This window comes from Catenulispora yoronensis (assembly GCF_039531695.1).
GTDB lineage: Bacteria > Actinomycetota > Actinomycetes > Streptomycetales > Catenulisporaceae > Catenulispora > Catenulispora yoronensis.
Window position 1 is genome coordinate 1 of sequence record NZ_BAAAQN010000041.1, and the last position, 56,766, is coordinate 56,766.

General features: G+C 67.7%; 54 protein-coding genes (1 of these 54 only partly in view). 23 read left to right on the forward strand and 31 right to left on the reverse strand.

All coding sequences use genetic code 11. From position 1 onward, the window contains the following. From ABD481_RS28410 to ABD481_RS28420, 3 genes are all read right to left on the reverse strand, one after another. A partial coding sequence (locus ABD481_RS28410) for a hypothetical protein (RefSeq protein ID WP_344668846.1) occupies window positions 1–239 on the reverse strand: 239 nt, incomplete at its 3' end. An 82-nt stretch (window positions 240–321) separates the two neighbouring features. Further along, a complete protein-coding gene (locus ABD481_RS28415) occupies window positions 322–828 on the reverse strand; it encodes a pyridoxamine 5'-phosphate oxidase family protein (protein WP_344668847.1) in 507 nt (168 codons plus the stop codon). An 897-nt stretch (window positions 829–1,725) separates the two neighbouring features. Beyond that, entirely contained in the window at window positions 1,726–2,592 is an 867-nt protein-coding gene (locus ABD481_RS28420; protein WP_344668848.1) for an alpha/beta fold hydrolase, read from the reverse strand. 49 nt (window positions 2,593–2,641) lie between these two features. Here ABD481_RS28420 and ABD481_RS28425 point away from each other — a divergent pair, with 49 nt between their 5' ends. Then, window positions 2,642–3,217 carry a methylated-DNA--[protein]-cysteine S-methyltransferase gene (locus tag ABD481_RS28425; protein WP_344668849.1) on the forward strand — a complete coding sequence of 192 codons (576 nt, stop codon included), beginning with the start codon at window positions 2,642–2,644 and terminating at the stop codon, window positions 3,215–3,217. 1 nt (window position 3,218) lies between these two features. Here the strand turns inward: ABD481_RS28425 and ABD481_RS28430 are convergent, their stop codons facing one another. Continuing rightward, window positions 3,219–3,779, reverse strand: coding sequence for a GNAT family N-acetyltransferase (locus ABD481_RS28430; protein ID WP_344668850.1), 561 nt, complete (start codon window positions 3,777–3,779; stop codon window positions 3,219–3,221). A gap of 52 nt (window positions 3,780–3,831) precedes the next feature. On the opposite strand from ABD481_RS28430, the gene ABD481_RS28435 reads away from it, so the two are divergent. Next, the gene (locus ABD481_RS28435) at window positions 3,832–4,311 is read left to right on the forward strand and encodes a YbaK/EbsC family protein (RefSeq protein ID WP_344668851.1); all 480 of its coding nucleotides are present in this window, start codon (window positions 3,832–3,834) and stop codon (window positions 4,309–4,311) included. A gap of 54 nt (window positions 4,312–4,365) precedes the next feature. Here the strand turns inward: ABD481_RS28435 and ABD481_RS28440 are convergent, their stop codons facing one another. Both ABD481_RS28440 and ABD481_RS28445 read right to left on the reverse strand, forming a co-directional pair. Continuing rightward, window positions 4,366–5,472 carry a serine hydrolase domain-containing protein gene (locus tag ABD481_RS28440; protein ID WP_344668852.1) on the reverse strand — a complete coding sequence of 369 codons (1,107 nt, stop codon included), beginning with the start codon at window positions 5,470–5,472 and terminating at the stop codon, window positions 4,366–4,368. 96 nt (window positions 5,473–5,568) lie between these two features. After that, on the reverse strand, window positions 5,569–6,840 hold the full coding sequence (locus tag ABD481_RS28445; protein WP_344668853.1) for an MFS transporter: 1,272 nt from the start codon (window positions 6,838–6,840) through the stop codon (window positions 5,569–5,571). 199 nt (window positions 6,841–7,039) lie between these two features. Between ABD481_RS28445 and ABD481_RS28450 the strand changes: the two genes are divergently transcribed. Beyond that, complete coding sequence (locus ABD481_RS28450; RefSeq protein ID WP_344668854.1) at window positions 7,040–8,188, forward strand: hypothetical protein; 1,149 nt, start codon at window positions 7,040–7,042, stop codon at window positions 8,186–8,188. Window positions 8,189–8,731: 543 nt separating this feature from the next. On the opposite strand, the gene ABD481_RS28455 is transcribed toward ABD481_RS28450, so the two are convergent. Beyond that, window positions 8,732–9,466: a DUF7873 family protein gene (locus ABD481_RS28455; protein ID WP_344668855.1), complete on the reverse strand. Its 735-nt coding sequence runs from the start codon at window positions 9,464–9,466 to the stop codon at window positions 8,732–8,734. A gap of 299 nt (window positions 9,467–9,765) precedes the next feature. Between ABD481_RS28455 and ABD481_RS28460 the strand changes: the two genes are divergently transcribed. Beyond that, window positions 9,766–11,667, forward strand: coding sequence for a glycosyltransferase family 39 protein (locus ABD481_RS28460; RefSeq protein ID WP_344668856.1), 1,902 nt, complete (start codon window positions 9,766–9,768; stop codon window positions 11,665–11,667). A 32-nt stretch (window positions 11,668–11,699) separates the two neighbouring features. On the opposite strand, the gene ABD481_RS28465 is transcribed toward ABD481_RS28460, so the two are convergent. Then, entirely contained in the window at window positions 11,700–13,226 is a 1,527-nt protein-coding gene (locus ABD481_RS28465) for an SPFH domain-containing protein (protein ID WP_344668857.1), read from the reverse strand. A 170-nt stretch (window positions 13,227–13,396) separates the two neighbouring features. Between ABD481_RS28465 and ABD481_RS28470 the strand changes: the two genes are divergently transcribed. Further along, complete coding sequence (locus tag ABD481_RS28470) at window positions 13,397–14,563, forward strand: aminotransferase class V-fold PLP-dependent enzyme (RefSeq protein WP_344668858.1); 1,167 nt, start codon at window positions 13,397–13,399, stop codon at window positions 14,561–14,563. 46 nt (window positions 14,564–14,609) lie between these two features. After that, complete coding sequence (locus tag ABD481_RS28475) at window positions 14,610–15,281, forward strand: NADPH-dependent F420 reductase (RefSeq protein WP_344668859.1); 672 nt, start codon at window positions 14,610–14,612, stop codon at window positions 15,279–15,281. Between the two features lie 79 nt (window positions 15,282–15,360). Here ABD481_RS28475 and ABD481_RS28480 read toward each other — a convergent pair whose 3' ends face one another. Then, window positions 15,361–16,113 carry an aspartate/glutamate racemase family protein gene (locus ABD481_RS28480; protein ID WP_344668860.1) on the reverse strand — a complete coding sequence of 251 codons (753 nt, stop codon included), beginning with the start codon at window positions 16,111–16,113 and terminating at the stop codon, window positions 15,361–15,363. 350 nt (window positions 16,114–16,463) lie between these two features. Between ABD481_RS28480 and ABD481_RS28485 the strand changes: the two genes are divergently transcribed. Together ABD481_RS28485 and ABD481_RS28490 are read left to right on the forward strand one after the other, a co-directional pair. After that, window positions 16,464–17,060: a hypothetical protein gene (locus ABD481_RS28485; RefSeq protein ID WP_344668861.1), complete on the forward strand. Its 597-nt coding sequence runs from the start codon at window positions 16,464–16,466 to the stop codon at window positions 17,058–17,060. Window positions 17,061–17,157: 97 nt separating this feature from the next. Further along, window positions 17,158–17,751, forward strand: a complete 594-nt coding sequence (locus tag ABD481_RS28490) for a TetR/AcrR family transcriptional regulator (RefSeq protein WP_344668862.1) — start codon at window positions 17,158–17,160, stop codon at window positions 17,749–17,751. Window positions 17,752–17,963: 212 nt separating this feature from the next. Here ABD481_RS28490 and ABD481_RS28495 read toward each other — a convergent pair whose 3' ends face one another. Continuing rightward, window positions 17,964–19,307, reverse strand: a complete 1,344-nt coding sequence (locus ABD481_RS28495; protein WP_344668863.1) for a DHA2 family efflux MFS transporter permease subunit — start codon at window positions 19,305–19,307, stop codon at window positions 17,964–17,966. A 66-nt stretch (window positions 19,308–19,373) separates the two neighbouring features. Here ABD481_RS28495 and ABD481_RS28500 point away from each other — a divergent pair, with 66 nt between their 5' ends. Next, a complete protein-coding gene (locus tag ABD481_RS28500; RefSeq protein ID WP_344668864.1) occupies window positions 19,374–21,002 on the forward strand; it encodes a recombinase family protein in 1,629 nt (542 codons plus the stop codon). 349 nt (window positions 21,003–21,351) lie between these two features. On the opposite strand, the gene ABD481_RS28505 is transcribed toward ABD481_RS28500, so the two are convergent. The 4 genes from ABD481_RS28505 to ABD481_RS28520 all read right to left on the reverse strand — a co-directional run bounded on the left by ABD481_RS28505 (window position 21,352) and on the right by ABD481_RS28520 (window position 22,433). Continuing rightward, window positions 21,352–21,624 carry a hypothetical protein gene (locus ABD481_RS28505; protein WP_344668865.1) on the reverse strand — a complete coding sequence of 91 codons (273 nt, stop codon included), beginning with the start codon at window positions 21,622–21,624 and terminating at the stop codon, window positions 21,352–21,354. A gap of 104 nt (window positions 21,625–21,728) precedes the next feature. Continuing rightward, window positions 21,729–21,941 carry a hypothetical protein gene (locus tag ABD481_RS28510; protein WP_344668866.1) on the reverse strand — a complete coding sequence of 71 codons (213 nt, stop codon included), beginning with the start codon at window positions 21,939–21,941 and terminating at the stop codon, window positions 21,729–21,731. Window positions 21,942–22,068: 127 nt separating this feature from the next. Beyond that, complete coding sequence (locus ABD481_RS28515) at window positions 22,069–22,272, reverse strand: hypothetical protein (RefSeq protein ID WP_344668867.1); 204 nt, start codon at window positions 22,270–22,272, stop codon at window positions 22,069–22,071. Further along, window positions 22,272–22,433, reverse strand: coding sequence for a hypothetical protein (locus tag ABD481_RS28520; protein ID WP_344668868.1), 162 nt, complete (start codon window positions 22,431–22,433; stop codon window positions 22,272–22,274). The genes ABD481_RS28515 and ABD481_RS28520 overlap by 1 nt, the downstream gene beginning before the upstream one ends. Window positions 22,434–22,862: 429 nt before the next feature. On the opposite strand from ABD481_RS28520, the gene ABD481_RS28525 reads away from it, so the two are divergent. Further along, on the forward strand, window positions 22,863–23,873 hold the full coding sequence (locus ABD481_RS28525) for a hypothetical protein (protein ID WP_344668869.1): 1,011 nt from the start codon (window positions 22,863–22,865) through the stop codon (window positions 23,871–23,873). A gap of 8 nt (window positions 23,874–23,881) precedes the next feature. On the opposite strand, the gene ABD481_RS28530 is transcribed toward ABD481_RS28525, so the two are convergent. The 6 genes from ABD481_RS28530 to ABD481_RS28555 all read right to left on the reverse strand — a co-directional run bounded on the left by ABD481_RS28530 (window position 23,882) and on the right by ABD481_RS28555 (window position 29,350). Beyond that, on the reverse strand, window positions 23,882–24,403 hold the full coding sequence (locus ABD481_RS28530) for a helix-turn-helix domain-containing protein (protein WP_344668870.1): 522 nt from the start codon (window positions 24,401–24,403) through the stop codon (window positions 23,882–23,884). Window positions 24,404–25,051: 648 nt separating this feature from the next. Further along, a complete protein-coding gene (locus ABD481_RS28535) occupies window positions 25,052–26,092 on the reverse strand; it encodes a C40 family peptidase (protein ID WP_344668871.1) in 1,041 nt (346 codons plus the stop codon). A 197-nt stretch (window positions 26,093–26,289) separates the two neighbouring features. After that, window positions 26,290–26,895 (reverse strand): phosphatase PAP2 family protein, encoded by a 606-nt coding sequence (locus ABD481_RS28540; RefSeq protein ID WP_344668872.1) that lies wholly within the window; start codon window positions 26,893–26,895, stop codon window positions 26,290–26,292. Continuing rightward, window positions 26,892–28,106: an MAB_1171c family putative transporter gene (locus tag ABD481_RS28545; RefSeq protein ID WP_344668873.1), complete on the reverse strand. Its 1,215-nt coding sequence runs from the start codon at window positions 28,104–28,106 to the stop codon at window positions 26,892–26,894. The genes ABD481_RS28540 and ABD481_RS28545 overlap by 4 nt, the downstream gene beginning before the upstream one ends. Next, window positions 28,099–28,608, reverse strand: coding sequence for a hypothetical protein (locus tag ABD481_RS28550; RefSeq protein WP_344668874.1), 510 nt, complete (start codon window positions 28,606–28,608; stop codon window positions 28,099–28,101). The genes ABD481_RS28545 and ABD481_RS28550 overlap by 8 nt, the downstream gene beginning before the upstream one ends. A 274-nt stretch (window positions 28,609–28,882) precedes the next feature. After that, window positions 28,883–29,350 carry a helix-turn-helix domain-containing protein gene (locus ABD481_RS28555; protein WP_344668875.1) on the reverse strand — a complete coding sequence of 156 codons (468 nt, stop codon included), beginning with the start codon at window positions 29,348–29,350 and terminating at the stop codon, window positions 28,883–28,885. Between the two features lie 193 nt (window positions 29,351–29,543). Here ABD481_RS28555 and ABD481_RS28560 point away from each other — a divergent pair, with 193 nt between their 5' ends. The 13 genes from ABD481_RS28560 (at window position 29,544) to ABD481_RS28620 (ending at window position 43,742) form a co-directional block, all read left to right on the forward strand. Next, entirely contained in the window at window positions 29,544–29,846 is a 303-nt protein-coding gene (locus ABD481_RS28560; protein WP_344668876.1) for a hypothetical protein, read from the forward strand. 2 nt (window positions 29,847–29,848) lie between these two features. Continuing rightward, complete coding sequence (locus ABD481_RS28565) at window positions 29,849–30,595, forward strand: hypothetical protein (RefSeq protein WP_344668877.1); 747 nt, start codon at window positions 29,849–29,851, stop codon at window positions 30,593–30,595. Between the two features lie 54 nt (window positions 30,596–30,649). Then, window positions 30,650–32,419 (forward strand): TrbL/VirB6 family protein, encoded by a 1,770-nt coding sequence (locus ABD481_RS28570; RefSeq protein WP_344668878.1) that lies wholly within the window; start codon window positions 30,650–30,652, stop codon window positions 32,417–32,419. Next, window positions 32,416–33,984 (forward strand): SCO6880 family protein, encoded by a 1,569-nt coding sequence (locus tag ABD481_RS28575; RefSeq protein WP_344668879.1) that lies wholly within the window; start codon window positions 32,416–32,418, stop codon window positions 33,982–33,984. The genes ABD481_RS28570 and ABD481_RS28575 overlap by 4 nt, the downstream gene beginning before the upstream one ends. 5 nt (window positions 33,985–33,989) lie before the next feature. After that, entirely contained in the window at window positions 33,990–35,483 is a 1,494-nt protein-coding gene (locus tag ABD481_RS28580) for a type VI secretion protein (RefSeq protein WP_344668880.1), read from the forward strand. A 3-nt stretch (window positions 35,484–35,486) separates the two neighbouring features. Further along, a complete protein-coding gene (locus tag ABD481_RS28585; RefSeq protein WP_344668881.1) occupies window positions 35,487–37,316 on the forward strand; it encodes a type IV secretory system conjugative DNA transfer family protein in 1,830 nt (609 codons plus the stop codon). 152 nt (window positions 37,317–37,468) lie between these two features. Next, the gene (locus ABD481_RS28590; protein WP_344668882.1) at window positions 37,469–38,110 is read left to right on the forward strand and encodes a hypothetical protein; all 642 of its coding nucleotides are present in this window, start codon (window positions 37,469–37,471) and stop codon (window positions 38,108–38,110) included. Window positions 38,111–38,112: 2 nt separating this feature from the next. Beyond that, window positions 38,113–39,186 (forward strand): DnaB-like helicase N-terminal domain-containing protein, encoded by a 1,074-nt coding sequence (locus ABD481_RS28595; protein WP_344668883.1) that lies wholly within the window; start codon window positions 38,113–38,115, stop codon window positions 39,184–39,186. 20 nt (window positions 39,187–39,206) lie between these two features. Further along, complete coding sequence (locus tag ABD481_RS28600; RefSeq protein ID WP_344668884.1) at window positions 39,207–39,572, forward strand: hypothetical protein; 366 nt, start codon at window positions 39,207–39,209, stop codon at window positions 39,570–39,572. Between the two features lie 217 nt (window positions 39,573–39,789). Next, window positions 39,790–40,269, forward strand: coding sequence for a hypothetical protein (locus ABD481_RS28605; protein WP_344668885.1), 480 nt, complete (start codon window positions 39,790–39,792; stop codon window positions 40,267–40,269). A gap of 101 nt (window positions 40,270–40,370) precedes the next feature. Continuing rightward, window positions 40,371–41,504 (forward strand): IS30 family transposase, encoded by a 1,134-nt coding sequence (locus ABD481_RS28610; protein ID WP_425559312.1) that lies wholly within the window; start codon window positions 40,371–40,373, stop codon window positions 41,502–41,504. A 343-nt stretch (window positions 41,505–41,847) separates the two neighbouring features. Further along, window positions 41,848–42,099: a hypothetical protein gene (locus ABD481_RS28615; protein WP_344668887.1), complete on the forward strand. Its 252-nt coding sequence runs from the start codon at window positions 41,848–41,850 to the stop codon at window positions 42,097–42,099. Window positions 42,100–42,164: 65 nt separating this feature from the next. Next, window positions 42,165–43,742: an IS1182 family transposase gene (locus tag ABD481_RS28620; protein ID WP_425559311.1), complete on the forward strand. Its 1,578-nt coding sequence runs from the start codon at window positions 42,165–42,167 to the stop codon at window positions 43,740–43,742. Window positions 43,743–43,956: 214 nt separating this feature from the next. On the opposite strand, the gene ABD481_RS28625 is transcribed toward ABD481_RS28620, so the two are convergent. From ABD481_RS28625 to ABD481_RS28675, 11 genes are all read right to left on the reverse strand, one after another. Continuing rightward, on the reverse strand, window positions 43,957–46,671 hold the full coding sequence (locus tag ABD481_RS28625) for a DUF4365 domain-containing protein (protein WP_344668888.1): 2,715 nt from the start codon (window positions 46,669–46,671) through the stop codon (window positions 43,957–43,959). 11 nt (window positions 46,672–46,682) lie between these two features. Beyond that, on the reverse strand, window positions 46,683–47,789 hold the full coding sequence (locus ABD481_RS28630) for a hypothetical protein (RefSeq protein WP_344668889.1): 1,107 nt from the start codon (window positions 47,787–47,789) through the stop codon (window positions 46,683–46,685). 68 nt (window positions 47,790–47,857) lie between these two features. Next, window positions 47,858–48,859, reverse strand: a complete 1,002-nt coding sequence (locus tag ABD481_RS28635; RefSeq protein ID WP_344668890.1) for a thiopeptide-type bacteriocin biosynthesis protein — start codon at window positions 48,857–48,859, stop codon at window positions 47,858–47,860. After that, window positions 48,841–50,082, reverse strand: a complete 1,242-nt coding sequence (locus tag ABD481_RS28640) for a lanthionine synthetase C family protein (protein WP_344668891.1) — start codon at window positions 50,080–50,082, stop codon at window positions 48,841–48,843. Before ABD481_RS28640 ends, ABD481_RS28635 begins: the two co-directional genes overlap by 19 nt. After that, window positions 50,082–53,099: a lantibiotic dehydratase gene (locus ABD481_RS28645; RefSeq protein ID WP_344668892.1), complete on the reverse strand. Its 3,018-nt coding sequence runs from the start codon at window positions 53,097–53,099 to the stop codon at window positions 50,082–50,084. The genes ABD481_RS28640 and ABD481_RS28645 overlap by 1 nt, the downstream gene beginning before the upstream one ends. A gap of 118 nt (window positions 53,100–53,217) precedes the next feature. Next, complete coding sequence (fxlA, locus tag ABD481_RS28650) at window positions 53,218–53,448, reverse strand: FxLD family lanthipeptide (RefSeq protein WP_344668893.1); 231 nt, start codon at window positions 53,446–53,448, stop codon at window positions 53,218–53,220. A gap of 14 nt (window positions 53,449–53,462) precedes the next feature. Next, on the reverse strand, window positions 53,463–54,746 hold the full coding sequence (gene fxlM, locus ABD481_RS28655) for a methyltransferase, FxLD system (protein ID WP_344668894.1): 1,284 nt from the start codon (window positions 54,744–54,746) through the stop codon (window positions 53,463–53,465). A gap of 186 nt (window positions 54,747–54,932) precedes the next feature. Beyond that, window positions 54,933–55,112, reverse strand: coding sequence for a hypothetical protein (locus ABD481_RS28660; protein WP_344668895.1), 180 nt, complete (start codon window positions 55,110–55,112; stop codon window positions 54,933–54,935). A gap of 153 nt (window positions 55,113–55,265) precedes the next feature. Next, window positions 55,266–55,535, reverse strand: coding sequence for a hypothetical protein (locus tag ABD481_RS28665; protein ID WP_344668896.1), 270 nt, complete (start codon window positions 55,533–55,535; stop codon window positions 55,266–55,268). A gap of 248 nt (window positions 55,536–55,783) precedes the next feature. Next, window positions 55,784–56,182, reverse strand: a complete 399-nt coding sequence (locus ABD481_RS28670) for a hypothetical protein (RefSeq protein ID WP_344668897.1) — start codon at window positions 56,180–56,182, stop codon at window positions 55,784–55,786. 90 nt (window positions 56,183–56,272) lie between these two features. Beyond that, window positions 56,273–56,766: the 3' portion of a class I SAM-dependent methyltransferase gene (locus ABD481_RS28675; protein WP_344668898.1), read on the reverse strand. 244 nt of this gene lie beyond the right edge of the window; the window shows 494 of its 738 coding nt (coding positions 245–738); its start codon lies off the right edge, out of view; it ends in the stop codon at window positions 56,273–56,275.

The following is a 56,766-nucleotide window of genomic DNA, read 5'->3' on the forward strand; positions in this document are numbered from 1 at the left end:
GTGGGGGTGGGGGTGATGGACGTGATGCTCGTGTCGGGGCCCAGGCCGGAGTCGAGGCTGGGATCGAGGTCGAGGTCGAGCCCGGGGTCGGGGTCGGGGTCGGGGTCGGGGTCGGGGTCGGGGTCGGGGTCGGGGTCGGGGTCGGGGTCGGGGTCGGGGTCGGGGTCGGGGCGAGGGTCGAAGAGTTCGAGGTCTGGCGTCAGGATGACAATGGCAATCGGTTTCTGATGTCCCGGCACTCCGATCAGGCCTCGGCCGACGCGGAGGTGGCGGCGATGGAGGCCGGGGTTCAGCACAAGCAGCTCTACGAGGTTCGGCGGGTCACGCCGCGTAGATCTTTGTAGGGGTGATGACCAGGCCGGCGGTGAACTGCTCGCCGAAGTTTTCGGGGGTGTCGAACATGGCACCCATGCGCTCGACGTACTTCGCGAGGTAGGCGGGGTACTGGTCGGCGCGAGGGAGGGTGGGGTCGTGGCGTGCCTCGCCCTCGATGCGGACGATGTTGCGTCCGATGTCGGTGACGTCAAGGCCGAGGCTGACTTTTGGGTTGTCGGCGATGTTGCGAAGTTTGGCTTTGGTGGCACGACTGTAGACGACGATGGTGCCGTCTTCGCGGGCTAGGAACCATACGGGGACGGTGATGGGTTGGCCGTCGGGGCGGACGGTTGTCAGCCATGTCATGAGGTTGCTGTGGAGGCGGTCTTGGACGCGTTGGCGGTCGGGAGCGGGGAGGTGGGTGGTGAGGTCGGAGATGAGGGTGGTGGTGGGGAGGGTGGTGGTGGGGAGAGTGGCGGTGGGGAGAGTGGCGGCGTGGGGCTGAAGATCCATAGGGGTAGTTGTACCTGGCTGGGGGCGGGGTGTGCAGTGGATTCGGGTGGTGCCGAATGCGGGTGGTGATGACGACCTTCGGCCATGGTGCTGACTGGTCGGTGGCGGTCGTTGGGTGGGGGGTGGGGTCTATCTCCGAGAGCTGTTGCGGGGATGGGGAAACCCAAGGTCAAAAGCCAGATCAAAGGCCAGATCAAAAGCCAGTCAAGGTCAACTGCGCCTCCGGCGGCCCCTCCGGGGAGGGCCTCGCTCTGGAAAGAGTGGGCCAGGCGGGCTGGTGCGGCTTTGGTCTGTGGTTCCGGTTTCGGTTCCGGTCTTTCCGTCGCATCGTCGCCTGAAGGAATCACACCGCCCAGGCGGTATCAAGGCGACCCTTTGGGTGCCGTGCCCCGGCTGATGCGAGCCTTGACACCGCCTGGGCGGCGCGATTGGCTGCGCCCGCCGAAGCGACGGAAAGACCGGAACCGAAGACCTAACTTTGGGGCAAACCAAAAGTCAAAAGCGGGGCGACCGGTTGCGATGATCACCGGTTTCGTTGGCCGCTGCCGGTTGTGATGGTAGCGGGGCAGTCGGTTGCGATGCCGATCGGTTCTGTTGGCCGCCGCCGGTTGTGATGCTGGCGGGGCCAGCGGGCGTGATGGCGTTTGGTTCTGCTGGCTGCCGCGCATTGCCATGATGGGGTGGGCTGCTCAGTAACCCGGCCGCCGGGTCAGCTTCGCGCATTGTCTGCGGCCAGCCTTACCGCCACAGCATCGCGATCGGCCGCCTTGTCGTCGCTGCGACCTTCAGTGGTCAGGGCGACGGTCGGCCAGTCCCCCGCCAGTCGGCCGGTTGCTGTTCTCGCCGTCCTCTTCGAAGATCCTTGGGCCTGTTATCTTGGCTCTCGCTTAGCCAGCGTCACTGCCCCGTCGCTCGACTCGCGTTCTCCACGATCGCGTCGACGTACGTCTTCCACAGTTCCTCCGGTAGGTCGTGGCCTGCGCCGGGGACGATCAGGGGATCGATGCCCAGGGCGGCGGCTGTTGCGTAGCCTCCGCTGACGTCGACCAGTTTGTCTGCTTCGCCGTGGATTACCGCTGCGGGGATCTTGATGGTGGTGAGGGCTGGGGTGCGGTCGGGGGCGGCGAGGATGCAGGCTAGTTGGCGGGCTGTGCCTTCGGGGGTGTGGGAGCGGTCGTGGGCTTCGGCGATCAGGGTGTGGAGGGTGGGGGTGGGGTAGGAGGGGGAGCCCACGATTTCGAAGAGGTGTTGGGTGTTGTTGATGGCTTCTTCGCGGGTTGTGGGGGTGGGGGCGAAGATCAGCATCAGGACTTCGGGGGCGGGTTGGCCCACGGTGGGGGCGCCGGTGGTGGACATCATGGAGCACAGGGAGCGGGTGCGGGTGGGGTGGTCGATGGCCAGTTGTTGGGCGATCATGCCGCCCATGGAGGCGCCGACGATGTGGGCGGTGGGGATGGAGAGGGCGTCGAGGAGGGATGCGGCGTCGGTGGCGAGGTCGGACATGGTGTATGGGACGGTGGACAGGTCGCCGGTGAGGATGGCGCCGAAGTCGGGGGTGGGGGTGTCCAGGATCGTGGACAGGCCGCTGTCGCGGTTGTCGAAGCGGATCACGTGGAAGCCGGCGGCGGCGATGGCTTGGCAGAAGGGGACGGGCCAGGCGGTCATCTGGGTGCCTAGGCCCATGATGAGCAGGAGCGGGTCGGCGGTGGGGTCGCCGAAGGTCTCGTATTCGAGGTGGACGCCGTTCGCGGAAGCCTGGGGCATGCCGGTCACCCTACGCCGGGTGTCGGTGCGGATTGGCACAATGGGGGTCATGCAGACCGCGTTGCTTGATACCCCGATCGGGACGTTGACGGTGGGGGCCACGCCCCGCGGGTTGCGGATGGTCCGGTTCCCGCAGGAGCGGGGGCGGGCCGAGGCGGAGGTGGTGCAGGAGGCGGAGGAGTTCGATCCGGAGGTGCTGGTCGCGGCGGAGGCGCCGGTGGCGGCGGGTCGGAGTGTCAGTCCGGAGCGGATCGCCCGGGCGCAGTTGGACGAGGCGCTGCTCCAGCTGCGCGAGTACTTCGAGGGCGACCGGACCAAGTTCGACATCGCGCTGGACTGGTACGGCGTCAGCGGCCTGCGCCTGAGGGTGTTGAAGCTGCTGGCCGACGTGCCCTTCGGCGACACGGTCACGTACGGCGACCTGGCGAAGGGCTCCGGGGCCGGGGTCACCGCGTCGCAGGCGGTCGGCGGGATAATGGGCAGCAATCCGCTGCCGATCGTCGTGCCCTGCCACCGGGTGCTGGCCGCCGATGGGCTCGGCGGGTTCGGGGGCGGGCTGCGGACGAAGGAATGGCTGCTGGCGTGGGAGGGCGTGCTGCCCCCGGCGCTGGACTGGGATATGTGAGTCAGCCGAGGTCGGTCACGAGTCGGCCGTGGATGTGCTCGTCGTGCAGCTTGCCGTCGCCGTAGCGGTAGGAGCTGCGCGTCGTTCCCTCCATCGAGTAGCCGGCCTTGTCGGCCACCCGGCAGGACGCCGCGTTCTCCACGGCGTGGATCAGCTGCATACGTGTCAGGCCGAGGTAGCCGAAGGCCCAGTCGGTGACCGTGCGCACGGCCACCGTCGCTATGCCCTGGCCGCGGGCCCAGGGCGCCACGCGGTAGCCGAGCTCGCCGGCGGAGTTGTCCAGGTCGATCTTGTGCAGTGACACCATGCCGAGCAGGCGGCCCTCGACGGCTCCGTAGACGCAGAACAGGGCGCTCTTGCCCTCGTCGAAGCCGGCCCACTTCTCGGCCCAGGCGCGGGCCCGCTCCTCGGAGACGCCGGAGGCCAGCGGGTTCCACAGCCGGATGTCCTCGTCCAGGGACATCGCCATCATGTCGGGCACGTCCCGCAGCGACGGCGGCCGCAGCTGGTAGCGGCCCGCGACGATCTCGGTGGGCTCCACGAGCCGATCAAGCGGTTCCATGGCGCGTATTGTGCCCGACAGGACACCGCCGCCCGAGCTAATATCGGCGGGCATGGAAAGGATCGCCAACCATCCCGCGGTGCTCGCGGTCGAGACGAAGCTGCGGACGAAGGGCTTCGAGCCCCGGGTCGTCGTGCTGCCGGAGTCGGCGCCGAACGCCCAGGCGGCCGCCGATCAGATCGGGTGCGAGGTCGGCGCCATCGCGAACAGTCTGATCTTCGACGCCGACGGGGCCCCGCTGCTGGTACTCACCTCCGGCGCGCACCGGGTGGACACCGCGAAGCTGGCCGCCGACCTCGGGGTCACGAGCCTGGGCCGGGCCACGAAGGAATTCGTGTACGAGCACACCGGGCAGCGCATCGGCGGCGTCGCGCCGGTCGGGCACCCGGCGCCGGTGCGCACGGTCATCGACATGGCGCTGCGCGACTATCCGGAGGTCTGGGCCGCGGCTGGGCACGCGCACACCGTGTTCCCGCTGACGTTCGACGAGCTGGTCCGCGTGACCGGCGGCGACGTCGTCGCGGTGAACTGACACCGCGACGGCGTCGGCGCGCGCCTGTCTGAGCGGTCCGTCCGACCGGACCGCTCAGGTCAGACCGCCGTAGGCGGCCATCACCAGGCCGAGCCCGCGGCCGTCGGTCATGGTCAGCGGGTCGAGCATCTGATTCATCACATAGGCGACGGTCAGGTGCGACTTCGGGTCGGTCATGACCATCGACCCGCCCCAGCCGCCCCAGCCGAACGTGGTGCCGAACACGCCGAAGCCCAGGCTGTAGGTCTGCTCGACGGTGATGATCCGGTCCTTCCCGCTGAACTCCGGACGCCACGCCCGCTCGCATCCCGCCTCGGACAGCAGGCGCGCGCCCCGGGCCACTCCCCCGTTGCCCAGTGCGGCCTGCACCAGGGCGGCGGACCTGGCGTTGCCGATGCCGTTGGCGGCCGGGATCTCGGCCTGGTGCCAGGCGACCGAGTTGGCGTCCTTGACCCGGACTCCGCCTGCGGCCGGCTCGCCGTCCCGTTCGACGGCCGCGGCGGAGGAGAACTCGTCCGTCAGCCCTGGCGGCGCCACCAGGGGTGCGACCCGGTGCTCGTCCTGCGCGGACAGCCCGATGTGGAAGTCGGCCCCCAGCGGCCCGGCGACCTCGTCGGCGAAGTACGTGCCGAGGCTGCGTCCGGAGATCCGGCGGACGAGCTCGCCGATCAGGTATCCGAACGTCATGGAGTGGTAGCCGCAGGCGGTGCCGGGCTCCCATTGCGGTGGGGCGGCGGCCAGCCGGGTGATGCACGCGTCCCAGTCGTAGAGCTCGTCGACGGTCATGGTGCCGGGCCAGTCGGCCAGCCCGGCGGTATGCGAGAGCACGTGCCGGACCAGCACGTTCTCCTTGCCCGCCGCGGCGAACTCCGGCCAGTAGCGCGCGACCGGCGCGTCCGGGTCGAGGTCGCCGCGGTCGATGAGCAGCAGCGCGCACAGCGCTGTCATCGGCTTGGTCGTGGAGTTCACCGTGGTCATCGTGTCGCGTTCCCACGGCGTGGTGCGGGCGGCGTCGAAGTACCCGCCCCAGATGTCCACGACCGGCTCACCGCCGACGAAGACCGCGACCGACGCGCCGAGGTCGACCTTGTCGAGCTGCTCGGCGAGGGTCTCGGCGACAGCGGCGAAGCGTTGCTCATAAGAGCCCTGAATCTCGGCCATACGGCGGACGCTACCCGACCGGCGTCGACTCTCCGACCGAATAACGGCGGTCGCGTCGGGTGCCGCCGCCGGTTATGGCGTCTGCCATAACACCAGCTATCGCGCCGGCTCCGGAACTGATTCCGAAACCGGCTCCGGAGTCGGCTCCGGCCGGTTCCCCAGGTTCCGCACGGCCGGCACGCTCAGCATCCCGAGCAGCACCGCCACCAGCACCGCTCCGGAGGTGTAGAGCGCGGCGCTGGTGCCGACCGCGCCGCTGACCGGGCCGGCCAGGGCCTGGCCGATCGGGAAGGCGACCAGCGAGCCGGCGAGCTCGTAGGCGGAGATCCGGTTCAGGACGCCGGCCGGGATGTGGGTCTGGACGCTGGTGGACCACATCACGCCCCAGAAGGCGATCGTCGCGCCGCCGATCATCGCGCCGGCGCAGACGAACGGCAGTGTGCTGCCGGAGGCCATGATCAGCGGCCAGACCGCCCAGGCCAGCAGCACCGTCGCCCCGGAGGCCAACGGCCGGACCGGCCGGAACCGGACCCCGGCCAGGCCGCCGACCACGCCGCCGGCGCCGAAGGCGGTCCACATCAGGCCCAGCCCGGAGGCGCCGTGCCGGTCCGCGACCAGGATCGTGGCCAGCGGGCGGATCGGGCCCCACACCGTGATGCCCAGCACGATCCAGCCCGCGATCACCGCGTACATCCAGGTCCGGGAGCGGAATTCATTCCAGCCCTCGACCAGGTTGCGCCAGGTGGAGACCTCGGTGCCGGACTTGGGGAGCGGGCGCAGCCGCAGCGCCATCAGGCACAGGCCGCTCACCGCGAAGGTGGCGGAGTCGACCGCCAGCACCACCGGCACGCCGGCGACCGCGATCAGGACGCCGGCCAGCGCCGGACCGCCGAGGTTGGCCATCGACTCGGCGACCCGGACGACGGCGTTCGCCCGCTGGAGGTCGTTCGACACCTGGGTGACCATGCTGGCCAGGCCGGGTTGGAAGGCGGCGGTGCCGACGCCGTGCAGCGCGGACAGCGCCATCAGCAGCCACAGCGCGGGGTGTCCGACCGCGAACGCCGTGGCGCTGGCGGCCTGGAGGACGAAGCGCCCGGCGTCGGCGCCGACCATCATCCGCTGCGGCGTGAACCGGTCCGCGAGGACGCCGCCGAACAGGACGAACGCCACGAACGGGACCATCTGCGCGGCCAGCACCAGCCCGACGCCGGTGGTGCCGTAGCCGAGCTCGACGACCCCGTACAGCAACGCCACCGGCAGCATCGCGTCGCCGAGCAGCGAGACCAGGCGGGCGGTGAAGTAGAGCCGGAAGTCGCGACTCCACAGCGGCGAAACAGTGCGTATGGGGACATCACAGGTCGCCGTCATGGCGCCCCCCTCTAGGTCTAGACCAATGGCGTCGTCGCAGGGGCAACACAGGAGGCGTCACAAGATATTTCCGCGCGGGCCGACGTCCTATCGGCGGGTTCCCTGACATCTCCTGAACGGCACCGCGTAGACGTGCGCGCCGCGCCAGAATGAGCGTGGCTCACGCCGTGACCGCGCCCCCGAGAACGGAAGGCCCCGCATGCCTGTCCCGCTCCCCGACGCCGCCTCCGTCCTCCTGCTGCCGCCGGACGCCGCCGAAGTCGCGACCGTGGCCCGCGGCGTGATCTCCGCGGTGGCGCCGGAGGCCGGACTGACCGGGCTCCAGCAGACGTTGCTGGCGGCGATGTTCCACTCGCTCACCGGCTTCGACATCGATCCGGCGGCGGTGCAGGCCGGACTGGCCGAGAAGCCCTATAGCGCCCAGGAGTTCGCGCAGGACCTGCACCGCCGCAACGCGGCGTTCCGAGGCCGGGTCGTGCAGATGATGTTCACCACCGAGCTGGTGCTGGACCCGCTCCCGGCGGCCGTGGCCGGCCGGGTCGCGGAGTTCGCCGCCGAGCTGGCCTTGCACGACGATCTCGAAGACGTGCTGCACGCCTCCGCCGACCGCGGCCGCCGTCTCGCCGCGATCGACTTCGACCGGAACGGCTACCTGCACGACTTCGACCTCGGACACGCCGGCCACCTGCACGTCGGCGACGGCGCTCTGCACGGCCCGTGGGCGCCGGTGGAGGACGACCCGGCGCTGGCCGGCCGTTGGGCGTCGCTGGGCGGGCTGCCGGTCGGGACCCTGGGCCGGGGCGTGTACGAGTTCTACAAGACCCGCGGCTTCTCCTTCCCCGGTTCGCCGGGCTCGGCGCCCCCGCTGCTGGCGCAGCACGACTGGGTCCACATCCTGGCCGACTACGGCACCCGTGTGGAGTCCGAGATCGAGGTGTTCGCGTTCATCGCCCGCGCCAACGACGACCTCCACGCCTTCTCCCTGCTGGCCATGGTGGTCAGCCTGTTCGAGACCGGGGCGCTGGCGACCGGGGCCGGGCTGTTCGAGGCCGACCGGGGGCACCTGTCCCAGCCCGGGATGGCGGCGCGTTTCGGCGACGCGCTGCGCCGTGCGGCGCTGTGCTCGGGCAGCAACGACTTCATGGCGACGGACTGGTTCGCGGTGGCGGACAAGCCGGTGGAGGTGCTCCGCAAGGAGCTGATGCTGCCGGGGAAGAGTGATGCCGCGCTGCGGGCCGGGAGTGTGGGGCCGTGGGACGTCGGCGGTATCAGTCCGTTCCAGCTCGACGCCGGGCGGAAGCTGGCCGAGGCGGAGGGGCGGGAGTACGCGGGGCCGGGGCTCGGGTAGTCGGTGGCGAGCTGCGGCGGGGCGGCGAGCGCCGGATTCAGGGCCCGGACGGTCAGAGCCGGACAGTCAGGGCTCGAACGGTCAGGGCTCGGACGGTGGGGGCCCGAACGGTCAGAGCCCGGACGGTGGAGCCCGAAGGTCAGGGCCCGGAAAGAGGGCGAGGCCCAGGGTTTTGCCCGCCCTGGGCCTCTCCACGCAGCTCAGGCGTGGTGCCGTCGTTGTGCGCACGCCGATGGCGTTTAAGAAAGCGGGTTAGTCTCATGACACTGTGCTCTACCGATTGAGCTATCCCCGCACGGAAAGCAGGGAACGGGGGTCGAACCCGCAACCTCAGTGAAAGACCCACTTCCGGTCGATCCGGCGATGGACGGCGAGGACTTAGCTTGGAGCGAGAGTCTGAGGTTACTCATCGCTGCCTCTACCATTTGGGCTACCTCCGCGCGGAATGCAGAGGGAGGGACTCGAACCCCCACTGTCACGATGTCGATCAATCTCAAGCGTCATATTAAGCTTGGTCGCTCGCCGTCGATCCTAGCGGAACGATCAGCCGAAGAGGTAGCCGAATACGGCCTCGCCGACGTGCTGGTCGGTGACCTCGAAGGTGTTCGCCTCCTCGCGCGCGAACTTCACCGCCTGGCTCAGCTTCTCGACGCGCTCGACCAGTTCGTTGACGCGCTGGGCCGGCAGGGCGCCGGAGAACTTGGTCTGGGTCCAGTAGCCGACGGCGATGTCCTCGTAGTAGACCTCGACCTGCGCCGGGTGCTTCTCAGTGGCCTCGGCCTTGACGTGGTTGCGCGGCACCTTCTTCGTGCGCAGGGTGCGGACGGCTTCGGTGCGGTACCAGTCTGTAGAAGCATCGTGGGACCACGCCTCGCTGGCGTCCAGCACCGGCAGCTTCTTCACGAAGGTGTGCAGGTCGGTGAGCTGCTTCTCCAGGAAGAGAAGGTAGGACACGGGGACGTCGCGCAGCAGGGTGCGGCCCTCGACGACGACGTCGGCCCGCGCGGTGCAGTTCGCCCAGTCCTTGGTGGCGGTGACGTCGAACAGGCGGGTGAGGCCGGCGCTGATCTGGTGGAGGACGTCCTCGGCCTTGACCTGGACGCGGGTGGACTCCGGCGGGAGCTGCTCGCCGTCCTCGTCCTTGGGCTGGTAGACGCGGCTCAGGCCGGTGAGCAGCGGCTGCTTCTGGACGTCGTGGTGGGCCTGGGTGAGGTCGGCGTAGGACTTGCTCTTGACGCCCTTCTCGATGGCGATGATCTGGCTGAGCTTGGTGGCCATGGTTGTGTTCCCCCCAAATGGATGTTCGGTCGCTTGCATGAGTCTGAATGTTCTGATCGCAGCCTATGGACACGGGCCGACAATCGCCGTGGCGGGTCGGGGCCCGCCGGTCCGACGCGTCCGGTGCGATGTCCTGATGATGGCAGAACCTTGACGGACGGATGGAGGGAATTTCGCGAACGCCGGTCGTCGTCCCGACTTGATTGACCGACTTAGTCAGTCATCCCTATGCTGCCGGGTGGCAGGGGGCTGTTCCGGCCACGCTGGCCGTGGCGACCGTTCCGGAGGGGGATGCGGGGATGAGCGGGAACGTGATGGCTTGGCGGCCGGTGATGGCTTGGCGGCCGGTGATGGCGGTGGCCGCCGTGGCGGCGGTGGCGCACTTGGCGGTGGCAACGCGCTTCGGGTGGCACCATGACGAGTTCTACTACGTCGTCTGCGGTAGACACCCGATGTTCGGGTACGTGGACCAGCCGCCGATCGCGCCGTTGCTGGCCCGGCTCGGCGACGCGGCCGGCGGGCTGTTGGGCGTGCGGTTGCTGGCGATCGCGGCACAGCTCGGGTGCATAGTGCTCGCCGCGGCGCTGGCGGCCCGCTTCGGCGGACGGGGCGCAGCGCAGACGTTGGCGGCCGCGGCGGTGGCGGCGTCGCCGGTGTTCGTCGCCGCGTCGATGCTGTTCGGGACGACGGTGCTGGACCAGGTGGTGTGGGCGGCGGTGTTCGTGCTGGTCACGCGCGCACTGCAAGAGTCCCGACCGGCACGCTGGTGGGCGGCGGCGGGGACGGTCGCGGGGGTCGGGCTGGAGACCAAGGACACGGTCGCGGTGCTGATGCTGGGTATCGCGGTCGGTCTGCTGTGCCACCGGCGCGAGGTGCTGCGGACGCCGGGGCCGTGGATCGCGGCGGCGCTCGCGCTGGCCCTGGCGGCGCCGAACCTGGTCTGGGACGCACTGCACGGCTGGCCGAACCTGACGATGGACCGGGTGCTGTCCCGCCAGCAGGGCGGCCCACTGGGCTCGCTGCTGAGGTTCCCCGAACTGCCGCTGCTGCTCGGCGGGACGGCGCTGATCGGGATCTGGTACTTCGGCCTGCGATGGCTGGCCGCGCCGGAGAACCGCGAGTTCCGCTGGCTGGTGCCGACCGCCGGAGTCGTAGTGGCGGTGTTCATCGCCGGCGGCGGAAAGGTGTACTACGCCGCGCCGCTGCTGGTGCCGCTGTTCGCGGCCGGGGTGACGCGGATGGAGGCTGCGACTCGACGGCGAGTTGTTGAGCGGGGGGCTGGGGGCAGCATCGCTGACGCTGGCAGGTCGAGCGCCAGTTCCACGAGCACCAGCAGCACTACCAATGCCCGCACCAGCAATATCAGTACCGGCACCGACAGCAACTACAGCACCAACACCAGCACCGGCAGGGGCACCGGCAGCAAAGCCGAAGACAGTGGCGGTGGCAACAAATGCACCGGCGGCAGCAGCAGTACTGTTGGCAGCGGCAGCGGCAGCACCGACGGCGACAGCAGCGGTGACACCGGCAGCAAAGCCGAAGGCAGCAGCGGTGCCAGCCGCGATTACACCGGCGGCAACAGCAGCAATATCGGTGGCGGCAGCAGTAGAAGCGGCACCGACAGCAGCAGCGCCAATGCCAGCGCCAGCGACACCGGCGCCGAGCACCCCACCGTCGCCAAAGCCCTGCGCCGCGAAGTCCGCCTCCCCCTCGCGATCTCCTTCGCCGTCAGCCTGGCCGTGGGCCTGCCGATACTCCCTCCGGCCGCGGCGACCGCGCTGCGCGGCGTGAATCCGGAGCTGATGCAGACCTACGGCTGGCCGCGGGTGGTGCGGCAGGTCGCTGATGCCGCTGCGGCGCTGCCGGCCGATGTCCCTATCTTCGCCGGTGATTTCGGTGAGGCTGGTGCGTTGGCGGTTCTCGGGCCCGGCGACGGGCTGCGTCGTCCCGTCTACAGCGGGCATGACAGCTACACCTACTGGGGTCCGCCGGCCGGCAGCCCGGAGACGGTGTTATGCGTCGGCAAGTTCCGGCCCGATGAGCTTCGTCGGTTCTGGGGCCGGGTCGACGAGATCGCGCCGATCACGCTGCCCGCCGGGTTGACGAACGGGGAGACGGCGCAGCGGGCCGCGATCTACCTGTGTCGCCAGCCGCGTGGGAGCTGGGCCCAGCTCTGGCCGCAGCTGACCCACATCGACTGATCATCACATAGGGAAAGCTCTACTTCAGGGCCCTACTCCCCCGTCCGCAAAGCGCTGACCACCGCCGTCAGCTGTGCAACGATCCCTGCCAGCGAGGCTCCGTCGCCGCCGCCCACCGTCACCGCCTTGTACTCCGACGGGGTCGGCAGCTTCTCGACGATCTCCGGCAGGGCGCCGATCAGCTCGGCCTGGAGCGCCGACGCGGTGCGCGCGTTGGCGATCTCGCTGCGGATGCGCTCCCGCTCCAGTTCCATCAGCTGACGCTCGTGGTCGGCGGCGTAGCGGGCCCGTACCGCGGCGAGTTCCGCGTCCAGCCGCATCCGCGCCAGCTCCTGCTCCTCCTCCAGCCGGAGGCGCGCCATCACGGTCTCCTGCTCGTGCCGCTCGCGCTCCAGCGTCAGTGTGTGCAGGCGTGTCGCGTGCGCGGCTTCGGCGGACTTGCGGGCGATCTCCTGCGTGCGCTCGTCGCGTCGGGCCTGCTCCTGGCTGTCGCGGTCGAACTCGTGCGCGGCGGTGGTGGCGCGCAGTTCCGCCAGGTCGCGCTCGTCGCCGAGCCGGCGGGTCTCCTGCTTGCGGGCCTCGGCCATGCGGCTCTCGGTGACGGCGCCGTCGGCGGCCAGCTCGGCCAGCGCCGCCAGCCGTCCCTGCTCGGAGCGGAACGGCTTCTGCAGGTTCTCCCACAGCGTCTTGGAGCTGACCACCGCTTCCTTGATCTGGACCGTCACGATCCGCAGGCCCAGCCCCGCACCGTCGTCGCCGCCGGCTCCCTCGGCGCCGCCCCGGGACCCCTCGGCCACGCCGCGCAGCCGCGCCGTGAGCTCCTCGATGATCGGCTGCCGGTCGCTGAGCACCTCGTGCACGCTCATCGTGGCGACCTTGTCCTTGATCGCCGCCTCGGCCTGCTCCCGCAGCTGGAGGTTCACCAGCCGCATCGGGTCCTCCGGATCGGAGAAGTCCAGCTTGCGGTAGGCGGTTCCGAAGTCCTGGATGATCCACTGCACGTAGGCCTGCACCAGGACGCCCTGCAACTCGCTGCATATGCAGAACGCGTTGAGCAGGATGGTCTGCATCGCCCCCGGCACCACCAGGAACGAGTCCGTGGTCGGCCGGTACCGGAACGACACCCCCAGTCCGATGTGCCGCGGCCGGTCCTCCCCGCGCCGCGTGTGCACGACGAACGCGTTCGGCGGCACGAGCACCGTCTTCCAGCGTCCGACCCCGGTGATCCGCACTTCCACACCTCCCGGTCCCCCGGCCCCGCCGGTCCGTCCGGCCGCCGCGTCCGCGGCGAACTGCTCCAACCGCGCCGCCCGGCCTCGGCCCGGTCCGGCACCCGATCCGCCTCCGCGCTGCTGCCGCGCCTTGTCCGCCGGCGCCGACACCGACATCGGCGCCGCGCCGGGAGGCGGCGGAGGCGGCATCGACGGCGCGAACGGCGCCGACGACGCGACCGGCGCGCCGCTGAAACTGCTCGGCCGCTTCACGCGCAGATCCGATTCCAACCGCTCCTGCTGAGCCAAAACGTCGTCAAGGTACGTATTACGACCTTGATCAGTCACGATGCCACCCCCTGGAGATCACCCGAATATCGGCCCGGACACCGGTCCCGGGTCCCGACGCCGCGTGTCGGCACCGTAGCAGGGCACGACGACAGGCGTGGGGCACTCCGGGCCGCCCGCCCGCGAATGGCTCTGGGTCCGCGCGCCCGGACCGGATACGATCATGGGACATGGACAACCTCGAGAACCCCCTGTGGGGCGACGACTGGACCGAGGTCCGCGAGCTTTTCGACAATCTGCAGCCGGGCCACGCCTATCTCAACCACGGCGGCTTCGGCAACGCGCCGCGCACCGTGCGGGCCAACCAGGAGCAGTGGCGGGCGCGGATGAACGCCAACGCCACCCGTTTCTTCCGCCGCGAACTGGGCCCGGGGCTGAACACCGCCGCGCGCGCCGCCGCCGAGTTCCTCGGGGCGCCGGCCGGCGACCTCGTCGCCCTGGTCGCCAACGCCACCGCGGCGATGTCGATCGCCATCGCCTCGGTGCCGCTGGAAGCCGGGGACGAGGTGCTGGTCACCGACCATCTGTACGAGACCTCGGTGTGGGCCGCGGGGCGGCGGGCGGAGGAGGCGGGGGCGCGGCTGGTGACAGCCGCTGTGCCGCTCGACGCCGACGCCGCCGGGATCAGCGCCGCGGTGCTGGACGCGGTGACGCCGCGGACCAAGCTGGCGGTGATCGACCACGTGGCGTCGATGACCGCGCGCCGGTTCCCGGTGGAGGACCTGGTCCCGGCGTTGCAGGCGCGGGGCGTCATCGTGGTCGTCGACGCCGCGCACGCGCCGGGGATGCTGCCGGTCGACCTGGCGTCGCTGAATCCGGACTTCTGGGGCGGGAACCTGCACAAGTGGGGTTATGCGCCGCGCTCTGCGGCGGCGTTCTGGGCGGCGCCGCAGTGGCGGTCGGCGCTGCGCAACCCGATCGTGTCCTGGGGCGAGCGGGCCGAGTATCCGCATCGGCTGACCGAGGTCGGCACCACCGACCGCACGTCGCTGCTGGCCAGCCCGAACGGCATCGCGTTCCTGCGGGCGCTGGGTCCGCAGCGGATCCGCGAGCACAACGTGAAGCTCGTCGAGTACGGGCAGGCGGCGCTGGCGGCGGCGCTGGACCTGGACCCGGCGACGCTGCCCGGCGATCCCGGCGTGCCGATGCGCGTGGTACCGCTGCCGGTGCCGTTCGACGACCCGCGGGACCTGCAGGCCGAGATCTCCGACCGGCTCGGGGTCGAGGTGTCGGTGCCGAAGTGGAATGGGCACACACTGCTGCGGATCAGTGCGAACATCTACAACGCCCCCGCCGAGTACGACCGGCTCGCCGCGGGGATCAAGTCCGTTCTCTAGACCCTGACACCCAGGGTCCAGTTGTTCTCTATGAGGGGGAAGCTCGATGCAGATCGCCGTTCTCGGCACCGGGGAGGTGGGGCGCCGGCTGGCGTCGCGGTTGGTGCAGGTCGGGCACCGCGTGGTGCTGGGCTCGCGGACCGCGGACAACGCCGAGGCGCACACCTGGGCCGGGGAGAACCACTCGGCGCACGGCACCTTCGCCGAGGCGGCGACGTTCGGCGAGGTCGTCGTCAACGCCACCGGCGGGCTGGTCACGGCGGCCGTGCTGGAGGCGGCGGGGGCCGCGAACCTGGCGGGCAAGGTCGTGATCGACGTGTCGAACGCGCTGGACTTCTCGCGGGGCTTCCCGCCGGACGCGGTGACGTTCGACGGGCTCGGCGTCGCCGAGACGATCCAGCGCGACTTCCCGCAGGCCCGGGTCGTGAAGACGCTGAACACCATGAACAACAAGGTGATGGTGCGGCCGGACCTGGTGCCGGGCGACCACGTGGTGTTCCTGTCCGGGGACGACGCCGACGCCAAGGCCGTCACCGCCGGGCTGCTGCGCGACATGGGGTGGCGGGATCCGCAGATTCAGGACCTCGGCGGGATCTCCACGTCGCGCGCCACCGAGCAGTTCGTGATCATGTGGGTGCACATGAACGGCGTGCTCGGGGGCGGGTCGGGGATGTGGAACATCGGCGTGTTGCGGGGCGAGGACACGCCGTTCGTGTAGTGCCAGCAGTGCTTGCAGTGCTTGCAGTGCTTGCCGTTCTTGTGATGTGCGCACGAGCGTGAGACGCGGCCCGGTCCGGTCAGGACCGGGCCGTGCTGCGCTCCAGGGGCCCGCCGTACCAGGTCGGCAGTGGTCGGACGCCGATCGCGACGTCGAAGGCGGCGCGCGCCTGCAGCCGGGTGGAGTCCAGGGTCGGCAGGGGCGAGAAGTCCGGGGTGACCAGCAGCGGGATCTCGGTGCAGACCAGGGCGACGGCGTCGCAGCCCTCGGCGGCGAGGGTGGTGATGACGGCGCGGTAGGCGGCGCGGCTGGCGTCGGTGAAGACGCCGTTGACGAGTTCTTCGAAGATGATGGCGTCGATGGTGCGGCGGTCGGGTTTGGCGGGGATGACGGCCTCGATGCCGCGGGCGGCCAGGGCCCGGGGGTATACGGGGCCTTCCATGGTGAAGCGGGTGCCGAGGATGCCGACCTTGCGGTGGCCGCGCTCGGCGGCGGTGTCGGCGACGACTTCGGCGATGTGCAGGCCGGGCAGCGGGTAGGGATCGCCGTCGAGTTCGAAGGCCAGGTGGGCGGTGTTGTCGGGGCAGATGAAGAAGTCGGCGCCGGCGGCGGCGAGGCGTTCGGCGCTCTCGCGCAGGATGGCGCGGACGGCGGGGTAGTCCCCTGATTCCCAGTGCGGCATGGAGCGGGACAGCGGGATCAGGTCCAGGGTGACGTCGGGATGGGCGTGCGGTCCCAGACGGGTGAAGCCCTCGCGGGTGAAGGTCTGGAAGGACAGCGCGGCGCCTTCGGCGGAGTGCGCGAGGATGCCGAGATGGTGGTGGGACTGCATCGAGGCCTCCGGCTTGAGGGGTGGTCGTCTGTGAGTTGAGATTCCGCCATTGTGCGGCAGGGAGTGCGGTCTGTGGGCGGTGGGGGTGGTGCGTAGACGGCGGGCAGGCTCTGATCGGGTGCTGATCGGGGCTGATCGGGGGCAGATCGGACACTGAGCGGGCGCTGCACGAGTGCTGGCCGGGCACTGATTGGGCACTGACCGGAGTGCGGACCGAGGCGCTGACCAGCTGCCGTGTGGCCGCAATGCGGGGAATGTGCGTGTTCTGTCGGCGTTCACCGCGGGTTCGGGTCCCGGATGTCCCCGGGATAGGCGTTCCGCTCGGCGGTTTCCTCGGCGATGCTGGTGAAGTGCGATTGGCTAGGGGCAGCGGCGGCTGGCGGATCGAGGTGGGCGACCGGCAAGCCATGACGCTCGTGTTGTGGCTGCGCGACGCCGCGGGGATGACGCCGGATCTGGATCCGCCGATTCCGCCGTTGGAGCCGCCGGTCGCGGTGGTGCCGGAGCTGGTGTCGTTGGTCGACGCGCAGGCCACCGCGCAGTGGACGGGGCTGTGGCTGGGGCTGTGGGAAGGGCGTCTGGAGGAGTGGTTCACGCTGGAGATGCTCGCGCCGCCCCGGTTCGAGCTGCTGAACCGGTCGCACAAGCTGCGCAAGCTGTTCGCGGCGGGGTTCCCGGACGCGGTGGCGTGGGCCAACGAGAACCGGCCGGCGGCCGGGGGCGCGACGGGGCGGCCGGCGGCCGTGCCGGGGAGCGTGGTGAAGCAGCTGGAGGGCGAGCTCGGGCGGCGGGCCCGGGACTTCGAGCTGGGGATCACGGTGCTGCCGGTGGCCGGGCGGGTGTTCTGGATGCTGCCGGACGGCGGCCTGGTGGTGAGCACGAGCTTGTTGCGGGACGGGCGGGCGTTCAAGGCGTTGCTGTACGACGTGTTGGCTTCGGTGGTGTGACGGCCGTGGCGTGAGGGCGGCGGCGTGATGGCGGCGGTATGAGGGCCCGGCTCGGCCGATCGGGGGCGGCCGCCGAGGCGCGGCTACTGTAAGAATCATGACCGCCCCCGCCAAACGTCCGGGCCGCCGTCCCGGTACGGCCGACACCCGCGGCGAGATCCTGGCCGCGGCCCGCTCCGAGTTCGCCTCACGCGGCTACGAGAAGGCGACGATGCGCGGGATCGCGCGCGCCGCGGGGGTGGACGCGGCGCTGGTGCACCACTATTTCGGGTCGAAGGAGCAGGTGTTCCTGGCGGCTCTGGACTTCCCGATCAACCCGGCGACGGTGGTGGAGATCGTCTCGGGGGATCCGTCGGACGTCGGGGTACGGCTGGCCCGGTACGTGGTGGGGTTGTGGGAGGTGCCGGAGGCGCGGGAGCGGCTGCTGGCGGTGGTGCGGACGGTGGCGTCGAACGAGGAGATGGCGGCGCTGGTGCGCGGGTTCGCACGGCCGCGGCTGGTGGTGCCGTTGGCGGAGCGGGTCGGTGGGGCGGACGCCGAAGTGCGGGTGGAGATGGCGCTGGCGCAGATCATCGGACTGGCGATGGCGCGGTATGTGATCCGGATGGAGCCGGTCGCTTCGGTGGGGAGCGAGGAGCTGATCGGGTTGCTCGGGCCGGCGTTGCAGCGGTTGTTGGGTGCTCAGGAGTAGGTAGGCAGTAGTAGGCAGTAGTCGGTGGTCAGGGCAGTCGGCGGCTGGCAGTCGGCTGGCAGTCGACCGATCGGCAGTCGGCAGTCGGGCAGTCGGCAGTCGGCGGCTGGCAATCGGTCGGCAGTCGGGCAATCGGGCGGACATAACGAGGGCGGCGCGGTCGGACCATCATTCAGTCCGAACCGCGCCGCCCTTCGGCGTTCCCGCCGTGCCTACCCCTGCGCGGGCGCCTTCCCCCGGCGCGGCATCAGCGTCGCGACCAATGCGGCCGCGGCCAGCAGTACCGCCGCGCCGAGCATCGCGCCGCCGAAGCCGGCGGCCAGGGCGGACTTCGCGGAGCCGGTGTGGTTGGCGGCGATGTGGGCCGAGACGGTCGACAGGGCTGCCAGGCCCACCGCGCCGCCGACCTGGCGGGAGGTGTTGATCAGGCCGGAGGCCAGGCCGGCCTCGTGGCGCGGCATGCCGGCGGTGCCGGCCACGGCCAGCGGGGTCATGGCCAGGCCCATGCCGAAGGTGAGCAGCATCAGCGGGCCCAGGACGTCGGCGGTGTAGCTGCCGTCGGCCGGGAACCGGGACAGCCAGGCCAGGCCGGCGGCGGCGAGCAGCGGGCCGATCAGCAGCAGCGGGCGCGGGCTGATCCGGCCCAGGGACCGGGTGGCCACCATGGTGCCGGCGACGATCATGGCCGAGCCGGGGATGAAGGCGAAGCCGGCCTGGAGGGCGTCGAAGCCGAGGACCTGCTGCAGGTACAGGCTGACGTAGAACCACATCGCGAACATGCCGGCGCCGATCAGCAGCGCGGCCACGTCGGCGACGGCCAGCGACCGGTTGCGGAACACCCGCAGCGGGACCAGGGCGTGGGTGCTGCGGGCCTCGATGAGCACGAACAGCGCGAGCAGCGCCGCGCCGGCCACGATCGGGACGAGCACCGCCGCCGAGCCCCAGCTGTGCGTGTCGGTGGTGACCACGCCGTAGACGACGCCGGTCAGGCCCAGGGTGACGGTGATCGCGCCGGGCAGGTCCAGCGTGCGCAGCGTGGCGCCGCGGCCGGGGGCGCGGGCGATCAGCGGGACGGCGGCCAGGATCAGCGCCACGCCGATCGGGACGTTGACGAACAGCACCCAGCGCCAGCTCACCCACTGGGTGAGCATGCCGCCGACGACCGCGCCCATCGCGCCGCCGGCCGCCATCGTGCCGCTCCAGACGCCGAGTGCGCGGGTGCGCTCGCGCGGCTCCAGGAAGGTGGTCATGATCAGCGTCATGGTGGCCGGGGCGAGCACCGCGCCGGCCAGGCCCTGCACCGAGCGGGCGGCGATGAGCAGGCCGCCGGTGTCGGCCATGCCGCCGGCCAGGCTGGCCGCGGTGAAGCCGATCAGGCCGGTGAGGAACACCGGCTTGGCGCCGAACAGGTCGGCGGCGCGGCCGCCGAACAGCAGCAGGCCCGCGAAACCGAGGGCGTAGGCGTTGACGACCCACTGCACGCCGGTCGTGGACAGGCCGAGCGATTCGCGCATGGCCGGCAGGGCCACGTTCACGATGCTTACGTCGCGTATCACGCAGCTTTGCACTGGACGGCCTAGGCCAACGTGCGGACCGGCTGACCAGGGACGGAGCCTAAAATCATGGCCAAGACCAAGATAGCGCCGAAGGGCAAGCGGAGCGCACCCACCCGGCCGAAGCGGGGGCCGGGGGCGCGGGCGTTGGTGGCGGCGCGGATCAGCCAGTACACCGATGAATCGGTGTCGATCCCACGTCAGATCAAGTCCGGTGACAGCCACGCAGCGTCGAAGGAATGGCCAGTTGTCGGATACGTCAAGGACGAAGACGTGTCGGCGTCGAAGGTCGCGCCGATGGATCGCCCGGCCTTGCGCAAGTGGCTGACTGACCGGGCTGACGAATGGGATGTCCTGATCTTCTGGAAGCTGGACCGGATCATCCGTTCGCCGGCAGACCTCACGGACATGATCCGGTGGTGCGAGGAACACGGCAAGAACCTGGTCTTCGTAGACGACGGCTTTGACCTGACGACGCCCATCGGCAAGGCCATGGCGTACATCGCCGCCGTGTTCGCCGAGATGGAGGTTCAGCGCACGTCTGAGCGGGTGAAGGCGGCGCAGAAGGAGCTTCGGACGTCGGTGCGCTGGGGTGGAGGACGGCCGCCGTTTGGGTTCATGACGGCCCCCGCGCCGGACGGCAAGGGCCGCATCCTGGTCCAAGACCCGAGCGCCGTGCTAGTCATCCGTGAGTTAGGAAGGCAGGTCATGAACAGTGCTTCCCGGTACTACTGCGCGAATGAGTTCAATGATCGAGGCATCCTCACCCCGACTGATCACGCTCGTGATCGCAAGCGCGCGGAGGTCGAGGCAGGCGGGGGCACGTATACGGGCGCCCTGCCGCAGGGCGAGCAGTGGTCAGCTGCCACGGTTAATCAGGTCCTCACGAACCCCGCAACGCAGGGGATCAAGATGCACGACGGCAAGCCGGTAGTCGGTGAAGATGGGATGCCGCTGCGGATTGCCGAGCCGATCTTCAGCGATGAGGAGTGGGCCCGGATTCAGAACCAGCTCACGGCCAGCGGGCGAGACTACTCGTCGCGGACAGCGGACCTCGCTTCGCCGTACCTTGATGTGCTGATGCACAAGTGTGGCAAGCCGCTTTACCGGAACAAGCCGAACGAGGCGAACAACATCGCAGACCGCTACCGCTGCACCAACCGGGCCGCACACCCGGATGGGACGGGCACGATCCCGACTGAGTTCGCCCATGCCGCCATTGAGGAATACCTGCTGAGCTACTTCGGTGACGTGCAGCGCAAACGGCGGGTCCTGATACCAGGCGAGGACCATACGGCGGAACTGGAGGAGGTGGAAAAGGCCCTTGGCCGCCTGCGAGCCGACCGCGACGCCGGGGACTGGGACGACGACGAAGGCGGGTACCGGTCGCGGTTGAACGCCCTGCGGGGAAACATCAAGCGGCTTAAGGCACTCCCCCAACGGCCGGACACGTGGGAGCTTCAGGACACCGGCGAGAGATGGGCGGATTGGTGGCAGCGTTCTGATGAGGCGATGCGCCGGGAGGAGCTGATCCGTGCCGGGGTGCGCGTCTACCTGTTCCGCCAGAAGCGCGCGACTGAGACCGAAGTAGGTTTCCTCGACGCGCCGGACATCGCCGGCGTGTTAACCGACCCCGCCGAGCCCATGACTGTCCGGGGTGACATGCCAGACCTGATCGAACGCGAGCGCACCAGGTAGGAATCAGACGGCTGGAAGCGCAAGAAGGCCCCCACCCGCGAGGGGTGGGGGCCTTCTTGCGCAGGGGTGGGAGAGCCGACCTAGCGCGGGTGGACTTGCGCGCCCGGCGCGAGTTCATCGCGGTCACGGAGCCGGGCGAACGTGGCCGCAAGTTGCTCCTTCGGTGAACGGCCGAGCGGATCACGGTCTGGCACGGTCACCACTACCCAGCAGATTCCGTCGTCGCCGACGATCGAACGAACGTCATCCTCGATGGCAGCAGAGGACGTCTCCTTTCGTGAGCGATTGCGCCATTGCCTACCCTCGGTCGCTGTTCTGTTGTCCGAGTCGGGAGCGGAGCGGCGGCACGTCAAGCGGCCTCGCCGTCCCGGGTCGCATCCCACGTCGCCTCGCGGACGGCTTGCCATGCCCGCGCGAGGGTGCCGCGGTCGGTGGGTTCCCAGCTGTCGGGCCAGTGGAGGCACTGGGACCACTGGACGCGCACGGCTCCGGGCTTGAGGGCGGTGATGATGCCGGTCAGGCAGCAGCCGCAGGCGAGCTGCCGTGTGGACTGCCACCGCCGGCCAATCCAGCTATCGGGCGGGGTCTGGGCGTAGCGATCGTGGACATGGATGTGGCGCATCGCTTGGTCTCCTGAGGTGGAAGGGGTGTTTCGGGTGACGGGGGCGCGATATCCGCAGCGGCCCGACCGCTGAGGGGTCGAGGCTTCCCGGGGGTGAAGCTGGGCTATTCGATGTCGTCGCGCGGGAGGCCGTCGTAGAAAGCCGTGCAGCGCTCGTCGAGTTGCCGGTAGAGCTCGGTGATCACGCGCCAGTCGGCGCGATACTGCTCGGGGAGGTCGTCGGCGTCGAGGCCCCATTCGAGGGCGCCGATCACACCGCCTTCCCAGTCGACTTTGTCTCTTACGTCGTGGCCAGTATCGAGGGGGAATATCGGCAATCGGGCTCCTTGGTGCTCGATTTGAGCGCGGGACCCACCCGCGCATCGGGTGGCGGTCAGCGTCGGCGCGGGGCCGTTTTGGAGCGGTCTGTGCCGTTGGAGCCTCGGCTCCGGGAAGGGACGACGATCACCGCTCGTCGCTTTCGCGATAGCCGCGCCGGCGTTCGGACTTGTACCGGGGCCGGGTGCGCCGGGTGGAGTAGGTGTAGAGGTCTTCGTCGTCGAACGACAGGAGATCGTCAGAGCACAACGAGATCCGTTGTGCGCGACCCCACCGCAGCAGTTGAGCGGCTTCGTCGGTTGTGGGGTCCATGTCATCGAGAAGCCACATCAGCGCTCCTCGATGGCGGAGTAGGAGGCCTGGGTGCCGGCGGCGGTGTGAGAGGGAGCGGCCCGCGTTGCGGTGAGTAGGACAACCAGCAGAACGGCGGCCAGTGCCCGGGGGATGCGGTGGGGGCGGCGGTGTCGCCCGCGCCCGGCAAGTACTGTCATCTATGTTCTCCTTGCTCTGTGTACTGGCGTAAACGCCTTGGTCAGAGCATAGGCGAGCCCCACCCCTGGTTGTCAACTCATGTCAACGAGAAAAAGCTTCCATGTACGTGAGTACATGGATCTAGCGGTGGCCCGCACGCGGACGGTAGCCGCGTTTCGATAGCTGTCTCCGTGTAGCCGTGGCAGTAGGCATCGCGACGACGGCGGCCAAGTAGGCCGAAACCGCCCGCATGTGACGCTCGCTGGGATGAAGGACCCGGGGGTTGAGTACTAAGCGAGTGGCAGTTCAGTCCACTGATGGCGACGACATCGCAAACACCCGTTGTCGTGGTGCATCGGCCGCTAGGACACCGCTCCATCTATCAGGGCGGAAAGGCGAAACTGCCGTAGCCGTCTCCCTCGGGCCGCTGCTGCTTCTACAGTGCTGCTATGGGCGGGGAACTCGGCAGTGTGAGGCAATACCAGTACTGGTCCGAGCGGTTGGTGAACGAGGTAGCCGAAAGTAACTCGATAGACCTGTCACATCGGCCGGCCAGCTGGTCGTTCACCTTCAGGGGGCTTCAGCGAACGTCACCTAAGGCGCGGGAGACGCTGTTCCGCAACGAGGTCGCCGAGCGGATCGCCAGGGCGATCGGCCAACGTGCTGTGGACGACCCAGTGACCCCGGGCCCGGAGTACCTTAAGGGTGTCGCCGACCTGGACATGTTCCGCTTCGTCGGCGGGCACTCCACAGAGCACGCCGCTGGCATGTGTACTCGAATCTTTCCGTCTGAGGGGTCGTGGATCGACGTATGCCTGTTTGGCAGTCTGCACAACTTCCTCGACCGTATCCGGGCCGCCGAGGCGCCGCATGGCAGAAGCGACTGGTGGTCCTCGTCAGCTCCATGGATATACGAACTGCTGGAGAGCCGGGGGCGTGTCAACACCTGGTTGGATGATCCCGATGACTATGAATCGATCGCCATGGAGATCCTGAAGGTCTGCATAGACCAGGGTATGAAGCGCGACGGCTTCCACTACGGCGCGCCCGAGACCAGATCGTTCACTCTGGGCCATTCCCGCAGGGCCGAATTCTTCGCCAGCGTCTTCCTAGACGTCACCTTGACGCCCGAGCGGTGGGAAGACGACGACGGGCGCCGACCGTATGGTGCCCATCGGATCATGGTGGGCTTCCCGCTTTGGGTGAGGACCAATGGACCAGAATCAATGATCGTCTACACCCCCGAGATGCGTCAGGAAGCAGAGATAAGACGCCAGCGAGACATTGAAAGAAGCTACGAGCATGATCGCCGGCTCACCGCCAAGCGGGCGCTAGAACAATGTGCTCCTCACCGGGCTGAGGCAGAAGCTTCCGCTGCGTTGGGCCGATCGCCCAGTACGCCGCCTCCGGTCGTTGAGTCGGGCGGCGGAGCAGGCGACAGTAGCCAGCGCCCTGACTAGGGCGCATCTCAATCGGCCGCAGACGTCTTCTGGTGCGCTCCACTCTCGATGCCGTGTAGAGACTGGACGAGCGTGAGGACCGCATCGAGGCTGGCATCGGACAGGCCGGCGGCGGCGCGAGAAAGGGCGTGCACCTTCGGGTCCTGGAGGATGCGGTCGAGCTCGATCTGCTCGACGCCGAGCTGGTGTGTGTCCTCGAAGAAGTAGAGCGGACTGACGTCGAAGAACGCGGCCAGCAAGGCAATGTGGCGCCGGGTGGGATTCTCTTTCATGCCGCTGCGCAGCTGCCAGATGTAGCTGGGCGAGATGGGCGCCTTCCCATCGGGGTCCGCACCCACAACTTCCAAGATCGCGTCCGCGACCTCCTGGTACGAAAACGGTCCGCGACCCTTCGGGTGGACAGTCTCGAACAGGTGGTCAAGCCGTTGGGTGAGGAAGGTGACCTTCTTTTCGCCCTTCGGCTTGGTGCTGCGCTCGTTGGGTGCGACCTCCGTCGAACCCTTCGCCGGTGTGCCGCCGCTCGTAGACATGGGTACATGATACATGACGGCCATCGACTGGTGGAAGCGTGGCCCCAAACTCCCTGATCAGGCCGGATGTGAGACCGATGATTCTGCGAAACCTAGGCCGGGAAGCGCGTCGGTGAGGCGTAGCAGCAGGCGCGCCGTCGCCAAGGCGCGTCCAGCCGCGCCGCAGCTTCCGGAGTTGGGATCGGGATTATCCAGGGTGCACGGGCCCCAACTCGGAGTGAGCCCCGCTCGCTTGGCGAGGCTCAGCGTGTCGAGCACCATCGCAGGCTGCCACAGCGGGAGTATCCGCCGGATTAGCGCCAGGTTGGAACCGGCGCCATGGACGACCACGGCACCGTCCGGCAGGTGTGCGCGGATATCTTCTGCAACCGATCTGAATTCCCGTGCGCGACGTGTCGGCCCCCGGCCGTCCCCGGCAGAGGGACCTGGTTGGTCGATCCATGTGACCGGATCGCCGATCACGCCGTCCAGTAGCGACACGACAGATAGTTCGGCTGCGAACGCAGCGTCGCCACTCGATGTGGCCAGGGCCGCAGTCGGCCATGGGATCGCAAACGCATGGTCCATCGGTAGTCCTCTCGCTGCGTTCCGCCGCGGTCGCGATGCCAGCCCGCCGCGTGAGCAGGTAAATCAGCGATCTTATATCAACTAGCTGACAATGCGTCTGAAGTCCACGGCCTCGACGTTCCAGTATCCATCATCGAACTTCGAGAGCTCGATGAACGCCCCAGTGTGAGGGGCGTCGATGACCATGTCGTCGCCGATGTACATGCCCACGTGGCCCGGCGCCGCGTTGGTCCCGTCAGTTCCGGCAGTGAAGATCAAGTCTCCGGGCTTGAGCTGGGATGGATCGTAGATCGGGGTGCCGGAGAAGACCTGCTGGGAGCTCACCCGCGGCAGGCTGATCCCCGCAGCGAGGTACGCCTCCATCACAAGTCCCGAACAGTCATAGCCGTCGGGCCCGGTTCCGCCCCAGAGGTAGGGCAGGCCAAGCCGCGCGATGGCGTATTTGACGGCGGTCACGACCTGAACCGGCGTGCCGACCCGCAGTGTGTATCCGCCTGGCAACTGCGTTGGGCTGGTGGTCGTCTCGCCATCTCCGTCGCTGGTCGCACAGGCTGCGGATGCTCCGCTGAGCGTGCCGACGATCTCGGTGGCGATCGTTTGCCACTGGGCGTAGGCGTCCGGGAAGCCGGATCTCTGTACGTCCTGGGCCGCGACGGTCACCGGCAGACTCTGCCAGTCCGGCACCTTCAGCAGCGCGTTGTAGAACTGCGTCGAGGCGTAGACCGGGTCCAGGATCTGGGCTGCGGTGCCCCAGCCCTGGGATGGGCGCTGCTGAAACAGGCCGAGTGAGTCGCGGTCGCCGTAGTCCAGGTTGGTCAGCTTCGATACCTGCGTGGCGGTGGCGATGGCGATGATCTCCCCGTACTGCGGGACGCCGAGCCCAACGCCTACCTGGTAGATGATCTGGGCGTTGTTCATCATGTCCTGCGTCAGCTTCTCGCTGTCGCCCATGTCCGCGCCTACCTCGGCTGAGCCGGTCGAGCACGAGGTGACCGAGGCTACGGCGGCGAAGGCGCTGCCTGCGTCAGCGCTGGTCCCGGAGACGACCATGGCGACGCCAACGATGATCCCGAAGGGGCTGAGCGCGAAGGCCGCGCCGATGCCCTTGACCGACGCCTTCATATGTCGAGCCCCGCTGCCCAGTGCCGATTCGGCGACGGGGAGGCAGCGGGGCGTGACAGAGTGTTTTGCATGTGCGGCTGCCAATCTCTACGTCTATTCGCAAGTGCGAAACGCGAATGCTGGCAGCCTACAGGTCACTCAGCCATCGATGTCAACTATCGAGGACGACTTGGATGATAAATTTTCTCACATGAGAATCAGTGCAGCGGGAGGTAGGCCGGCGTGGCAACGAGCGCACCGAGCAGCGCTCCGGCGATGACCTGGTTGCGGGTGTGGTCGCCGAGCGCGACTCGCGACCAGCCGACCAGGACGACCAGCGGGTAGAGGGCCAAAGCCCACCATCCGCAGGCCAGGGCGATCAGCAGGACCGAGCCGGAGGAGACCGCGCTGTGCACGCTGATCTTCCAGGCCGGGGTGAGCGCCATGAGCGCGGCAAGGGTGGTGAGCATGGCCACGATAAGGGCGGTGATCGGGCGCAGGGCGCCGAGCACCACCATCAGCGCGATGCCGGCGGCGACCGACGCGATGATGAAGCTCATCACGATCAGACGGTGCTGTTTGACGCCGACGTGGCTATTGGCCCACCGCCCGCGGTGCATGCCGCGCTTGATGAACCAGATTGACAGGACGGCAGCGAACATGGCGCCGAGCAGTCCCCATCCAAGGCCTGTCCACCCGTCGACGACCAGCCCGACGAGCACGACGTCAAGCAGGATCCGCTTCTTCGGCTCCAGGTAGTCGGTGATTCGGCGGGCCGTGCTGGTCGGCGCGGTCTTGTGGTGCGACAGCGCGGTGGTGCTCACGGGGTTCCCACCAGTTCGTTGCGGTCCGCCAGGATCGGGATCAAGGCCATCTGCACACGCATGTGGTTGTCGAGCGCCCGGGTGACCGCCAGCAGCCACCGGACTTCGGCGCGAAGGTCGTCATCCGCGCCGCGCTGAGGCGTGACGAAGTTGTGCTTCGGTTTGCCGGTGTGCGCGCACAGCAGCGCATAGCGGATAGTGGTGGCCTCGACCAGGGCTTCATGGTCGACGCCGGTCAGATTGATGCTGGTTGCGAATGCCTCGGCGTACGGCGCGGGGTCCACATCGCAGTACTCGTAGAGGATCGCGAGCGAGTCGCGGATTTCCATGGTTCGCCGGATCAGGCGGAAGCGCAGTAATCCGAGGATCTTCAGCCCATCGCCATCAGTACCGGACTCCGACTCCGGATAAAGGACAGTGTCCGGCCGGAACGGGGTGACCAGTTGCCACAGCGGATACAACGCTGCAAGGTCACGTCGGTCCTGGTAGAAGGAGGTGGCCCTCATCAGCGCTGGTATGCAGGTGCCGGACAGAATGAGGCAGAGCGTGACGCCCCGAATGAGGTTGGAGAGGCCGAATCCGATCTCACTTTGCGAGGTCGTAGCCGCGCCGGCCAGCGGGGCAACCAGGATGCCCAGGCGCAACGCGGTATCGACGGCGTTGATGGCGGTACCGATGGCGAGCATCGCGAAACTGACACGCATCAGGCGTTCCTCAGCGGCCGAACGCCGCCAGGCAACGGTGAATATCGCTGCTGCGCACAGCATCGCGAGGCCAAGGTAGCCAAGCCACACCGCCTCGTAACCTATGGCGACGGGGCGGTTCGAAGCGGAGTCGATGAAGTCGGAGTTCTCGACGCGCGGGACGAATGCGAACAGGCCGCCGAGGGCCGCCATCGCCGCACCAGTCACCGTGTGCCGCCAGGCCAGCGCGCGGCTAAGGATCCTGGTGGGCTGGGCAGAGGCGATCACCCACTCCAGGACTGATGCGGCTGCGAGCACCCCGAACAAGTGCCTGACGAGGGCCGAAAGGTTCGTAATGTGCACTGCGGCGTCGAAGTGGACTGCAAGCATCGGCAGTTCCAAGGTCAGCGCCAGGGCGAGGGCGGCAAAGGTGCACCACATCGGTCGGGTGGCCGGGAACCGTCGCGCATTGCGCGCACGCAGGAGTGTGACGGCCCACAGGACGGCGAGAACGGTGAGCTTAACCACGGCTTGCACTCCGCATCGTGGGAGCCAGCGCCGCATGAAGGCGGGCCACCAGCGCATCATCGGTACGTGCCGCATGGGTGACGGCGTGCTCCATCATCAAGCTCGCGAGCATTTCCGCCTCGCGTTCCTGCTCGTCGCCGTAGTTGTCGTGGCGGGCGAACATACGCGCGTGGATCCCGGGCTGGACCATCTCGAACTGGCTGGAGAGTGTGTCGTGGGCGACGTGGCCGCACACCAGGTGCGCGATCTCATGCAGCACGATCTGCGTTCGGTGCAGGCCGGTCGCCCACGGCTGGTGATAGATGACGTCCCTATCGCCGTACGGCATGCAGGTGCCGGTGATGCCTGCGGGCATTGCTGACTCCCACGGCAGGACCACGAGCGGCCGACTGCGCTCGGCACCGATCCGTCGGCAGAACTCGTCAAGGTCGAAGGGCACCGGCAGAGGCAGCCGCCGCAGGTAGGCCGAGCAGGCAGCGTGAAGCCGATGGAAGTTGTTCATGTGGCTCGATCCCCGGTGATCCCCAGTGGTACTCGGATCGCTGCCGGGGACCTTGTCGACTGAGCGCCCTGGCGTGCGAGAGCGGCCCGCGATGCGACCGCCGTACGATCACATTAGAAGGCGAATCGGACAATCCAAAGCAAGATCACACTTCGTTGTCAATCTGTGAAGCGGCGTCACGCCTCGTTATGAACTCGTGATCAATGAACGCGCGTGACGCAAAAAGCCAGGCCGGCGCGATGAGTACTCATCGCGCCGGCCTGGCTGTGCGGGTCTAGGCTTCGGGCTCCTTGGGGATGCCTTCCAGCTCGTACGCGGCGTCGATCATCGCCTTGACTGCCGCAAGGGACTTCGGCGAGAGCCGCGCTGAGCGCATCGCGACGTCGCGCACGTCCTTGTCGCGCATTGCCGCGAGTACTTCCAGCTCCTCGTCCGTGCGTCGCGCAACGTGGTCGTCGTAGAAGTACTCCGGTTTGACCCCGAAGAAGTTCGCCAGCGCCACCAGGCGCTGGTAGCTCGGCTCCGTGCGCTGCCCCTTGCGCAGCTGCCAGATCCCCGTAGTGGAGAGCAGCTTGCGCCCGGACTCCTTGTTGGCCGCCTCGGCGACTTCCTCGTTCGTGTAGGGCCCCCGATTGCGCGGATGCACGGTGGCGAACAAGTGTTCCAGTCGCGTGGCGAGCACGCCTGGCTCCGGCGTGCCGTTGTCGGCAGCCGGCGGCTCGTCGGAGGTGTTCGCGCTCATGTCGAACCAGTGTCACACGTTCGCGATCGAGGAGGCAAGCTCGAAAGATTTTCGCACCAACGGGTTGACACAAGCGAATCTCGATGGCGTAGGTTGCACTTGATCGATTTTCTCAATTGAGAATCGATCCGCGCGACACCGGCTCTCGGTGCCTTCGCGCCCCACCTCCCCTCTCGAAAGGAAGGCGGCTGACGTGTCGCTTCTGGTGCACTCCTTCACCGTGCTGGCCGATGCGGTCAACAATCCCGCACCTGTGGACCCCACCGGGGGTTCGAAGGGCGTCGACCTCCTGCTGTCGTACACGAAATGGGGAGTGCTGATCGCCTGTGCGGTCGTCGCCCTGGCCAGCGGCGGGTTCATGGCTATCGGAGCCCTGTCTCACCGCCCCGACAACGTCGACAAGGGTAAGCGGGCCCTGATCTGGTCGATCATCGGTGTTGTGGCGTCGGCGTGCGCGATCCCGCTGATCAACACGGTCGCCGGCGCTGCGGGCTAGCCATGACCTTCACCTCGAACGAGTTCATGGCCAAGTCGAAGGGCCCCAAGCGAGCGGTGATCGCCGTGTTCGTGGTGGCCGTGGTGGCGACGGCCGTGGGCTACGTGCTCGGGTCGGGAGGAAGCGCGGCGGGCCAGGCGCCCGGGTCCAACGACCCGGGCGCTGTGGCCCCGCATCAATCCAGCCCTGTGCCCGCGGTCTCCTCGACCACGGTCGCAAGCCTCGGCCCCATACGCCTGGTCCAAGGCTCGGTCCTGGTCACCGGCTTGTACACCGAGTTCCCCCATTCCACCATCGGCGCGATCTCAGCAGCCGACGAGTACATCACGGCCCTGGGCTCCACCCTCGATCCGGACCGCGCGGCCACGGTCGCGCGCCTGGCGGCAGACCCGTCCTACGCCGGCGCGCAGAACGAGGCGGCCACCGGCGCCCAGAACACCCGCAAGGCGCTGGGCCTGAAAGCGACCGGCCCGGTCCCGCAGGGCTACTCCGTCGAAGTCTCCGCGGTTTCCTACCAGCTCAAGTCCGAATCGGCGGACAGCGCCGAGGTCCTGTTGCTGGCGTACTTCACCGAGGCGACCCCCTCGCAGGGCACGGTCGCGCACGCTGCCGTCTTCCCGATGGTCATGCACTGGGCGGCCGGGGACTGGAAGTTCCTGCCGATGGACAGCACCGACTACTCCTCGCTGGCCGTGCAGCCGGGCTCAGCCCAGGCCGCCAGCGACGGATGGATCAACTTCACGCAGTGACCGGCGAGCCCGGCCACTTCTCGCACCACAATCTCAACGATCAGGAAAGTGCTCATGTCCTGTGGAATCACTGATTTAACAGGCTGCGTTGGCGATATCGTCGGCTCGGCGGTCTCATCTGTCTGGGACAACATCTGCAAGTCCTTCGGCGACGCCGCCGCCTCGATGTTGAAGAGCTTCGGCTCGGCATTCGCCAGCCCCGACATGGGCGCCGTTGACCTGGGAAGCGATGGCGTGCACAGCGTCTACGCGCTGTCGCTCGGCATCGCCAGCGTCGTTGCCGCGCTGCTGCTGCTCTTCCAGGTGCTGCGCACGGTGTGGACCCACGAAGGCAGCGCCCTGGCGCAGGGTTTGGTCGGCGTGGGAAAGGCCGCCCTCGCCTTCCTGATGACCATTGGTGTGGCGACCGCGGGAGTCAAGGCGGCCGACGACATCTCGGCCTACATCGTTAAGCAAGGGTTCGGGACGGACGCCGCGCTCGGGCAGAAGCTCGGTGCCCTGTTCGCCGGCGACCTGAGCTCGTCCCCGACACTTCTGATGCTGATGGCCCTTCTGGGCATCATCATCACGGTCGTCTTGTGGTTCGAGCTGCTGATGCGCACTGCGGCGATCACCATCCTTGTAGCGACCAGCCCGATTGCCGCGGCAGGGCAGGTGAACGACTCGACCAGGGCGTGGTGGGGCAAGGTGGTGTCGGCTGCGACTCAGCTGATCATCCTGAAGCCGGTCATCGCCTTGGTTTTCATGCTGGGCTTCAAGGTCTCGACCCAGTCCTCTGGCATACAGCAGACGTTGGCGGGCTTGTTGATCCTGCTGATGGCCGTGTTCGCGTGGCCGAGTGTGGCGCGCTTCTTCGCGTTCGCCTCGGTTGCGGTCGGGGGCGCCGCCGGGCTTGGCGGACTGCTCGGCTTCGCCTCCGGGCGCGCCACAGCGATGGCCAGCGCCACCGGCGGCGGTGCGAAGGGCAGTGGCGGTTCGACCGCTGACTTCTCGAAGTCAGCTGAAGCGCGTACCACGGCGGCGAAGTCTGCGCTCGGCATGGGGCCGGGGCCAGGTGGCTCGGGTGCGGTCGGCGAGGGTGCGGATGCCGCGAAGCAGGATGCGATCAAGGGCGCGATGGGCAAGGCGAGCACCGCCCTGGCTGCGGCAGGACCGGTCGGGATTGCACTGGCCGGCGCGAAGGCGGCCCAAGGCGCGATCAATGCGGTGTCCGGTCGCATGGAGCAGATGGCTGGACACGCCGGCCTGTCGAACGCGAACCCCTACCACCAGGCCGCCGGTTCCATTCCCCAACAGGGCGGACGGCAGGGCCAGCGGTCGGGCGATGGCAGGCAGCAGCGAACGAATCAGACCATCGCCGAGCAGCAGAATCCGCCAGGTCGATCCAACGACCAGCTTGGCTCCGCCGGAGTATCGACTGTGGAGCGGCACCGGCCCGAGCCCATGAACTACAGCGCCGGATACGAGTCCGAGGAGATCCCCGAGCGAGCCGAGTACGCCGCTGGACCGAGTGACCCGGTGGCCTCGATGCCGTACGAGGAACGCGAAGCGGACTACCCCACTCCGCCGCGCCCAGTCGAATCGCCCGATATCCAGGCCGCTCCGCCGACCAGCGTCCCGGCCAGCGCCGAGACGCGCCGCGCGCAGGCGCCGCAGCTGGCCCCACAGCAGCCGGATCTGGCCAGCGCTGCTCGCCAGCAGCAGGGACCGTCGCCCGCCGATGCCCCAAAGCCGCGGGTGAATCAGGACACCGTGAGCCCGCCGACGACAGACCAGCCGCGCACCACCGACGTGAATCCGCAAGGCAAGGAGAATGACCGATGAGCCAGGCCACACACACTGGCGGGACCGGCGCACAAGCCAGCGCACGCGCCTACCAAGGCTGGCAGGTCGAGAAGATCAACTTTATGTTCGGCCTGTCCACTCAACGAGCACTGATGCTCGGTGCAGCCGTGCTGATCGCGACGATGCCGATCGCCATGTCGCACACGTCCGGGATCGTCGTCGCTTGGCCCGTCTCCCTCGTGCTCGCGCTGCTTGTGTTCGTCCGGATCGCCGGGCGCACGACCGACGAATGGGCGATGGCCGTGGTCTCCTATGCCGCGCTGCGCACCCGCAACCAGCACAAGTTCCTCGGTGCGGCCTTCTCCCCGCTCAGCAAGGGAGGCAAGGCCACTTCCATCCCCGACCTTCCCGGGTTTCTTGCCCCAGTTCGGATCCTGGTGGCGGACATGGGCAATGGGCGGGAGCTGGCTGTCGCGTACAACCGGCACGAGCAGTCCTACACCGCCGTCGCGAAGGTTCGTTTCCCGGGCATCGGCCTGGTGGACTCGGGCCGGCGCGACCAGCGGGTTGCCGGCTGGGGCTCGCTGATCTCCGGGCTGTGCACTGAGGGCAACCCCATCACCCGCGTGCAGGCACTTCAGAGGCTCGTGCCGGAGAGCGGCGCCGAGCTGCGCCGCTGGCACGAGGACCACATCAGCAACGACGCCCCGATCCTGGCGCTGGAGGTCTCCCAGCAGCTGCTGGGAGCTGCGACCGTCTCGACATCAAACCGGGAAGCGTACCTGGCCTTCACCCTTGATGCGCGGCGTGCCGCTCACGCGATCAAGACGGCGGGCGGCGGCCCGGCCGCAGCGGCGAGCGTGCTCGCCAGGCACATGCGCGCGGTCGCCGGGTCAGTGACCAGCGCCGACCTGATGATCGACGAGTGGCTGACCCCCCGCGACCTGGCCGAGGTCATCCGCACCGCCTACGACCCGGACTCGGTGCGCCACCTCTCGGAGCGGCGGGCCTCAGCGGAGTCGTCGGCGGCGACTGGCAAGGACGTCGACGGGCTTCCCTCCGGAGTCGTACCCGCCCTCGCCGGGCCGGCCGCAGCGCAGGCTAACGCGGGAACCTACGCGCACGACGGTGCGACGTCGGTGACGTACTGGGTCTACAACTGGCCCAAGCACCAGGTTCCGGCCACGTGCCTCGCGCCGTTGCTCGGAGAAGGTGAGCACCGTCGCAGCTTCTCGATACACATCGAACCGCTCTCGCCGCGGATCGCCGAGCGTGACGTGATGCGCGAGCGCACCGCGCGCAGCGTCGCTGTTCGGATGCGCGAGCGCACCGGGCAGATCGTGCCCGAACACGAGAAGGACGCGCTGCTCCGCGCGAACGAGCAGGACGCCGAACGTTCCGCAGGCCACGGCCTGGCGCGGTTCACCGGATACGTCACCGTGACGGTCACCGACCCCGAGCAGCTGCCCGACGCCTGCGCCGCGCTGGAGGCCGACGCCGCCGCCGCACGGATCGAACTGCGGCGCATGTGGTTCGCCCAGGACATCGGCTTCGCCCTCAGCTGCCTGCCACTGGGCTTCGGCCTGCCCCGGAAGCGCTGGTAACCGCCATGGGACGACGCAACAAACTGCCTGAGTTCGACCTCGGCGCCGCCCTCGGCGGCACGGTGACAACCCGACCGGTCAAGGCGACGAAGAACAAGGCCGCCAAGCAGCGCCCGGCCGTCGAGCCGCTTCCGCCCCGGCTCGGACGCGCCAAGCCCTTCCATGGCCGAAGCCCCCGCTTCCCGCCGGTCCCCACGTTCCGCGGCTCGACCGCGCAGGTCCAGGGGCTGTATCCGTGGCTGTACGGCGGCGGGATGCCCGCGGCCGGCGCCTACATGGGGTACGACTGCCTGACTGGCGGATCGTTCACCTGTCACCCCTTGGTGTGGCTCTCCAAGGGAGTGATCACGAACCCGAACATCGCCTTGACCGGGATGCCGGGCGTCGGCAAGAGCGGCACCGCCAAGGCGATCTCGCTGCGGCTCATGCCGTACGGGGTCAAGACCTTCGTCCTCGGTGACATCAAGAACGAGTACGCGCCGCTGGCCAGGGCTCTGGGCGTCGAGCCGGTTGAGCTCGGTCCGGGCCTGGGTAATCGCTTGAACCCCCTCGACTCGGGGCCGCTGGGAAGAAACCTGCCGGCAGATCCGGAGTTGCTGCGCGAGCGCCTGGACGAGGTGCACCGCCGCCGGGTCACGCTGCTTTCGACGCTGCTGGTCATGCGACTGGAGCGGGCGCTGACCCCGACCGAGGAGGCGGCGATCTCGCTGGCCATCCGCCACGCGTCCGGCCAGGCCGTCGGGGCGAGCGTGCTGAAGGACCCGACGATCCCCGAGGTGTGGGCGCTGCTGCGCGATCCGGACCCTTCGATGGCTGTGGACCTTCGGGTCCGTGATGACTCGGTGGCCGAGCTGCGCGAGCTGATCCGGCCCGTGACGGATGCCCTGGGCAACATGATCCACGGCTCGCTTAGCGGCCTGTTCGACGGGCCGACGACGGTTCGGCTCGATTTCGACGCCCCGATCCAGACCGTGGACCTGTCCTACATTGACGGTCGCGGCGACGAAACCGTGGCGATGGTGCTGGCCTGCGTGTCCTCGTGGGGCCAAGCCGCGATCGATGAGCCGAACGGACCGGTGCGCCTGGTGGTGCGCGACGAGCTGTGGCGCGCTATGCGGGTACCCGCAATGATCCGCAAACTCGACAGTGACCTGCGCCTCTCCCGTGCGCAGGGCACGATTCAGCTGCTGGCCACTCACCGGCTCGCCGACTTCGAACAGGTCGGCGCGGCCGGCTCGGAGGAAGTCGCCATCGCCCGCAACCTGATCGCGTCTTGCGACGTGCGGATCTGCCTGCGCCAGGACACCGCGCCGCTGCGCATGACCCGCGACGAGATCGGTCTGACCGACGTTGAGTGCGCGCACATCTCCTCTTGGTCGGGCGCGCAGATTGGCCGTGCGGTCTGGAAGGTCGGGCGCACCTCCTCGCACATCGTTCAGACCGTGCTCTCGCCACTTGAGCGTCAGCTCTTTTATACAAACGAAAAAATGGCGGTCTGAACCGTGTCCTCCACTGCGCCCGCTCCGCTGCCGCGCCGCCCGCTTCTGGACGAGCCGATCGACTATGTCATCGCCGCGCTCATCATCGTGGGTATCGGCGGCGCCTTGGCTCTGTACCTTGCCGGGCAGTTGGCCGGTCTGCTCTTCGAGTTCGCGTGGCCGCACGTCACCATCGGCCAGACTCTCCAGATCGCCAAGGCGCTGCCGAAGCACTGGGGCGACCCGAAGCAGGCGTGGCCGATCGCCGCCCGCGCCGACCTGCCCGGCCGTGCCGGGTTCGTCACCGCCGCCATCCTTGCTCTCGCTCTCTTGGGGACGGTGATCACCGTGTTGTGGCGGCAGATCGCCCACCGCGGCACACGCCGCGTGCGCGGATTCGCCTCCGGGAGCGAGGTGCAGCAGGCCCTGTCCACGAGTGCCGTGACCAAGATGGGCGCCACGATCAGGCCCTCGCTGGAGGGCCAGCGGATCGACGTGGAGGACGTCGGCACGGTTCTGGGTCGGCGTATCCCGGGGAGCGCGAAGATCGCGCTGTCGGCCGAGGAGTCCGTCCTCGTCCTGGCCGCTGCCCGGCAGGGCAAAACGAGCCAGGTCATGATCCCGATGCTGCACCGTTGGAAGGGGCCGGCCATCGTCACTTCCGTGCGCCGCGACATCGTCGAGGCGACCGCCTCCCTGCGAGCCCTGGTCGGCCCGGTCCTTGTGCTCGCCCCGACCGGGATGCCCAAGTGGCCCAAGGGAGTGCAGTGGTCCCCGGCGGCCGGGTGCCACGTCTACGACACCGCCAAGGCGCGAGCCGAGACGATCGTGCGCGTCGGCAAGGGCGGCTCGAACGCACAGCAGGACTCCTCCAATGCCGGGTTCTTCGGCTCGTCGGCGACCAACCTAGTTGCAGCCTGGCTGCACGCCGCCGCGCTGACCGGCGGGTCGATGAACGACGTGGTGCGCTGGTCGCTCAACCAACGCGACGACACAGCCGTTCGCCTGCTACGCGACCACCCCGACACCGAGCCCGGGGTAGCCGACATGCTCGCCGACATGTACGCCTCCCCGCAGGTCACCAAGGCCAACCTGTGGGCAACCGCCACTATCGGACTCAGCCCTCTGATGTCTCCGACCGCCCGCGAGGTGTTCTGCGGGCCCATCGACCAGAGCATGGACATCGAGCAGTTCCTGCGCGCCAACGGCACGCTGTACGTGCTGGTGTCCGCCAAACAGGCCGGCGGACTGGCACCGATCATCTCGGCGTTCATCGAGACGGTCACCGAGGCCGCCAAACGGCTCGGCGACCTATCCCCGGGCGGCCGACTCGACCCTCCCTTGGGCGTACTTCTGGACGAGGCGGCGAACGTCTCCCCGCTGCCGGACCTGCCAGACCTGCTCAGCTACTCCGGCGGATCAGGGATCTTCGTCGTAGTGGTGCTTCAGAACATGGCGCAAGCCGCAGACAAATGGGGCCCGATCGGCGCGGAGATGATCTGGGGCGCGACCACGGCCAAGGTCATCCTGGGTGGCCTCAGCGGCAGTGAGATCGACGACCTGTGTCGCCTCGCCGGGGACTACCAACAGGCCGTCGGGTCGCTGCAACGCGGCGCGAACGGCACCACGGTTCAGACCTCGTACGAGAACCGGCCCGTGCTTACGGCGTCGGACGTTCGCGGCCTTTCCACCCTGCGACGCGAAGCCCTCGTCTTCCACGGCTCGACCGCACCCGTTCGCATCCGCATGACCAGGCACTACGAGGGTCCGGACCGCAAGCTCTTCGAAGTCGCGGTGCGCCAAGCACGCGCCGCCCTGGCCATGGAGACCGCAGGGACTGGGGACATGAAGTGACTACCGGACGCACCCGCGACGGGCGGATTGCCCACTCGGCCCGGCCCTCGTCGATACCCCTGCCGCGAGCAGTGAGGGAGACCCGCCGGCCGCGCCCGCCGCGCGGCAGCGGCATCCCCGAATGGCACTCACTCAGCGCCCCAGACCGCGATGTGGCCTGGACACAGCTGATCGACTGGGTCGTATGGCTGCACGACCGCTACGAGTTGTCGATCGAGGAACGCATTCCACCGTGCTGGCCGCAGCACCCCGGCCTCGTCGAGGAACTGTGGGCCCTGATGATCTGGCGCACGGAGATATACGACCGTCCAAACCGGGCCGCCGGAGACACGGCGCACTCCTGGCACCGGGAACTGCGCGCCTTCGTCGAGATCACCGTCCCGTTCTACGCCCGCACCTGCCGAGCCGGCCACCGCGGCGCCGAGCACCTGGCCGCGACCGACCGCGCCCTATACGAGCAGTGGCGCAGCCACACCCCGACTAAGAACATCCCGTTGGCAACCCTGATGAGCGGAAGGCCGCGCACCACCATGCAGGACGAAAAGTGGATCACGGCGGCAGCCATGCAGATCGCCATCGACGCCAGCGAGGCCCTGGAATTGCCCACCGTCAAGGGCTGCCTGCGCTACGAGGACAACTGGTGGCAGCGCACCCGAAACCGATGGATCAAGATCGACGACCCGGCGGCCATCGCCTCGATCGAGGAGTTCATCGCCAACACTTGCGAAGTGGACCGGGTGATCGCAGAACGCGCTCGGATGCGCCGAGTGATGACCGGTAAGAAGGAGAACTGATCATGTCGGACATCACCATGAGCACCGAACGAGCGCTGCTCGGCGCCCTGCTGACCGACCCGGCCCAACTCGACGAACTGCGGTACGTGCGAACCGAGGACTTCGAGCTCCAGCGACACCGCGACATCTACGCCGCGATTCAGGACGTGCACGCCGCCGCACCGTCCCTGACCGGGGTCGCGTTCGCGGACCACGTCGCCACCCGCTTGCCGGCCATGGACTTCGCGTGGGAATTCGAGCTGCACACGCTCGCCCTCAACACCCCCGATCCAGACCACGCGCCGACCTATGCTCGAATGGTCCAGGAGGCGGCCTTCCGGCGGGACCTCGCCGAACACGCCGAGCGCATCGGCGCCATCGCCCAGGCAGGCACCGAACCAGCGGTGATCAGCGAGCACCTGGCCCTGCTGTCCGAGGCACTGGGCACCCACGCGACACGGTTCGGACCGATGGCGGAACTCGCGCACATCAGCGACATCGCCTCAGGCCGCGCAGCCGTAGAGATCGACCAGACCGAACCTGAACGTCTCGCCCGCCAGGACCAGGTGCTCGCCGACCTGATGCGCCACCCCGAGGACATCCGCGAGGTCTCAACGTGGCTCGGCTCCGACCGCTTTGCCGCCGGCCCGCGCCGTGAGGTCTACGAGACGATCGTCTACATCGACAGCCTGGACGAACCGGTCGACGAGATCACCGTCGCCTGGAACCTGGCTCGCCGCGCCGCTGCCTACGACGCGCTCGGAACTGACCAATTCGGACTACAGCCGTACGCGGCCGTTCCCGCCTACATCACCACGCTGCGGGACATGGAGATCCCCGAGGACGCGGCGTTCACCGTAGGACGCCAGCTGCTGGCCGACGACCTGACCGCCAAGCTCGCTGCCACCGCCGAGCGGCTGTCGAACAGCGCGTCGCGCGACGACGTATCTCCGGCCTACGCCATCGGTTCGGCCGCAAGCGCGGTGCGCCAGCTCCAGCACACCCACGAATACCGGCAGGACGTCGAACGCGACTACCAGCCACAACGCGATACCGGACGTGACGTGCAGTACGACGGCCCGACCCAGAGCCTGTGACGCAGGAAGGACGAATCGCGATGATGCCGAAGATCCTGCGCGGCCGGCCCGCCACCGAGTCCGCCGTCCCGGCGGAACTTGTGGTGGCGGAGATCGGATCCGACACGCTCATCCTGAGCGACCGAGAGATGTCCCGCCAGCACCAGACCGGGGAGGCGACGTTCTTCTCCGAAGCCTTCGAGGACATCGCTCACCTCGCCGGAGCATGGTGGCAGTACCACCACGACTCCCGCCGGTGGGCCCGGGTTACCGATGCGGGGCTTGCCGCCTATCTCGACCAGCGCCGACCCGACTTCGTCGAATCGGACCAGAACCACGCCCGCAACCGCGAGCTGCGCCGCGCCGCGAAGGCGAATCCGGCCACCGGGGAAAGCGACGAGTCCTGACGCAGCCGCCCGCGCTTGTACCAACATCTATGTCAACGGTAAACCGTAGATTACAGTTGACAAAATGTGGAGATTCATGGGACAATATATATGCATCTATTGCATACCTCAGAATGGTTCCTACCGCGCTAACACAGCCTGAGCAGTCAGAAGCCACCCGGGAACGTAGGATGCTTCGCGCGCTTTGGGTGCACCGGCCGTACATGGAGTAGTCAGCATGAACAGCGAAGAGGCAGACCAGAAGCCCGGCTTGCTCGCGCGCCGACGAGCCGAGTCGTCCTGGCGCGCCGCAGTGCGCGCGCTCGGCGCCAGGGACACCGAGGCCGCACGCAGTGGCTTCCTCGCCACTGTGGAGCACGACCCCACATGCGCGGACGGATGGCTCGGCCTACATCACCTCGGCGTCGACCGCCCCAAGGCGCTGCGAGCCATGGAACGGCACTCCGCGCATCTCGGGGCGCTGCGCACCAGCAACAGGACACCCCTCTCCTCCGCCTACTGGCTCGGCCGGCACGCGCCGGGCCAACAGCTCGACAACAGGTTGGACGTGTGGCGAGCCGTCACCGCGTACCAGATCGAGTCAGGGCAGCACGCGGACGCAGCGGCGCGCCTGAGCATGGCTACCCTGTTTGTGGCGGCTTCATGTGGCCCGGGTCTGGCGGGGCGGGTTCTAGAGGAGGTCGCAACGCCTGAGTAAGGGACGTTGCGATGACCAAGCCGTTCGGGAGACCCGGGAAGCCCGGGCCTGCGCCCCAGGCGGACAAGCGTGATCGGTATCTTCGGTTGATGTCACAGGGGATGAGCAACGCGGCGGCGTGTCGGGAGGTGGGGGTCGACCCCAAGACGGGTTACCGGTGGAGGTACGGCCGCACAGTCGTCGATCGGGCTGGGCGTGAGCGTGTCTACGCACCGATTGCCGAACGGCGTGAGGACGGCGGGCTGTCCTCACGGTTCTTGTCCGAGGACGAGCGGATAGCGATCGCCGACCTGCTGCGCGCTGGGAAGACCCTGCGGGGCATCGCGCGGGAACTGGGCCGGAACCCCGCCACGATCAGCCGGGAGGTGCGTCGCAACAGCCATCCCCGCACCGGCAAGTACCACCCCTTCTACGCACAGCAGCGGGCCGCGGTGCGGCGGGCCCGCTCCAAGGACGGCAAGATACGCCGCGACCCGGAGCTGAAGGCGTACATCCAGCAGCGCCTCAACCAGCGCTGGAGTCCGGAGCAGATCAGCCGCGCGCTGCGTGACGCGTTCCCGGACGAGTCGGAGCGTCACCTCGCGCACGAGACCATCTACCAGGCGGTCTACCTGACCCACCGCGGTGGCCTGGACCGCCGGTCCGGCGGGCTGCGCACCGGTCGGCAGGCCCGCCGGCCGCGGCGGCACGCCGACCGCCGTGCAACGCGCTTCATCGATCCGGGAACGCTGATCAGCCAACGGCCGGCTGACATCGACGACCGCCAGGAGCCCGGGCACTGGGAAGGCGACCTCATCCTCGGCCGAGGCAACCGGTCGGCCATCGGCACGCTGGTCGACCGCACGACCCGCTACGTCGTGTTGCTCCACCTTCCCGACGGCAAGAGCTCCGAGCACGTCCGCGACGCCCTCGTCCACGTCTTCGCCGATCTGCCGCCACAGCTCGCCCGCTCGCTGACCTGGGATCAAGGCAGCGAGATGAGCCGGCACGACGAGTTCACCCGCGCCACCGGGATCCCGGTCTACTTCTGCAACCCCGCCAGCCCCTGGCAGCGCGGCTCAAACGAGAACATGAACGGCCTGCTGCGCCAGTACTTCCCGAAAGGCACCGACCTGTCCCTCTACAGCGCCGAAGACCTCGCCGTCGTCGCGGCCGAACTCAACGACCGCCCCCGCAAGATCCTGGACTGGGACACCCCTGCCGAGCTGTTCGGTAAGCTCATCGCAACACTCTAATGACGCCGTGTTGCGAACAACACTGGAATCCGCCCGGCTAGAAGTGGCCCGGTCTCTTGGCTATCCAGATGCTGGGTTTCGATCTGAGTGGCCCGGGCTGGGCCCGCAGGGCGGTGGCTAGACCTGCGTTGATGCGGCTGTGCGCCCGCGAGACGGGGTGGGCCAGCCGAGACCGCCACTAGACAAAACGGGCACGAGTGCAACTGGCCCAGGGCCACTTCTAGCCGCCAGACCCGGGCCACTCCAAACCGCCGCAGACAATCCCGGCCTGTCGTCCCGATTCACAACCCGCGTCCACTTCCCGAGCTATGACAGCGCCGAGCTTCTAGCAATCGCCAACTGCATGGCCTCAACGGGGCAGAACTCGTTCGATGACGCCGCGACAGTGGAATTGAAGTTTATCATGTCGCGCGTCTGCGACAGCGGCAGGATCGACGAGCTCGGAAACGCCAGATTCGTCCGCAACCTCTATGAGAAGTCGATTGCACAGCGTGATCTCCGGCTCGCCGACTCAGGAGCGCTGCTGACGACATCCGCGATCACCACGATCACGGCGGACGACCTGATCGCGGCCACGAGCAGCCTGGTGCGCTAGGAGCGTTCTGAAAATCTTGGCCGGTTTGGCCCTGGATCGGCCGATTCGGAGTCATGCTGGTTGGTGTGATGGGGAGGCGTGGCGAGGCGCCGGTGGGCCCTGATGTGTGGGCGACCTGCCGGGAGTTGATACCGGCTTCGAGTGTGTTCGCGTTCTTGGCCGAGCATCGGGACGAGTTGTTCCCGGAGTCGATGTTCGCCGGGTGGTATCCCTCCTCGAACGGGCGGCCGTCGATACCGCCGCAGGTGCTGGCGGTGGCCAGTGTGCTGCAGGTGCTGCAGAACATCTCCGATCCGGAGGCGGCTGTGGCGTTGCGGGTGGATCTGCGCTGGAAGGCCGCTGCCGGGCTGGGGCTGCACGATCCGGGGTTCGATGCCTCGTTGTTCGTGTACTTCCGGCGGCGCCTGGCCGCGAACGGCGCCACGGACTGGTTGTTTACGCGGGTGCGGCAGGTCGTGGATGCGACCGGGGTGCTGCGCGGCAAGCGGCGCCGAGTACTGGACTCGACAGTGTTCACCGACGCGGTGGCCACCCAGGACACCGTCACACAGCTGATCGCCGCCATCCGCCGGGTCGTGCGGGAGGTGCCCGGCGCCGGCGAGGTCGTCGCCCGGCACTGTACGGCGCACGACTACGCCGATCCGGGCAAGCCGCGGATCGCCTGGGACGACGACCAGGCCCGCAACGGGCTGGTCGATGCCCTGGTGACCGATGCACACATGCTGCTGGGGCATCTGCCCGAGACCGAGTACGGCGAGGCTGCGGCGAACGCGGTCGGGCTGTTGGCGCTGGTCGCAGGTCAAGACGTGGAACTCGCGCCGGACTCCGACGGGCGGGACGGTCGCTGGCGCATCGCCAAGGGCACGGTCCGGGACCGGGTGATCTCCACCGTCGACCCTGCGGCCCGGCACATCCACAAGACCGTGTCCGACTACCGGGCCGGGTTCAAGGCTCATGTCTGTTTGGAGCCGCAGACCGGGCTGTTCACCGCGGTGCAGATGCGCCCGGGTTGCGGCCCAGAGCACCACGAGGCTGCCCTCGCCACCGAACTGCTCACCGACGCCACCGGGCCGCTGGCGGTGCTGGGCGACTGCGCCTACGGCGGCGCGGCCATCCGCGCCGAACTCGCCAAGGCCGGACACGACCTGTTCTGCAAGCCGGCGCCACTGCGGCAGACCACCCGCGGCGGGTTCACCCTGGATGACTTCGCCATCGATACCGCCGCCGGCACCGCGACCTGCCCGGCCGGACACACCGTCGCCTTGAGCAAGCCCCGCCCGGCCGGCGAGCGCAACGCCTCGTTCAAAACGTTCTGCCGCAACTGCCCGCTGCGCGAACGCTGCACCAAAGCCATCAACGGACGTCACCTGACCATCACCGACCATCACGACATGCAGGCCGCCGCCCGGATCCAAGCCGCCACCGACCCGGACTGGCAGGACGAATACCGACAATGGCGCCCCGCAGTCGAACGCGGCATCGCCCACCTCACCGCACACGGCAGACGCCTGCACTACCTCGGGACCATCAAGAACGACGCCTGGCTATTGCTGCGCACCGGAGCCATCAACCTGCGCCGCCTGATCAACCTGGGCCTGGCCCCCACCGACACCAGCTGGATCCTCACCAAGGTCACCAACTGAAGCGACCCCGGCCACACCAGCCCCCGGCCCACTACCAAACCAGACAAACGACGAGGCCATCCGGCAGAACCAGACGACCTCATCGGAAGATTTTCAGAACGCTCCTAGTACGGCAGCGGCAGATCCTGGTGGTACTGCCCGAATACGCCCGGAGACCAACCCTGCCGAGAGCATCTGGTCGCTTGATCTAGCAGGGCCCGCTTTCAAACGTCAATTATGCCCCTTCACGACGACGGAAATCATCAACGCGCGATGCGTAGAGCGAAGCCAGCTCGTCAAGCGATTGGCCTTGAAGATATTTGATGAGCTTTACCGCCCCCTCAATTGGTAGAATTGGGCCACTCCGTGCTACACGATGTGCCATCGCATAAAACGGCGCTCGGTCACACATCGCCCAAAGATGGGTCAGCGCGACCTGAGACATATGCGAAAGTACGGGATCAAATTCAAGCGATATCTTGACGGCTAGCTCATTTGCGGCATCGTTGAAATCATAGCGAGTAAGCGTCGCCAAAATCTCCAGCGGCGCATATGTGCTCCCAAGTTCTACATCATCGATTTGTCCAGCAAATTTCGCAAGCAAGTCTCGCCCAGCATCTTCCATACCTCCGGAAACTAGGTTCCATGCCGCGGAATGAAGCGTATTCGGATCAGTTAAATTGAACGAAATTGAGTCGACTTTAAGCTTCTCTCGAATATCCCTATAGAGTCGAACATCACGGTCTTTTGTTACTACTAGTAGCCGTGCAAGGTCCTCGGGGATAAGAGATGTCCGGTCGAAATAGCGAGCAGCAATACTCATGGCTGCTAAGGCGGCGCGGTCACTGCCAGATTCCGCGAGGATATGAATCAGATCGACCTCATTACTTAAATCGCCGAGTACTATTTCATCACAACGGGCGGCTATCTTCTCGACGTAAGCAGTAAAGGCTAAAGCCTTGCCTGCCGTCTTCAGCTCCTCCAGTACGACAAACATGTCGAATGGAGAGCCAATGCCAAGTATCTCAGTCTCTTGAGCGACGCGTTCCACTAGCGCTCCAGTAAGCTCTGGATAGTCGATAAGCTCAGTCAAAGCCCATTGGATTTGCCATACGTCTTGAACATCAATTTTCTCCACCATCTCCACAGCAAGCCTCATAGACTGGTCCGATGGGAGGGATGGGTTTGTAAGTAGCGCAGAAAGAGCCTCCAAGTCGCCCCACTCTACAAGTTTGAGCCAGAGCTCGGCTGCCTCGCTATGCATCGCGCGGTCATCGGCGGCACGCGCATAAGAAGAGATCTGATCGTCGGACAGCTCTGCTGAACATGCGGCATACCAGAAACTCGCGGGAACTGGAGCCTCGCTTCTAGTATTCTTCGCGTGCTGAAGCAGGTAGTCGGCGATTCGATAGCTAGTAACGTCGGCACCGACAGCCCTAGGCCGTACTTTAGAGAGTGGTCTCACAGCACCCCGCAGAAGCGTGGAGGCGTACCTAATGGAAGCGGGAAACCATCTATCCGGTAACAGATTCCACTGCTCGTCGCTCAAATACCCTTGAGCCGCTTTCGCTAAGAAATCCTCGGTAACGGGATTTGTCGAATCCATCAGTTGCGCGTCCATCGCTGCACACATAACGGCCCATGCGCCAGGATCGGCACTAACGCAATCGCTATAAAAATCCAAAAGAGCTGGGCCGGCTGCAATATATTGCGTGATCGAATTTGGAGACGCTTGTAGGGCGAGCCGCATGCGAGCATCGTTTCGGGCCGCCTCGGCGTAGATAGCCAGGTCAAACGCATTATCTATATCGACTCTGACGGCTATCCCGCCTATTAGATCGCGGCTCTGCGGGAAAGACTCAGACTCAACTCCATACGCGGTCAGTTTTTGCCAATACTCTGGCCACATTGTACCTATAGCCACTACTTCTTCCGCTTCCACCAATGCGAGGCGCAAGGCAGCTGCTACCGTCTCGCCTTTGTCCCCCAGTAGGTAGTCTTGCAGTTCATTCAGCCAGAGGATGGTTTTTGGTTCGAGGTCATTGGATTCGAGGGCTGCGATGAGTGCGTCAGACTTGCTCGGATAGATTGGATGATACAAGCGCCAGCCGTTCATACCTCTGACCGCCTCATAGGCCGCACGCGTCTTGCCGGTGGAAGATCCACCGACGATAACGATTAGTTTTGATTCTGGGTCAGACAGCGCGTCCTTGAGCACGTGATCATGAGTTCGAAGCACGTACGAAGTAGGACCGATCGGAGCTCCATTGACGACAATCGGCCGATGAACTTCGAGCTGGAATGGATTGTCGCAATTTTCAATCGGAACACCCAGCGGAGGTTTCGTTGGCCGCAGTATTCTCAGCACCGATGGATCTGCGTCAGCCACCTCGACTAGAGCTGACGCCGCCGTTTCGTCTAACACATGCGTGGCGGGAATAAGGAGCTTCCAGCCATCCGCTTGCGTTCTCGCCAAGGTCTCCTGGTTAACCAGCTGCCAATAGCACCGCTTGGTTCCAGGGTGGTAGAGAACCACTACGACGGGAAGTGAATGGTTAAGCCAATACTGCACGTGGTCGTCGTTGGGGCGAAACCACCATCCACCGAGCGCGGCGTCGTTAAACCAACTCTCTCCGCTCTTAATTTGAAGCGCTATCAGACGTCCGCTTACGTTCTCACCGTCTATGACCTCGACTTGAGCGTCGATCCCGTAATCGTCGGTAGGTTGCTCTCTGAACAACCATCCGAGTTTGTCTTGAACGGCAAGTTGAACACGTGTCACGCCTATGGTGGCAACCTTTGCGGAGGACTTGCGCCTCATCATGGTGCCATCTTCTCGCATAGCCTCCTTCTTTAACAGCTCGATCGCTTCCTCGTCCCGCTCGACGACGCGACGCGCCAGAGCCTGCCAGGACCAACCGCTAGGCGTATCAACCCCTATACCCAGCACCGTTTCCTGTACTAGGCGTGCGGGTCATGTTGATTCCCGTCTGCTCTGAGCAGCCATGATAGGACGGCCTCGGCGACGCCAACGGAGTCGCGGAGTGCAGCGAGCGTGGGCTCCGGAACGCCGCCGGCGTCGAGCCCTGCCTTCTGGACCATTTCGGCGAGGGGTGCGAACTGTTGTGGCGCGGGCATCGACCAAGCCAATGAGTGGCTGAGTAATTCGCGCGCAACGTAGGCGTCGTCCGAGCCCGCTGCGTCCGCAAAGAGCTGCGCCTCAAGGAGCAGTGCATCGTTGGGCGACGAGGGCCCGATGAGATCGATGGCGACCGAGCCAAGCCGACACCGGAAAACGGCAGTTCGCCGCTCGTGGGAGAGCCGCAGGAGTGCCACGGCTTCGCCGAGACTGGTAGCTGCCTCTGTATCGTTGTCTCCGACGCTTTGAGCTGCGAACAGACGTAGGCACAGGGCGACCGCCCGTTCCCACGCCTCGGTCATGACGGACTCAAGGATGAGACTGGTGGCAACGGCGGCCTGGCCGTCGAGAATTTGGGATACGGCGAGCACCTGGCGGTGTTCGCGTAGCCGCTCGGGTGAGTCGTCGTACCGGGCGGCGTGCTCGGTTGCCGCCTGCCAGCGTCCTGCCATTGTCAGCGCGCGTGTGCCTTCCACCCGAAGCACGTCACGCAGCCACGGCGCCGCAAGGGAGAGATCCGAGGCGGATGTCGTGAAGCCAGCGAAGGAGACGGCGACGCCGTTGACGGCGATAGCGTCGCCGTGGTGGACCGCGTTGTTGAGTTCGTCGAAGGACTGGTAGGCCGCTTCGTGATCGCCTCTCCGGTTGGCCAGGCGTGCCAGGTTTACGACGGGTTGGAGGGCGCAGATGGCCGTGTTTCCAGTGACGGGCCAGGCCGCGTGGAAGATCTGGAACTGCCGCTCGCAGAAGTCGATCGCGAGATCGGGAAGGCCGCAGTCGGCGGCCACCAGCGCGGCCAGATTCAGCGCCGCACAGACGCGGTTGAGACGTTCCTCATTGCCGAGTCCCGGTTGATCGGTCGCGGTTCGGGCGAGGTCCGCGATCTCTTCGATCCGTTGCGGCAACTCGGCGCAGCGGGGTCGGGTCATTCGGGTCAGTGGCAGGAGCGCCAGGACGCGCCGGAGCGGATCGGGCTGGGGCGCGCCTGGCGAGGCCATCATGACTGCGGCTCGGCGGGAGAAGGCGGCGGTCCGAGGATGGCGGACTTCGCGGCGCCAGCGAGGATGCTCTGTGTTCGGGCCGGTAGGCCGAGGCGATTCCAGTGGAAGATGACCAGATAGGACATGACCTCGCGGAGGCCGCGCTGAAGCGTTCCCGATCGAGCGGCTGTCCCGAGGGCAAGGCCGGCTGTGCGAAAAGCATCGACCCAGTCCGCAGCGGCTTGCAAGCTTCCGGCAGCGCCGAACAATGGGCCGTCGGCGCTGGTGTCGGTGCGGAGGAGTTGGCGCAGTCCGTTCCCCATGTGCGTGATCTTGTCTTGGGGGACGTCGTCGGGAAGAGGTCGTTCTGCGCAAACCCGGGACCACACGTCGCCCTGCTCGTACCATTCCAGCCGTGCGGACCTGAACAGGGTACTGATTAGGAGGGCGGACAATTCGCGCCGGCCGAGGGGAATGCCCGGGGGTCGGAGAAGATCGATGATCGCGGAGCTGTCCGCGGTGAACAGATCGTGCGCGACATCGGAGAAACCGCCGAAGGCGGCTGTCTCGGCCTCGTAAATTCCAGTGTGCCACGCGGCGATCTGCTTCGCTTGGGTGAGAGAGTGCAGCTCGGTCGCGAAGTCTGCGGGCAGGTCGCCACCAGCTGGGCCCGGCTTGAGTCGGAGGCGCCAGTAAGGGTGTTTCCGCATGAACCACCACGCGGCGAGGCGACCTTCGGCCTCCGCTCTGCGCAGGATCGGGGCCAGATGTTCGGAGGCGGCGAATTCGGCGGCGCCCCAGTTGATGAACTGGACGTAGACCTGGTGCCACGTCGTTGACGTTTGCTGAAGGAGGGCGTGGCGCCCGGCAGCGCGGTAGATCTCGACGGCTTCGGCCAGCTCGGCGACGTTCAGGTGGTGCCGGTCGGCAACCGCTGCTAGCGGTTGACCGGCGAGGGCTTCGCCGATGGCCGAGTCGTTGACAGGTTGAGTGACGCGAGTCAGTCGATGAGCAGGCATGCGTCCCATCCCGAGATCGGTGCGGCATCGGTCGCTGCGGTCTGGACCGCCAGAGCACATCCGGCTCGTCCAAGCAAAAAACCGGGTCCGACGGTGGATTCGTCTTGTGCGAGGCGCGCCAAGTCGTCGGCAAGGCCGGGGAGTCGGTCGCGAAGTCGCTGATCCGTTGCGTCGTTCGCGGCACGCCATACGGCCTGGAACAGGCCGGCCGCCCCGTGGCAGATTCCAGCGTCGATGATCCTTTTCCGTTGGGTGGCGTCATCAAGGCAGGCTAGAAGCGCGTTCTCGTAGACGGCTTGGCGGGAGGTGTCACCGGTAGCGATGGCAGCCAGCTGGCCAGCGCGGGCAATGCCGGGAGTTCCATAGCACCAGCTCGGCCGCTCGGGGCCGACTTGCTTGCAGCGCCCCGTCTCCAGCTCGCCGACGGTGATCCACTCAGGCCACCAGGAGCCGGCCGGGGAGTCCTGCCGCCAGCTGTCCATGAAGGTAAAGATCGTCTCGATGGCTTCTCGGTGCCCCTTGACGATCAGGCCACGGCGGGCGGCCTGGGCCAGGAGCGCCAGGGGTCCGGTGATGCCGTGGGCGGCGCCGAAGTTGCCGTGACCGGCATAGGCCGCGGACGTCAGCCGCTCAGGGGCGTGGCTGACCCACCATCCCGGCAGGGTCCGTTCGTCGTGACGCAGTGGCCGGGTGAGTGCGACGAGATAGTCCAAGATCTGCTCCATGGCGCCGCCGGCCGGGTCGGTCTGGAGGAGGACGGCGCCGATACCGGTCAGGCCATGGAAAAGGTCGTATTCGATGAACTCGGTGGTTGCGCCGGTGGCGATCCGCTCGGTGGCGGTGGTGACGCGGCGTTCGGCGAGCGTGGCCACGGCGTGGCCGACGTCGGCGGAGGCGTTGGCGTAACGGTCTTTGCCGGAGGCGGCATGGAGCATGAACGCGATGGCGGGAGCCCCGAGGAGAAGCCCGGTACTGTCGGCGGCGCTGGCTCCGTTGCTGGTCGCTGCGATAATCCAGCCGTGGGCATGCCGCCACTCGGCACGGTGCGTCTGAGCGAGTTCGATACGGTGCAGGGCAATCCCAGCAGCGCCCTTGGCGAGGGACTGACCATGCCAGGGTTCGTCTTGCGGTGGCGGGGTCGCCGTGGGCAGGTCGGCGCAGAAGCGCGCGCTTACCTCGGCGAGCATCGGGCTCGCGCTGGCGGCTGCTGCGAGCTTGGCCACTATGTCTCCTTCTGCTTGGTGGCCAGTGCCCGAAGCGCGTACAAACGCGCGAGGCGGAACGTCAGCCGTTCGGCGTCGGGCTCAACGCCCATCGCCCGGTTGTGGTGCGCGCGCAACAGCGGCAAGAGGACTGTCTCCGGGTCGCGTTGCGCGCTGAGGATGTCGGCGTAGCTGCTCAACGCTCCTGCTCGCGCTCGCCAGGCAGCGGTGATCTGGTCGGCGCCGGCGAGCTGGTGAAACCTAGCTCGCTGCCGGTCGGGGTCTGCCAGCTGGAGACTCTGGTCCCGCAGGGCGGGGCTGAGGGGTCCGCGGTCTTGGGCGAGGCTGCGGATCAGCCAGTCCAGCGCCGTGGGCCCGGCGAAGGCCACCGCCAGGTCGACGGCTCCGGCAACCGTGAGGGCCTGGGCGCTTGTTCCAGTTCGGGCTGCCACGGCGATCTGCGCGAGTGCGGCAGCTGAGTCGGCGGCGAAGACGAGCCGTGCGGCCGGCTCGGCGTCACCGTCACCATACCGGCCGCGGAGTGGCTGGTAGCTCGCCAGGGTTAGGTGCGACATCAGCCGTTTCCGGCGTAGCAGCCCGGCCCAGGCCGCTACCTGTGTGGCGGCGGCACCGTAGTCGGTTGGGGTGGTCAGTTGGATGTGTAGGGCAAGGAACGGCTCCGCCTGAGGATGGCGCAGGCTCCGGTGCCGCCGGAACCACCACGCCGCCGTAAGGTCGCCGAGGTCGGCAAGCAGGAGTGGCAAGTGGTCAGTCAGGACCTCTGCCTCGCGCGCGGGATGCGTGTGGAGCTGGGCGTAGAGCACATCGCTCGCGCCGGGCAGCTCGGTTTGATCCAGGGTGACGGGTCGGGCCGATGTGGCGGCCGGGCGGTGCGCGGCTGCGTTCGGGTTGTGCAGGGCCAGCGGAAGGAGGACTTCATGCGCGCGGCCCAGCCAGGCCAGATCTTCCGCGGCCGCGGCGTGACGCAGCTCGGCTGTTCCGGATCGCTCAAGCCGGCTACGCAGCACCATCCGGTGTATCCGATGACCGAGATCGATTGGCTGTCGTCGGTCGTGCTCAACGATGGCGACATGGTCGGGGACGTGCCAGCGATGGCGCCATCGGGTGAGCGCGTCGTCCCAATCTTGGTCAGTGGCGGCCTTGCTGGGAAGGTCCGAGACATGCAGCAGCCATCTGGCCGGCGACAGGATCGTGCGCCGGTAGCGGATGGCGGGCAGGTACGGCTGGCGTGCCGCAGCGCCGAACGCGAACCCCTGGTAGACGGTGCCGCGTGCTGTGACCACGTCGGACAGGAACCGGGCCAGGGGCGGAATCTGGATGGCAGCTTCCAGAGCGTGGAGGGCGCGTGGCGCGATGCGCTGATTGGTGGAGATCTGGACGAGGTGAAAGCGGGTGTCGTCGGCGGTGACGGCCAGGTCTGAGACATCAATCGGGCGGGCGTACCGGCTGCGGTCTTCGCCGATCGGGATGACGTGGGGAAGGATCACGCCGGTGCGCACCAGATTCTCGTTGCGGCGCTTGCGTGGTGCGAAGGAGAGTTGCGCGGCGAGGGTATCCGGTTCGGTCGCGGCCAGGACCGCGGCGATCGATGCGCGGTCGTCGTCGGGCAGGAGCCGGAGGTGTCGGCCGGCCATGCTGCTACCGGGGCGCGGTGTCCCGGTGACCGAGAGCCGGAAACGACCGCGGCCCAACTCTTCGACGGAGGAGGAATGGATCTCGAAGGCGATTTCCAGACTCGCGGGTGGCGCGAGGTCGGCGGCAGACACTGCGGCCAGGTCATCGATGATCGAGGGGGTGAGGACGATTTCGCTGCTGCCGTCGATGACCGCCGTCTGTATCAGGGCTAGCAGTTTCTCGTCGCGCGCGGTGACTTGGCGAGCGGGCTGCTCGGCGGCCGAGCCCATGTAGCCGGCCGGCACGCCCAGTCCTGCGTCCGAGATCAGGTCGGGCACCGGCACCAGGGCGCCGGTGCCGTAGCGGGCGCGGAACCTCGCGTGGTAGTCGCGCCAGGCGGGGAAGCCGAGGGCGTACGGCGACAGCCGAAGCAGGATCGCGGCTGCGTCAGCGGCTTCGCGCGCTACTGGCTCGGGTATCTGGACTTCGGAGTCCAGCGCTACGTCAGTCAGCAGTAGCGTGTCGGCCGACGGGTTGACCTCGTTCATGCGCGCAGCGATCTGTCCCGGTCTGGTCCCGCTGCCTAGTCGGTCGCGAATCGCCAGTAGGCCAGTGAACAAGTCGGCGACCTGAGGCAAAGCGCCAGCTCCGATAGCCGCCAACTCATCGCACAGGTACGCCAGCGCATCCGGTTCGGTCATCGGTGCACGCAGAGCACTGATAAGGAACTGCTGGTCGATCAGGTCTCGCAGCAGAACGTGAATCTTGGCATTCGCCACGCCCGGGAACTGCTCGCGGAGTGCGTCGGCCAGCTCAGCGACCGTGACCGGCTCGCGGGCGGCGTCCATCACGAAACGCATCGGACGGGTCGCACCGATGGATGCCTCCAGCGGCGCGAGGCTCTGGGTGTCCAGGTCTGAAGCGGCGCCGGGTATTACGATCCGCTCGCCGCGAATCTCGGCGGTGTCGTTGGCGACAACGCGCAGCAGGGGGGCCAGCTCGGTGGATTGGTGCAGTCGGCGTATCACTGGGGCGAGCCAGCCGGCATCGACCCGCAGCCATGCGGTGTGGTCGTTGCCGAAACGGGCCTTTGCCGTTGCCCCTATCCGCACGACGCCTACGCCAGCGAATCGCCCGAACGGCGTTGGGCGACGCTGCCAACGCAGCAGGTACGCCGCCGTGGCGAGCACGGTCCGGCGTACCTGCTTGGCATCGTTGGAGGGCCGGGTAGCAAGGGCCTCTATCTGATGGCACAGGGCGGGACTGGCGCAGGCGAGCGCCATTCGGACGTCGTCGCGTCGCCATAGCCCTGCCAGCCATGCAGTTGCCTGTGCGCCCGACAGGGCCTGGTCTTCCGGCAGGTCCAGCCCTCCGGGGTCGGTGCTCGCCCGGAGGATCGCCACTGGGCTCCACTGGTAAGTCCACCGCTGTGCCGGCACCTCGTACCCTCCCTCATTCTTTACGGGGCTTGTAGGCCGCTGGCCCGCCGACCGATGGTCAGGCGCGCCAGCGGCCGGGCGATCAGCCCGGGTTGTCGGTGAAGGAGTTGCAGGAGCTGTCGCTGCCGGAGCAGGTGCTGCCGCACCCGTCGCTGGTGTCGCAGTCGCCCATGATGTGGCCGTGGGTGACGACGACGCGCAGGTCGATGTCGAACTCCTTCTCGAAGTCGGCGAGGTTGTCCGTCTCCGGGGTGGTGGTGCCGGGTCGCTCGGCCAGCGCGGTGGCGCTGCCCGAGAACTGGGCGTCGGACATGTTGACCACTCTCCTTACTCGTTGGGGTGGTGCATGGCGCCCTGGCCGGCGCCGGCGGTCGCTGACGCCGGCCAGGAGATCGTGATCCGGCTGTGTGGCTTGTCGATGACGCGCCCTGGCGGGAGTGCGTCGCCGGGGGTGCCGGCCGGGTGGATGTAGAACTTCGCCCCGGGGCCGCCACGGTGCTCGTTGGCCCAGATACGCAACTGTTCGGCGAGCTGCTCGGCCAGTTCGTCCGCGTGGGGACCGTAGGCGTGGGCCCCGAACTCCACGTCTGGGGCGTCGGCGGCGCCGCGAGTGGTGACGTAGGCGAAGCTGTCGCCTTCAACGACCGCCGAGGCTGCGGTGTGGCTGCCGGGCGGGCTGATCAGGCCGCTGTTCTTGGATTTGTCCAGCACGACCCGGCAGAACCCGGGGAGCGCGGTCGCGAGCCACAGGTGGGCGGTGTCCCAGGGCTCGGTGCGGCCGATCGTCGCACCGGACCAGACCTCGGTCCGAGGCGTGTCGAACACATCCCTGAGCTGATTCGGGTCGAAAGTCAGAGCCTCATCGAACCGGAACGTCACCTCACCGTCGCGCATCACGATCAACGTGGCCTCGTGCGCGCCGGCCCCCTGGACGGGAACGAACCCGAACAGCTTGGAGGTGTAGCTGACGAGGTGGTCGCCCTCCTTCTCGAAGGCGATCGTGCGGGACAATCCCCGGAGCTGGAGCGGCACCAGGAGACGCCCGTTCTCGGCGAGCTGGCTCGTCCACGCCGGGGGGACGTCGTATGCACCGAAGGTGACCATGATGCGGTCATAGCCGTCGGGGCTCGGCACGCCGTCCTCAGCATCGGCGAGAATGACCTTGACACGGGAGTAACCGGTCTCGGCCAGCACCCGGGCCGCACGCTCGGTCACGTCCGGGTCGATGTCCACGGTGGTGACCTGGCCGGTGTCTCCGACCAGTTCGGCCAGCATCGCGGCGTTGGCGCCGCCGCCGCCGTATTCGAGGATGTTCATGCCAGGGGTGATGCCGGCGGCCTCCATCATGTACGCCTGGACCTGCGGTGCGGAGACCGAACTGATGGCCGTCCCGTCATCGTCCCGCTTGGTGACCACGCCGTTGTACCGGTGGTAGACCTCCTCCAACGGGGCGCCCGGGGCGAACAGCTCCCGCGACACCTTCCGCATCGCCGCCTCCACGGGCCCGGAGGTGATGGTGCCTTCGGCGATCAAGTCGTCCACGACCTCGTTTCGCATCTTCACCGCGACGTCTGTCTCGGTGGGCTGCGGCGGGATGGGCACGTCTGTCATAGGGTTTTCCTCGTTCTTAGTGTCTGCTGGCGGGTGGATCTGGTAGCACGGCGGCCGGCAAAGGAACCTTCTTCGCGCGAACCCGGCGAGGCGCACCGTATCCAGGCGGTCACTCTCCGGGGAAGAAGTCAGCCTAGGGCCGGGCGCGGCGAGCCGTCACACGAATATCAGGGCTCTGAAATCTCTTCAGTTCGTCTTCGGTGGGGTAACGCTTCGACTGGCCTGGTCCATCAACTGCTGAGCCTTCGCGGTGTCTCCGTCCGCGATCGCCTGCTGGTATTCCTCGTAGGTCTCCGAGGTGGTGTTCCCTCCGCTGTGCTCGATCAGCCAGGGCCACGCACCGTCCGGTGTCCTGTTCTCTGCCACGCACTGCCCTTTCAATTTCGTTACGACCCGACATTGCCGGACTTGGGTCGTCCGGAGGTCGGGGTGTTGCACCGCGCCGGCCCGGCCGCGGGGATCCACGGGGGGAGATCGGCAGGACGCAGGCCGGCGCGGTGGTCTGGGGCACGCCGAGGGTCACGGCGGCGTGTCAGGTGCCGGCCACCGGCGGCTCTTGGCGTTGGCGCGTCTGGTCTCGGCCAGTTGTCCTCGCAGCAGTCGGCGGCGTGCTCGTCGGCACTGTCGGGCCTGGCGCGGCGGCAGGTTCCGAGCCAGTTCGGCCAGTGCGGCGCCGTTCAGGCTGGGTGTGGGCCCGCTGCTGACGGTGACCTTGTGGCCGTGGCCGATCAGCACGAGCACGGAGCCTGCGGCCGTGCCGGAGGCGAGGCGGTCCCATCTGTACGTCATACGATTTCCTTGAAGTCGCTCGCGCGAACCCATACGCCCATGTCGGCGTCGGCAGTGAACATGCGTCGCCGTCCCAACCAGTCGGCGTCACCGGCCCGCGCGCCGAGACCGATTTCCTCGGTCGGCCGTGCGGCGGGCCGTGCGGCGGGCCGTGAGGAGCCGGTTGCGTCGGCGACTACGCGGCCTCGTTGCCGGGCGTGGCGCCCGGGACCGGGAGCAAACAGGGTTCTCATCGTGGTCGGCCCGTACTAGAACTGGTCCCGCTGCGGACCCGTTGGCATCCCGTCGCCGATCCGGCTGATAATCGTTCGACCGGCTCCGGCCCGAAACGCTGCTCGAACCATCGCGGCCTCGGCAGCCCAGTTCGCGATCGGCTGGCGCACCGCGTCGGAGGCACCGGTCTGGCCGGCTGCGAAGGCGTCGAACCGGGCGGTTACGCCGCGCCACGGATTCAGGTCCGACTTCCCTGGTAATTCCGGAATGGACCGCAGCCCAGCGATCATGCGATCACCCAGCCCTGCGGCGTCGGCGACGGCGATGCCAGCGGGGTTGACGTCAGGCCTGTGGACGTTGCCGGTGGCCCGGTCAGCGGTCACGAGCGCTGCGACTTCCGTCAGCGGTGTGCGCTTGGTATGCGTGCCGGCCATCGGGTGCTGCCTCCTGTTCGTTCTGGTGATGTCTGTCGTGTGTTGGCGGCCCGCCGGTCGGCCCCTCAACCGGCCGGCGGGTCCGCCGGTCTATGCGCCGGTGTGCTTGACGAACGCCGCCACGCCGCCGGGCATCGGCTCGGGCCAGTCCGCGGGACGGAATCCGGCCGCGGCGGCGAAGTTCGACAGCTCGGTCATCGGAAGGACCCTGCGTCTGATCCGGTCCTGCTCGACCTGGCCGTCCCCGAAGTCCCAGGTGCGGTTGGTCACCAGTGCGCCGTCGGGGTCCACGCGGTAGTTGACGGTGGCTTTCGCGGTCCGCCCGGCGACCAGCGCAACTGACTCCTTGGTGACGCCGATCTTCGGGAAGTCGGTCAAGGTCTGGATCAGCAGGAGTCCGGCGGGCACACAGTGCTTGGCGAATGTCGCGAATGCTGCGGTGACGTCCTGGTCCCGGATCATGTAGGACAGGGCGTTGCCGACGCAGACCACCACCTCGAACACCTCGCCGAGCCGGGCCGTGCGCATGTCGCCGCACCGAACGTCCAGGTGGGCGCGCTTTTCCGAGGCGACCTCGACCATGC

Bases quoted from the DNA above. Each gene is read 5' to 3' on its own strand.
- ABD481_RS28570 (WP_344668878.1), top strand. From the start codon at position 30,650: ATGTCCTGTGGAATCACTGATTTAACAGGCTGCGTTGGCGATATCGTC.
- ABD481_RS28440 (WP_344668852.1), bottom strand. From the start codon at position 5,472: ATGGCCGAGATTCAGGGCTCTTATGAGCAACGCTTCGCCGCTGTCGCC.
- ABD481_RS28530 (WP_344668870.1), bottom strand. From the start codon at position 24,403: ATGTCTACGAGCGGCGGCACACCGGCGAAGGGTTCGACGGAGGTCGCA.
- ABD481_RS28575 (WP_344668879.1), top strand. From the start codon at position 32,416: ATGAGCCAGGCCACACACACTGGCGGGACCGGCGCACAAGCCAGCGCA.
- ABD481_RS28610 (WP_425559312.1), top strand. From the start codon at position 40,371: ATGAGCAACGCGGCGGCGTGTCGGGAGGTGGGGGTCGACCCCAAGACG.
- ABD481_RS28500 (WP_344668864.1), top strand. From the start codon at position 19,374: ATGGCCAAGACCAAGATAGCGCCGAAGGGCAAGCGGAGCGCACCCACC.
- ABD481_RS28605 (WP_344668885.1), top strand. From the start codon at position 39,790: ATGAACAGCGAAGAGGCAGACCAGAAGCCCGGCTTGCTCGCGCGCCGA.
- ABD481_RS28535 (WP_344668871.1), bottom strand. From the start codon at position 26,092: ATGAAGGCGTCGGTCAAGGGCATCGGCGCGGCCTTCGCGCTCAGCCCC.
- fxlA (WP_344668893.1), bottom strand. From the start codon at position 53,448: ATGTCCGACGCCCAGTTCTCGGGCAGCGCCACCGCGCTGGCCGAGCGA.
- ABD481_RS28430 (WP_344668850.1), bottom strand. From the start codon at position 3,779: ATGGAACCGCTTGATCGGCTCGTGGAGCCCACCGAGATCGTCGCGGGC.
- ABD481_RS28490 (WP_344668862.1), top strand. From the start codon at position 17,158: ATGACCGCCCCCGCCAAACGTCCGGGCCGCCGTCCCGGTACGGCCGAC.
- ABD481_RS28550 (WP_344668874.1), bottom strand. From the start codon at position 28,608: ATGAACAACTTCCATCGGCTTCACGCTGCCTGCTCGGCCTACCTGCGG.
- ABD481_RS28670 (WP_344668897.1), bottom strand. From the start codon at position 56,182: ATGGCCGGCACGCATACCAAGCGCACACCGCTGACGGAAGTCGCAGCG.
- ABD481_RS28505 (WP_344668865.1), bottom strand. From the start codon at position 21,624: ATGCGCCACATCCATGTCCACGATCGCTACGCCCAGACCCCGCCCGAT.
- ABD481_RS28460 (WP_344668856.1), top strand. From the start codon at position 9,766: ATGAGCGGGAACGTGATGGCTTGGCGGCCGGTGATGGCTTGGCGGCCG.
- ABD481_RS28635 (WP_344668890.1), bottom strand. From the start codon at position 48,859: ATGCCTGCTCATCGACTGACTCGCGTCACTCAACCTGTCAACGACTCG.
- ABD481_RS28565 (WP_344668877.1), top strand. From the start codon at position 29,849: ATGACCTTCACCTCGAACGAGTTCATGGCCAAGTCGAAGGGCCCCAAG.
- ABD481_RS28415 (WP_344668847.1), bottom strand. From the start codon at position 828: ATGGATCTTCAGCCCCACGCCGCCACTCTCCCCACCGCCACTCTCCCC.
- ABD481_RS28425 (WP_344668849.1), top strand. From the start codon at position 2,642: ATGCAGACCGCGTTGCTTGATACCCCGATCGGGACGTTGACGGTGGGG.
- ABD481_RS28525 (WP_344668869.1), top strand. From the start codon at position 22,863: ATGGGCGGGGAACTCGGCAGTGTGAGGCAATACCAGTACTGGTCCGAG.
- ABD481_RS28555 (WP_344668875.1), bottom strand. From the start codon at position 29,350: ATGAGCGCGAACACCTCCGACGAGCCGCCGGCTGCCGACAACGGCACG.
- ABD481_RS28630 (WP_344668889.1), bottom strand. From the start codon at position 47,789: ATGACCCGACCCCGCTGCGCCGAGTTGCCGCAACGGATCGAAGAGATC.
- ABD481_RS28480 (WP_344668860.1), bottom strand. From the start codon at position 16,113: ATGCAGTCCCACCACCATCTCGGCATCCTCGCGCACTCCGCCGAAGGC.
- ABD481_RS28475 (WP_344668859.1), top strand. From the start codon at position 14,610: ATGCAGATCGCCGTTCTCGGCACCGGGGAGGTGGGGCGCCGGCTGGCG.
- ABD481_RS28420 (WP_344668848.1), bottom strand. From the start codon at position 2,592: ATGCCCCAGGCTTCCGCGAACGGCGTCCACCTCGAATACGAGACCTTC.
- ABD481_RS28515 (WP_344668867.1), bottom strand. From the start codon at position 22,272: ATGTGGCTTCTCGATGACATGGACCCCACAACCGACGAAGCCGCTCAA.
- fxlM (WP_344668894.1), bottom strand. From the start codon at position 54,746: ATGACAGACGTGCCCATCCCGCCGCAGCCCACCGAGACAGACGTCGCG.
- ABD481_RS28435 (WP_344668851.1), top strand. From the start codon at position 3,832: ATGGAAAGGATCGCCAACCATCCCGCGGTGCTCGCGGTCGAGACGAAG.
- ABD481_RS28445 (WP_344668853.1), bottom strand. From the start codon at position 6,840: ATGACGGCGACCTGTGATGTCCCCATACGCACTGTTTCGCCGCTGTGG.
- ABD481_RS28615 (WP_344668887.1), top strand. From the start codon at position 41,848: ATGGCCTCAACGGGGCAGAACTCGTTCGATGACGCCGCGACAGTGGAA.
- ABD481_RS28470 (WP_344668858.1), top strand. From the start codon at position 13,397: ATGGACAACCTCGAGAACCCCCTGTGGGGCGACGACTGGACCGAGGTC.
- ABD481_RS28450 (WP_344668854.1), top strand. From the start codon at position 7,040: ATGCCTGTCCCGCTCCCCGACGCCGCCTCCGTCCTCCTGCTGCCGCCG.
- ABD481_RS28455 (WP_344668855.1), bottom strand. From the start codon at position 9,466: ATGGCCACCAAGCTCAGCCAGATCATCGCCATCGAGAAGGGCGTCAAG.
- ABD481_RS28595 (WP_344668883.1), top strand. From the start codon at position 38,113: ATGTCGGACATCACCATGAGCACCGAACGAGCGCTGCTCGGCGCCCTG.
- ABD481_RS28600 (WP_344668884.1), top strand. From the start codon at position 39,207: ATGATGCCGAAGATCCTGCGCGGCCGGCCCGCCACCGAGTCCGCCGTC.
- ABD481_RS28665 (WP_344668896.1), bottom strand. From the start codon at position 55,535: ATGACGTACAGATGGGACCGCCTCGCCTCCGGCACGGCCGCAGGCTCC.
- ABD481_RS28580 (WP_344668880.1), top strand. From the start codon at position 33,990: ATGGGACGACGCAACAAACTGCCTGAGTTCGACCTCGGCGCCGCCCTC.
- ABD481_RS28520 (WP_344668868.1), bottom strand. From the start codon at position 22,433: ATGACAGTACTTGCCGGGCGCGGGCGACACCGCCGCCCCCACCGCATC.